This window comes from Pseudomonas sp. FG86, assembly GCF_057808775.1.
In genome coordinates this window covers 1-57,671 of sequence record NZ_JBMDIS010000041.1, presented here as the reverse complement: position 1 = coordinate 57,671, position 57,671 = coordinate 1, and the positions used below count along the sequence as shown (strand labels likewise).

Sequence of the window (57,671 nt, the reverse complement as noted above, 5' to 3'; positions counted from 1 at the left end):
CTTCCAACTGTGTCTGCACCAGTGCCGCTAAACCATCGAAGCCACGGCGCATATCCGTGACGCCGGCGGCGATCCAGATACGGGTTCCAGCGGGCGGGGCAATCATCGCAGCAACTGCTGCAAGACGAATTGCAGCGTCTGCGGATCGGGTGCGCCCATGATACGCAGCTTGGCTTTTCCGACCTCAACTGCGATCTCGGAATGACACTCCGCCTGTGGCTGGACGACGCGCGGCAGATCGATTGGCGCCTCCATCACCTGGACGGGCAAAAGCGTTGCGCTCTGGCTGACGGTACCGAATACCCCTTCCTGATATTGATGCCGCCAGCGAAACACCAGGTTGGCATTGACGTCATGCTCACGAGCGATCAACGACACGGAGGCGCCAGGCTGGAGGGTCGCCTCGACGACTTGGCGTTTGAACGCCAGCGAGAAGTTGGGGCGGCGGCCAGTTCGACGGGCTGGGGCAACAGTATCCAAGATAGTGTCCACAAAAAAATGGTGTCCACTATCTTGGCTAATTTGGAGGGCTGTCAGGAGAGGGTGCTGGCCGGACGGTTAGAGCGCCAGTTAAAGCTGGCAGAGGATAGTCGATGAAAGTTCGATACTGGTAAGAAATGGCGAATCAACCAGACCCCGAGTCATGCATGTTGCACCGTGAGGTGCAGGGTGAAGCGTTGACAGGGGAAACCGATGGGCCAGCCATTGAGCCGCGTAATCAGGAATTCGGGATGCCGATGCTGTTAACCGAAGCAGAAGGCAATACGGAGCATGGCGTTATACGCCAGTCATGCTCTGATCCCGCGCGGTCGGAGACCCTGTGCACGTCGGGAAGTCCTTTGCACAGAAACTGGGAGATCTCAGCGGTGCCCGGTGCGCAAGCACCGGGCGGAGGAGGAAAGGCCAAAAGCCGTAACCCTGCTGCCTACGTCGCTGAGAAGTCGGATACGTCCGTAGTACCTGAGAAGCCATCGAACAAGGGGCCAAGCCCTGCGGAGATAGTGGAGGAAAGGGACGTAGCCAAGGGAAACACCGACACGTCCCCCGCGCCCCGGACACAGAGTCGGATCAGTTGCGCGTCGATGGGACTTGAAGGTGTACGTGAAGCAGCCCGAAGGAACAAGGGCATGCAGTTCACGGCATTGCTGCACCACATCACACCGCAGTTATTGGCGCAGAGCTTCTATGCCTTGCGCCGCGATGCAGCGGTGGGCGTGGACGGCATGTCGTGGCGAGAATATGAGGAAGGTCTTCTCCAGCGGGTGACCGATTTGCACGCAAGGCTCCACAGTGGAGCCTATCGGGCAACGCCATCGCGGCGGGTGTACATTCCCAAAGCCGATGGCAGGCAGCGCCCGTTGGGCATTGACTCTTTGGAGGACAAGATTGTACAGCAGGCGGTTGTTACCGTTCTGAATGCGATCTATGAAGAGGACTTTCTTGGATTCTCGTATGGGTTTCGACCGGGCCGCAGTCAGCACGATGCGCTGGCTGCGTTAACGGTCGCGCTGAAAAGCCAAAAGGTGAACTGGATACTTGATGCGGATATCACGTCGTTCTTTGATGAGATCGACCATGAATGGATGCTGATGTTTCTGGGACACCGAATTGCAGACCGGCGCTTGCTCGGGCTTATCTGCAAATGGCTTCAAGCGGGCGTTGTGGAGGATGGCCGTAGGGTGGCTGCGACCAAGGGGACGCCCCAAGGCGCAGTGATATCGCCGCTGCTGGCGAATATCTATCTTCACTACGTGCTGGATCTATGGGCAAGGCAGTGGCGCGAGCGCCACGCCCGTGGCGATGTGATTGTCGTGCGCTACGCGGATGACAGTGTGGTGGGGTTCAGGACGAAAGTGCAGGCCCAGCAGTTTCTGGTGCAGTTGCAGGAACGGTTGGCCAGGTTCGGCCTATCGCTCAACGCCTTGAAAACACGACTGATCGAGTTTGGTCGTTTTGCTGTGACGAATCGCAGGAAACGAGGTTTGAGAAAACCGGAGACTTTTGATTTTCTGGGTTTCACCCACTGTTGTAGTGTCAGCCGACGCGGTGACTTCCAAGTACTGCGACTGACTGTCAAAAAGCGTATGCGTGCGACGCTTCTTGCTATCCGTGAGGAGTTGAGTCGCCGGCGTCATGACCTTGTCCGGGTTCAAGGGCAATGGCTCAAACGTGTGGTGAGCGGTTACTTCAATTACCACGCGGTACCGGGGAACCTGATACGTCTTAGCGGTTTTCGTTTGGCGGTATGCCGTCTCTGGCGGCAAGCCCTTAAGCGACGCAGCCAGCGTAATCGGCTTCAATGGTCACGGTACGGACGCCTTGCCGATCTCTACATCCCGAGACCTAGAAATGCACATCCTTACCCTGAGGATCGCTTTGCGTCACATACCCGAGGCAGGAGCCGTATGCGGTAGTTCCGCACGTACGGATCTGTGCGGGGGGCGGCAGGTAACTGCCGTTCCTACCGCGACCGGTAGTCCAGCACATTGGCCAGGATGTCGCGGTTGTCTTCGATGACCAGAATACGCATCGGCTGATTACTCTTTGATTTTGACGCTTTTTTCACGTCGCTTTGACAGGCTACTAACAGAGGCAAATGCAGACTGCGGCCCGTTCATCCAAAAAGGATCATACGATGCCCCAGCTTCATTATGCGCAAATTCGCTACTTATCCATCGTCGTGCTGGCGTGGCTAACGGTATTCACTCTGACTCGGAGCCTGTTGCTGGTTAGCCACCTGGCAGATGCGAATATCAGCATTTCGAACCTTATGGGCTTGTATGCCATAGGGATGATCTACGACTTGAGCTTCCTGCTTTACGCGACCTTGCCAATGGCGCTTTACCTGCTGCTTTGCCCGCGCGCGATTTGGCAGCAGCGCTGGCACAAAAAGTTTATGGCCAGCGCCATGGCCCTCAGTCTATTCGTCATGCTGTTCACTGCTGTTGCGGAATGGCTGTTTTGGGACGAATTCGGCGTACGCTTCAATTTCATCGCCGTCGACTACCTGGTGTACTCCGAGGAGGTGATCAACAACATTCTTGAGTCCTACCCGATTTACCCCTTACTGGCATTGCTCGCCATCTTGGCCATTGGTCTGACATTCATCCTTCGCCGCCCCCTAGCAGCTGCCTTGGATGCCCCACGCATGGCACCTAAGCAAGCTTTATATAGTCTGGGTGTTTTGCTCTTGCTGGCCGGGCTTAGTAGCGCTTTTGTTGGGCAGAACTCCCCCCGTGGAATAGGTGGTAATGCCTATCAGCGCGAGCTGGCGAGCAATGGGCCTTTCCAGTTCTTTGCTGCGTTTCGGAATAACGAACTGGACTACCAGCAGTTTTACTCGACCCTGCCGGAGTCCGAAGTCGCCGGGTTGTTGCGAAGCGAGGTGAGCGAGCCCAATGCCCGTTTCATAGGCAGTGATCCGCTAGACATTCGCCGTGAAATCGATAATCCAGGGCAACCAAAACGCCTGAACGTAGTACTGGTGACCATCGAGAGTTTGAGTGCCAAATACTTGGGCAGTTTCGGTGACAACCGCGGATTGACCCCGAATCTGGACGCGCTACGCAAGCAGAGTCTGGCATTCAGTAACTTTTACGCCACGGGTACCCGAACTGACCGTGGCCTAGAAGCCATCACCCTGTCTATTCCACCAACGCCGGGGCGTTCGATCGTCAAGCGTATTGGTCGTGAAGCTGGTTATGCAAGTCTAGGTCAGCAGTTCGCCGCCCAAGGGTATGACAGTGCATTTCTCTACGGCGGGCGTGGTTACTTCGACAACATGAATGCTTTTTTTGGCGGCAACGGCTATCGCATCGTTGACCAAAGCAGCGTGGCCGAGGCGGATATTGCTTTCAAAAACGCCTGGGGCATGTCGGATGAAGACCTCTATAAACAAGCCCTCAAAATTGCAGATGCCGACCATGCAGCCGGCAAACCTTTCTTCCTGCAATTGATGACCACCTCAAATCATCGACCCTATACCTACCCTGAAGGTCGCATCGACATACCTTCCGGTGACGGTCGCGAAGGAGCGGTGAAGTATACCGACTACGCCATTGGCCAACTCCTTGCCCAAGTGCGGGAAAGACCCTGGTTCAAGGACACGCTGTTCGTCTTCGTCGCCGATCACACTGCAGGCAGCGCCGGTAAGGAAGATCTGCCGGTGGCCAACTACCACATCCCGCTGTTTATTTACGCTCCGGAACATATCGAACCTAGAGAGTTCACCGATGTTGTCAGTCAGATCGACCTGGCTCCAACTTTGTTGGGCATGCTCAATATCGACTATGTCTCAACGTTTTTCGGGCGCAACGTGCTGCGAGAGGATCGCACTGCTGGGCGCGCTCTGGTTGGTAACTACCAGCACCTAGGACTGTTCGATGGCAATAATCTGGCCATTCTCAGTCCAAGGCGTGGCATGCGCAAACATGAAGACGCATTGGGGTTGAGCCATGAGTCGATCATTGGCACCGATGACGGGCTGCTGCGTCGCGATATCGCCTACTACCAGGGTGCTAGCTATGCCTTTCAGAAGGGACTTATAGCTTGGCGGTCAGGGTTACTGCCAGATGAAAAGTTGGGCCTGCGTTAACCCACTCATGCATTACAGGCACCGCCTGGCGGTGCTTTGATTTGGAGCTACTGAAATGACGGCCGACCGCTCAGAAAGCGCTTCTCGGTACTTTGATTTCCGTCTTGCGATAGGTATTCCATTAGGGCTTATGGCCTTACTGTTGTTGCTTGACCCTAGTGGAGTTGATTTCGCTTTGGCAGAACTGTTTTACGAGCCGGGCCAGGGCTTTATCGGTCGTCACAGCTTCTGGCTGGAAGACATACTCCATGACCGGGCGAAGCAAGCTGTTATTTTCGTGGGCGTAATGGCCATTTTCGGTTTCGTACTAAGTCTTATGCCAACCAGGTTAAGTCCCCTTCGTCGTCAACTAGGTTACCTGGTACTGGCATTGGCTTTATCAACCAGTATTGTCACTCCGCTGAAAACAATGACTGGCGTGCACTGTCCATGGAGTTTGAGCGAGTTCGGGGGAGCAGAAACTTTTACACCTTTGCTTAGTGAGCGCGCGCCAACCGAAAAGCCAGGGCGCTGTTGGCCAGGGGGGCATGCCTCGGCAGGGTTCTCTCTGTTGGCTCTGTTTTTCGCACTGCGCGACAGGCGTCCTCGCACCGCTCGCATTGCTTTAGTTGTTGCGTTGGGACTGGGAGCCGTGTTTTCGCTAGGACGTATGATGCAGGGCGCGCATTTCCTCTCGCATAACCTGTGGACCTTGTTGTTCGACTGGCTGATCGGAGTGCTGTGCTACCGGTGGATTCTCTATAAAGCGCCACAACCAATGCAACTGTCTCAGCTTGCGCCTGATTTAGCGGGAAGACAGAACTGATGCAAGGTCTTCTATGGTTTCTTCGCCTGTGCCTGGCAGCGCTGGTATTGGTCGCTGCATTGGTAGCACTGCCTGTTAGCATGGCCTGGAGTGCCGCGCCTACAATTCAGAGCCTGGCTGGCGAGACTCGGCCACAGAGTTGGGCGGAGCCGCTAGATGAGCGGTTGAACCTGTATCGGATACAGCCAAATCTCTATCGCAGTGCCTTGCCTGATAATGAGGCTGAACCGATGCTCAAAGAACTGGGCGTCACGACAGTGATCAATTTCTATCAACGTAGCGACTCAGCTTGGCTGCATGATCCAAAAATGCGCCAGATTCACCTGCCATTCCATACTGACAGAGTTGATGATACGGATGTGATCGCAGCATTACGGAGCATTCGACAGTCACAAGAGCTCGGTTCTGTGCTGATTCACTGTAAGCATGGACAAAATAGAACTGGCCTGATTGCGGCTCTATATCGCATCGTTTATCAGGGCTGGAGCAAGGAGCAAGCTCTGGCTGAAATGCGCGGTGGCGGCTTTGGCGGTGAGCAGCGATTAGACGATGCCGAACGATACTTGCAACAAGTCGATATAGAGCAACTTAAGATTGCACTTGAGGGTGGAGCTTGTAGTACAAGTCCATTGGCCTTGTGTGCGATGAAGGCTTGGATAGTCGATATGCTTAAAGTGTAATGCCAGTAACGGCATACCGAACGGTAGCGTGACGATGCAGAGATCCCAAGCTATATTGCAGTTTCATCCGTGTGCCCCTCTTACTATGCCGCCTACGGGCGGCTTTTCTTTTTCAGGACTCAAACCTGCACCGAGTTTGGCTTGAACCCAACGCCAGCTATCGTTCATGGCCTGGAACAAGATCACCCAACGGTGCAATCGTCATCTGAGCAATGCGTATCCAAGAACTCAGCGTTTCGAGATCTAGCCGTACCGATTCGGCCGCTTCCCAAATGCTGACATTCTCAGTTGGGACTGTCGGTACGACGCCCTCGATTACCGTCAGCGCCATTGCATGCAACCGCAGTAGCTCGTCGCGCATGTCATTAATTCCACCCAACTCTGCCAGACATGCATCCAGTCGGCCAACCAACTGCAGAAGCCGGGTGGTGTCGAAGTTCGCTCGCAGCCTTTCCAGTGCTACAGAATCCACTTCGCCGTAAGGAGTAGTCTGAAAAGACGCCGGCGGAACCTCAATCATGTTGCCTCCTCGGCATCGGCCTTGCTGGCCGTATTGACTCGTAGCAAGCCGGCAGCCTGCTGGAATACCGAATCCTTGATCCAAGGCTCCGGTGGCCGATTGAGCTTGAGGTTGAACTCGCCAAAGCGTTTGACGTTGCTGGTCAGGTAGGGACTTAGGAACGACACGTCCTCATCAGTAAACTGCCAGCCCTCGCGGGCCAGTTTCTGCAGGATACGCATCATGTCCACAGTGTTCTGCAGGATCACCGACGAGGCCACCATGTCGTTGTAGCGCAGTCGCTTCTGTTGCTCGTCCGGATCGTTCTCAGCAATCACATCGCCGCCGAAGGACAGCCACTTGGAGAATCCGTTGTAGGACTCGATCTTGTTGGTGTTTGCCGTGACTTCCTGGCGCAGCTCGCGGCTACCGATCCAGTTGAGCAGGAATATCGTGCGGATCACGCTGCCCAGCGCCTGTGCCGCGTGGTAGAGCTTGTTGCGCCTGCTGTAGGAACCGAGTTTTCGCAGCAGCATAGGCGAGGAGATTTTGCCGGCCTGGATTGATAGCGCGACCTGCATCAGATCCTGCCAGTGGGTTTCGATCAGGTGCCAGTCGGCAGTGTCGGTGAACAGGCGGTTGATGTGCTTGTATGATACGCCGCGATCCGGCCGGCACATCACCAGGTCGCGCCAGTTGCGGATACGCGGCATCAGGTTGATGCCCAGCAGATGGGTGAAGGCAAACACCGTGGCCGACTGCCCTTGGGTGTCCGAGTACACCGTATCGGGTTCGACGCTGAGGTCTACTTTGAGTAGCCCCTCGATCACATAGATCGCCTCCCAGATACCCGGCGGGATGAAGTGCTGGAACACGGCGATGTAGTTGTTGGCCACATGCCGGTAGGCCACAGCCCCCATTTTGCGGTAGCGGAAGTGGTAGCCGGCCAGCAGATTGTCGTCATAGAAGTCGAACTGCGTACCGTCCGCGGCCACCGCCTTGCCATCGCCCCAGAGCTTGGGCAGATCAAGTTGTAGGTAGAGTTCCACCAACTCGCGGTTGGCCTTGTCCAGCTTCTCCAGCGAGAGGTGACGACGATTCGTGTAGGACAGCATGTGTGGCGTTACATTACCGGCCAGATGCCGCGCGGCCTGGTTAGGGCCTAGGTTGCAGCCCATGGCGAAGATCGTCATCAGGTAGCGCTCGGCAGGCTCTTTTAGCTTCGGCTCGTTACCGGACATCGGCCCGAAATGCCGAGTGAACTGAATCCAATGCTCGATGTTGGCCATGATGTCGAGCACATGCCTGGCCGGCATGCGCTGCATGAGCGCAGTCTGTAGCGAGATAGCCGAAGGCGGGATATCTCGAGCGGTCACTCGGCGGAGAACCGGCTCGCCGGTTTCGTTGATCGATACGTCCCCTCGGCATGATGGGAATTTCTCGTCTAGTTGCTGCGCTGTTTCCTCAAGCTGGGCCTTGAGAGAGGCTACAAACTCCTTCGCTGTACCAGGCAGCCCCATTTTTTCGCAGTAGGCCGGTAGTCGCTGGAGACATTCTTCCCAGGGCAGCAATTGCTTGCGATAGTCGGCGAAGGATTCCGACCCTTGCACGCACATGTCGCCGGATCGCAGCTCGCTGGCCAGGTAAGAGAAAACGCAAACCTCCAGATAGCGCCGGTTGGTCGGTGGCCCCTCACTGGCAGGACGGCGAACGACCTTGACCCAGCGCTCCGACGCGAACGACAAGTCCACGTACTCGTCGATCCATTCGCGGTGTAGATTCTCGCTGTCCTGGATCAGTTGAAGTGCCTGAGTCAGCGACCGATCCTGAGTCGTGGGCTCCAGTTGGAGAAGATGGCTGAGACGGAACAATAGCGAGCGATGGGATCTGAAGTGCTTCCAGATAAGTGGCAGGTAGTTATTACCGCCGGTAGCTTGGACTTCGGCGCAAGTCTCACGCAACCGATCCAGATTGCCATCGGGGGAGAGGTATTCCCGAATCAGGCTGCCTGCTTCCTGATCATCCGGTTCTTGAACCAGAATTTGCACCACGCCGTCTAGGGTCGCCGCCAACTGCTCCAACTTCTGTCGTTGTCGTGCCTGGATTTGCTCCAACTCCTCCTTGGCGCGTTTATGAATCGTCGAAATCCGTCGGATGAACATCTCGGCCAGGTGATCTCGTGTCCGCACACGCATGCGGTAGATCAAAGCCAGCATCAGCGTATAGCGCTTCGGTAGCGAGCAGTCCTTCAGCTCGGAGACGTCCGATGCTGCTGCCTGGGCAGCGAAGTGGCGGATCTTGGTATCGACGATGCCCTCAAATATAGCGTCGAGATTCCCGAAGCTTTCCAGCCAGGCCAAGTGATCAATCAGTACTTCCAAGTGCTTGCGGGAGGGCTTCTTAGGCGCCTGTTTCAGCGTATTGAAATCGCTTTGGCGCCGACCGAAGTCGGTTTCGAGCAGCTCCTTCAGCTTGTAGATCACCTCGATTGGGGCGCGAGTTACGACTAGGTTGAAGGTAACTTCCTGGGCACTCGCCAAGGCGGTTTCTGCGAGGTTGTTGAGCGTCGAATAAGCCGGAAGCTCATAGCCACGCTGAATCAGCTCATCAAGCATGGCATTGATGAGATCGACTCGCTGCTCAAGAACTACAGCGCAGTCACGTGCGATCTGCTCAGTAACCGCTAGCCCGTCGCTGCTGTAGAAGGGGGTAACCTGCAGGTACTGCCGTACCGCTGCTTGGTGCCGGTAAAGGGTGCGGGGGTTGCTATAGCGCGGAGCTATTCGTGCGCCGTAGCGGAGGCATTGCCGGACATGGCTAATGAGTTCCTGAGGTAGTTCCTCGAACGGAACGAAATAGTGTAGCTGCTGGAACACCTTTAGCTGGATTGCCAGCCCAATCGATAGCGCTGGACTCTTAGCGGTGTTGTTGACCCATTCGATCTCTGAATCAGACAGGGAATAGCTTCGATGAAGCTCCTTGGCCGGTAGCTGGCTGGGCAAGCTAGGGTAGGCTGTTCTTTCCACCGATGCCATTGAACACATCCCCCAAGCGAGGCAAAAGCATCAGCATAGACGTCTAGCCAGACGGTGGTTGATCAGTAAGTCATGAGGCCTAGAATGACATTTCAAATCATCGACTTACAGAACGAATGTCCTAATTTTTGCCTTATCTCGGCATAACCCCGATGACGTCCAGTACCTGGCCGATCTGGGCGCTGCTATGGGCCAGCGCGTTGACTTTTTGGAGGGTGGTTTCCAGGCGCTGATCAAGGGCCTCAATGCCGCGCTCGGCGGTTGAGAACACCGCCTGGCCTGATCGGCTCGCGCTTTCTGCGGTGGTAGCTGCGTTGGCGGCGCTGTGGGAGTGACGTGCCACTTCCTGGGCGCTGGCGCTCATTTCGTGCAAAGCGGTCGCCGCCAGCTCGACTTCGCGGTACTGACGCTGCATGCCAACACTGACTTCGCGGGCAATGCCTGACGATGTATCGGCGCTGTTTCGGGTGTCCATCGACGCGGTCTGGATATCGCGAATAATGGGCTGCAACGTGTCCAGGAAGCGATTGACCCCAGTGGCCAAATGCCCCAACTCGTCGCGCCTGCCGGCGGGCAGGCGCTGGGTGAGGTCGCCGTCACCTTCGACAATGGCATCGAGCAGCTCGGCCATTTTGATCAATGGACGTGTCACGCCGTAAGCGGCGAGCCAGATCAGCAGCATACCCAGGATGCTGGCAAAAATGCCCAAGCCCAGGTTGAGCCAGTTGGCCTCGCGGCTTTTAGCGTCCAGTTCGCTTTGCATCAGTCGGGCAGACGCCTGCACCCGTGCTTGCGCAACCTTGATCTCCAGTTGCCAGGCCGGGTTGCCCGCCACGGGCTGAAGGGGCTGGCGTATATCGAGCGTGTCCCCCGAGACGTTGCCGCTGCGTCCTGCCACTTGGCCCGCGGCCGACATAATGGTGACTTCGTTGTTGCCCTGGTACAGGTCCTGACCGAGGTCGGCGGCCAGCTTCTGTAGGGTGTCGAGGCTAATATCCATGCCCACCACGCCGAGCACTTTGCCGTTGACGATCAAGGGGATGGAAATGCTGCTCATCAGGGATTTCTGGCCTTCCACTTCGATGGTGTACGGCTCGACCACACACACCCGTCTTTGTGCTTGAGGGCAAGCGTACCAGGCGTTTCCCGGTTCGCTGCCGGGGGGCGCGGTGTTCGCGGCGATTTGTGCCTCGCTCAGTACCTCTTGCACCAGTTGCCCCGGTTGACTCTGTGACCAATACAGCGCGAAGCGCCCGGTTTCATTGCCTGCCATGGCGCGTTGGTCGCGCCAGGCGGCGTCAGTGCCGGCCAACGCATCCGGCAGCATGATGACGTACAGGCCGAGCACTTTTTCGCGCTGTTTCAGGGCTTCACGGGCGCTGCTGATCAGGGCTTCGCGCAATTGCGCGACCGTCAGGCGACCGTTGAGCGTTTGCTCGCGCAGTTGCAGAACCTGTTGCGCAAACCCTTCGCCATACAGCGCGGTTTCACTGAAAAAACGCTCCACCTGTTGGCCATGCGCCATGGCCTGGGCCTGCAAGCGCTCCAGCGCAGCGTGGGCGAGCAACTCGCTGCTCTGCTCTTTAAGCAGCTTTGCACTGGCTTGATTCTGATACGCGCTGGCGCCAATCAGGGCCGCCACTACTGTCAGCAGGCAGAGTCCGCTGAGCAGGGTGATACGCCATTGAATGGTGAGGTGAGCTAGATGCATGGTCGGGGCGTCCTACAAGTGGGCTTCGCGATGATGGGCTGGGGGGCGAGCCCTCATTCTTATTCTGGTTGCCGGCATCCGGGCATAGCACGGCTGAGGCTAGGTTGCAGGCATGACAGGCCAGGCGGCTATCCCAAATCGGCAACTGCGCCGGGATTGAGCGTGCCGCCTCGACCTGTTTTGGGGCGGGGCTTCGGATGCTACCGATTTGGGATAGCGAGCGGCTCAAGGGCGGGCATAGGATCAAATTCAGCGCGCAACTAAAACAAAACGCTAACCGGTGCCGATGCGGTGTGGTCGGGCCAACCCTAAAGCGACTGCCTCATAGAATAAGGTCAACAACATGAGTGTATCTATCCCGGTCAACAGCTCCACGGAGCTCAAGCGTGGTGCCCTGGGTGTGGGCTTCATTATCTTTTTCGTGATTTCGGCGGCGAGCCCGCTGAGTGTGATCGCCGGCGGTTTCCCCATCGGCATCATGCTGGGCAACGGTGCCGGTACCCCGGCCTTGCTGATCCTCGCCTTGCTGGTGCTGCTGGCGTTCTCGGTGGGCTACACCACCATGTCGCGCCACGTGACCAATGCCGGTGGTTTTTATGCGTTCACCTCCCGTGGCCTGGGTGGCCTGGCGGGCGGTGCCGCCGGGGTGCTGGCGATGTTTGCCTATAACATCCTGCAGGTCGGGTTGTATGGGATGTTCGGCGGGGTAGTCAGCGGCACCATGGAAGCCGCCTTCGGCCTGGTGTTGCCCTGGTGGGCTTACTCGCTGATGGCGATGGCGAGCATCGCGATCCTGGGCTATCGCAAGATTGACCTGTCGGCGCGGGTGCTGTCGGTGGTGGTGATCGCCGAGTACCTGGCGATCCTGGTCCTGGACTTCGCCATTCTCAAGTCCGGCGGCGACAGCGGCATCAACTTGGACTCGTTCAGCAGCAGCCATGTGTTCAGTGGCACGCCGTCAATCGGCCTGCTGTTCTGTTTCGCTGCCTTTATCGGCTTCGAGGCCACGACCATCTACGGCGAAGAGGCCAAGGACCCCAAGCGCAGTATTCCGATTGCCACCTACTGTTCGGTGTTGCTGATCGGTGGTTTCTACGCGTTGTCGGTGTGGTCGATGGTGGTGGGCGTGGGTTCGGACAAGATCGTGCCGCTGCTGCAATCCTTGCAGGACCCGACCACGTTTATCTATGGCATGTCCGACCACTTTGTCGGGCCGCAACTGACCCAGATCATTCGCGTGCTGTTCATGGTCAGTATCTATGCCGGCCTGTTGGCCTTTCACAACGCAGCAGCGCGTTACTTCTATGCCATCGGCCGTGACGGTTTGTTGCACAGTTTGCTGGGCACGACCCATCGCGTGCACCAGAGCCCGCATATGGGCTCGGCGTTGCAGAGCCTGATCGCTGCGGTGGTCGTACTGATTTTCGCCGCGATGGATGCTGATCCGATCCTGCAACTGTTTGCCTGGCTGTCCAACCTGGCCACGCTGTGCGTGATTTTGTTGATGGCACTGACCTCTGTGGCGGTGTGCGTCTACTTCCATCGCCATCCCGAGCTTAACGTCGGGCTCTTGCGCGGACGTATCCTGCCCGGTTTCTCGTGCCTGGCGCTGTTCCTGGTGCTGGTGCTGGCGGTGGTGCATTTCGACGTGCTGACCGGTGCCAGCCAACTGCTGTCATACAGCCTCTGCGCGATTATTCCCGCAGCCCTGATCATCGGCATCGTGCTCGCCGCGCGGCTGCGAAGGATCTCCCCGCAACGGTTTCTCGCCTTGGGCAGCCACAAGCTCTAAGAACGCTCCAGTTAATCAGACAATTACCGCCTGTCGTTGCTCGACAGGGTGGGTCTGCACGTGAAAGGAAGGTTTCAAATGCACAACTACAAGATGCTCATCGATGGCGCTCAAGTGGCCGGCGAACAAGGTCAGTTTGACGTGATCAACCCGGCCACGGGTGTCGCATTTGCCCAATGCCCGGCAGGATCCCTGGGGCAACTCGACCAGGCAGTCAACGCCGCGCAGCAGGCATTCAAAAGCTGGCGCCACAGCAGCCACCCTGACCGCTGTGAGCGTTTGTTGGCGATTGCGGCGGATATCGAGCAGGAGGCCGATTCACTGGCCCGGCTGATTGTGCTGGAGCAAGGCAAACCGCTGGAGCTGGCGTTTTCCGAGGTCATGGGGGCCGCTGCCTGGACCCGCTACGCGGCCGCTCAGGAGATCGCGGTGGAACTGGTGGAGGAAACCCCCACGCAACGCGTCGAACTGCACCGTAAACCCTTGGGTGTCGTGGCGTCGATCACACCCTGGAACTGGCCGTTCATGATCGCCGTCTGGCACATCATGCCGGCGCTGCGTGCCGGTAACTGCGTGATCAGCAAACCGTCGAGCCTGACGCCGCTGAGCACCTTGCGTCTGGCGCAAATCATTGCCCGTCACGTGCCTCAGGGCGTGATCAACTGCGTGACCGGTGAGCAGGGCTTCGGCAGTGCGATCACCTCGCACCCCGGTATCCAGAAGATTGTCTTTACCGGTTCTACCGCTACCGGGCAGAGCGTGATGCGTGGCGCCGCCAGCAACCTCAAGCGCCTGACCCTGGAGCTGGGCGGGAACGATGCGGCAATCGTATTGCCAGGAACGTCGGTGGAGGCGGTGGCCGAGGAAATCTTCCAGGCGGCCTTTCTCAACATGGGCCAGACCTGCGCGGCCCTCAAGCGCCTGTATATCCACGAGTCGCAGTACCAGGCCTTTGCCGAGGCGCTGACGCACATTGCCGCGCGCCAGGTGGTGGGGGATGGTCTGGAGGCCGGTGTGACCTTCGGGCCCGTGCAGAACCTTGAGCAACTGGAACTGGTGGAGGCATTGGTCGCCGACGCGCGGGCAAACGGTGCACGGGTGTTGTGCGGCGGTGCGCGCCTGGATAAGCCTGGGTTTTTCTATCCGCCCACGCTGGTTGCGGACGTTACCGACGGGCATCGCCTGGTGGACGAGGAACAGTTTGGCCCCGTGCTGCCCTTGATTGCTTACCGGGACGTGGGGGATGTGCTGCGCCGCGCCAATGCCGGTGACATGGGGCTCGGCGGATCGGTCTGGGGACCGGATACCGAGCAGGCCCAGGCCTTGGCCAGTCGCCTGGAAAGCGGGGTTGCGTGGGTCAATTGCCACGCACAGATCCAGCCGAACACGCCGTTTGGCGGCAGCAAGATGTCGGGGTTTGGCGTCGAGTTCGGCCTTGAGGGGCTGCTGGAGTTCACCGGCCAGCAACTATTGTTTGTGCGCAAGTGCGCCACTGAACAAGGCGTTTGAACCATGCACACTCCAACACGTTATCCCGTATTCGGTTGCACACTGGTGTGCACCTTGGCACTTGGCGTCATCCATCCAGTGCACGCCTATGAGTTGTACAGCGATGAGGGCCGGCATCTCAATGCCGACATGACCGCCGTGTTCGGCATGTTCAACAGCCGCAAGAACTATGACGGCACATCGGGCGGTTCCACCTGGCGCGAAGGTTTCATCAAATATGGATTGAGCGGCGACCAGTCCCTGGCCGGCAATGGCACTGCCTATGGGGCTTTCGCCCTGGTCAGCTCCGCCACGTGGGGTGATGGTGATTCGGGGGGCAATAGCGTCGGTACCGAGCGTACAACAAAGATTGAAGACGCCTACCTGGGCTGGCGCTCCGGTGATCTGTTTCCGCTGTTGGGCAAAGACGGCGTGGATATTTCCGGCGGACGCCAAGTGGTCAAGGTCGGTCGAGGGTTCCTGATCAACGATGACGGCCTGAATCCGGGCAAGGGCCCGGCCGATGGCAGCTTGAACCGTGGTGGCGCTTACTACCTGGCGGCCCGGCACTCGTTCGATCAGACCGCCGTGTTGCGCCTGGGTGGCCAGGATGGCCTGCATGGCAGCGTGTTGTGGCTCAAGTCGGACAACCGCATCCAGGCCGAGACCGAATTGGCCGCCGGCACCCTGGATTACACCGCCCAACCGGGGACGCTCGGCTTGACCTGGGTGCATGGCCTCGACGTGAACGATCAATGGGCCAGCGACTTTCAGCGCCAGCGCAAGGGCATGAACATCTACAGCGTGCGCGGTGAAGGCGATGCGGGTATCAAGAACGTCAGCCTGGCGTTCGAGTACGCCTGGCAGGACAAGGATACGGGGCCTGAGAAGGCCTGGTACGGCGAAGCCGGCTACACCTTCGCGGATACCGCCTGGGCCCCCAAGGTGACTTATCGCTACACCCGCTATTCGCAGAACTGGGACGCGCTGTTCACCGGTTTGAGCACGGGCTACGGCACCTGGTTCCAGGGCGAAGTGGCCGGCAATTACGCCGGGCCGTTCAACACCAATACGCGCATCCACCATGTCGGGTTGAAGGCAACCCCACTGGAAAACCTGAGCCTGGGCGCACTGTATTTCGATTACGCCACCGTGCGTAAAAGCAATGCGCTGAACCTGGATGGCCGCGAGTTGGACGTGTATGCCGAGTGGGCCGTCAACCCGCACTTGATCATCACCCCGCTGGTGGGGCTCTACAAACCCAACCAGGACTCGACCACCGGTGGCAATCAAGTCGGCGGCAATGGCACCAACCTGTATAGCCAGTTGTCGGTGGCCGTACCGTTCTGAGCGTGACGGGCTAGGCCGTGGTGCTGCTCGGCGGGTTGCGCATGTTTTCGGCAATGCGCCGGGTGGTATCCATGACCATTTCGATCACGGTTTCCTGGCGCAGCAGCTTGAAGCTCTGGCTGCTGCCGACGGCGGACAGGCTGCCGACCACCTCGTCCAGGTCCGCCTGGATGATCGGCGCGGCGATACCGGTCAGGCCCAGGTTGAGTTCGTCATGGGTCAGGCAGTAACCGTCCTTGCGGATTTTTTTCGCGGCCTTGGAGAAGCTTGCCCAGTCATACGGGCTGTCCGGGTCGTTGGCCATGTGCTCGTCGAACAAGCGTTGCAGGCGGCGGCCTTTCTGGAAGGCGATCAGAACCTTCGATTGCGCCCCGCGGAAAAACGGCAACGGTTGCCCGCGCCCGAACGCAAAGTGATAGGTGTCGGTGGGTTCGGCGATATAGGTGTTGATGATGCGCCCGTCGTAAAACACGCTGGCAAACACCGCCAGGCCCGTTTGTGCGGACAGCTCGTGCATCAACTCGCGTCCGGCGATAAGGATCGGGTCGTACTGACGCATCATCCAATCCAGCTCAATCACACGCGGCCCCAGGCCGTAGCTGCCGGCGTCCACGCGGGTGAGCATACCGGCGTCACATAAGTCCTTGACGTAGCGGTACACGGTTGCTCGTGACAGGCCCATGCGCTCGGCGATGGTGTCGGGTTCGATCTTCAGCGTCTGTGGACCAAACAGGTCCAGGATACTCAGCAATTTGCTCAGGCTGCTCATTGTGTTCCTAAAAGAAAGGGAAGGGCGGTTGTTGCGTACCGGCAGGGATCCGGCCACCCACGCGAGCCCCAAGCGCTGGAGCAACACTACCTCAGTGAGAGAAAAACGCAATCTTGGGCAGGTGTTTTCCCCGATTAAAATTACATTTATCTCAATTATTGAGAAATACACTAATAAAATGCTTGTTGCTCGTAGGCTTTTGTGTGATAAATCTCATCACTGCAAATGCTCAAGCAAGAGGGCTGAAAATGAATGGTGCGCAACTGATAGTGAATGCGGCAGCGGCAAGCGGTATCGAGTACTGCTTCGCCAACCCCGGGACCACCGAGATCCCCCTGGTGGCCGCCATGGCCAGCGCACCTGCTCTCAAGCCGGTGCTGTCGCTTTTCGAAGGGGTCTGCACGGGCGCCGCGGACGGCTATGGCCGTATCGCCGGCAAGCCGGCGATGACCCTGACGCACTTGGGCCCCGGCTTTGCCAATGGCATCGCCAACCTGCACAACGCGCGTCGGGCCAATACGCCCATCGTTAACGTCATCGGCGATCACGCCTCATGGCATGTGAACTACGACCCACCGTTGGCGAGTGACATCCAGGCCTTGGCCGGCACTGTCTCGGGCTGGGTGCGCACCTCGCGCACGGCGGCAGGTATCGGTGAGGATTTGCAGGAAGCGGTACGCGCGGCGTGGCAGGCCAAAGGTCAGATCGCCAGTTTGATTTTGCCCATGGACCTGCAAGCTCACGCGGTGACGCACAACGGTGTGTTCGCACCGTTGCGCGCGCCGGTTCGCCGATTTGCCGGTGACCGGGTCGAGTCCGTGGCGCAGGCATTGCGTGACGGCAAGCGGCTGGTGTTTATCGTCGGCGATGAGGGTTTGTCGGTTGCGGGCCTGGAAGCGGCGGGGCGCCTGGCGCAACTGCCGGGTGTACGCCTGTTTGCCGAGACCTTTCCGCGCCTGAGCTACCGTGGCGGTGGTTTGCCGGATCTGGATCGCCTGCCGTATTTCCCGGAAGTGGCGATTGAAATTCTTGAGCAGTACGACCTGGTCGTGTGTGCTGGCGTGCCCGAGCCCATCAGTTACTTTGGCTACGAAGGCATCCCGTCGCGCCTCGCCGAACGTGAGCGCCTGCTGACGTTGGCCGAAGTCGGTGACGATGTCGCCGGCGCGCTGACGGCGTTGGCCGATGCCCTCGATGCACCCGCCTACGTACCGACCCCGGAGGTTATCGAACTGCCGCCCGGCCACGCCGAGTTGACGCCGCAGTCCATCGGCCAAGTGCTGGCCGCGTCACTGCCCCACGACAGCATTGTCTCGGTTGAAGGCGGCACCTGCGGTTATCCCTTCTTCACCGCCTCCGCCCGTGCCGCGCGGCATCGGGTATTGACCAATACCGGTGGCGCGATTGGCCAGGGTATTCCGGTGGGGTTCGGCGCCGCCTTGGCGGAACGCGGCAATAGCGTGTTCTGCCTGCAATCGGACGGCAGTGCGCAGTACACCATCCAAACCCTGTGGAGCATCGCCCGCGAGCAGTTGCCGGTGGTGATCCTGATTGCCGCTAACCATCGCTACGCGATTTTGCAGAACGAGTTGCGTCGTTTCGGCATGACCGAAATGGACCCGCAAGCCCTGCGCCTGACCGTGCTCGACAGCCCGCGCATTGACTGGAAAGCCCTGGCAAAAGGCTACGGCGTACCGGCCTGCACGGTGCAAACCAATGCCGAACTGCAACGGGCACTGGCCAATGCCAAGGCCGACGGTGGTCCTTGCCTGATCGAAATGGCGCTGTGAAGGAGTCGATGATGAAACAGTTCGAAGTGCTACCCGCTGTCCAGGCCTTTCTGTCCCAACCGGGCCGCTTGTTTATCGGCGGCAGTTGGCAGGACGCGGCCGCTGGCCGACGGTTTGCCGTGGAAAACCCGGCGACTGAAGAAACCCTGACCGAAGTCGCCCAAGGCGATGCGCGTGATGTGGATGCAGCGGTCGCCGCGGCTCGCGCCGCATTCACCGGCGCCTGGGCGCTGCAGTCTCCCGCCCAGCGCGGCCTGTTGCTGTTCCGCCTGGCGGACCTGCTGGACCAGCACCGCGAGGAGCTGGCGCAGTTGATCACCCTGGAGAACGGCAAGCCTATCGCTGCCGCTCGCGGTGAAGCCGCCAGTGCGGCAACCATCCTGCGTTACTTCGCCGGTTGGCCGACCAAGATCGAAGGCAGCACGCTGCCGGTATCGCCGGCCAGCGGCGCGCCGATGCTCAACTACACCTTGCGTGAGCCGGTAGGGGTCTGTGCGCTGATCGTGCCGTGGAACTTCCCGCTGAACATGTGTGTATGGAAGCTCGGCCCAGCGTTGGCGACCGGTTGCGTGGCGGTGCTCAAGCCTGCCGAACAGACCCCGCTGGTGGCGATTCGCTTGGTGCAGTTGATCGAGACCGCCGGGTTCCCGGCCGGGGTGGTCAACCTGATCACCGGCCTTGGCGCCGAAACAGGCGCGCCGCTGGCCCAGCATCCCGATATCGACAAGATTGCCTTTACCGGCTCGACCCAGGTCGGCCGGCTGATCGCGCAAGCGGCCACCAGCAACATGAAAAAAGTCTCGCTGGAACTGGGCGGCAAGTCGCCGAACATCATCTTGCCGGATGCCGATATCGTGCGCGCCGCCAAAGGTGCCGCCGATGGGATTTTCTACAACCAGGGCCAGGTCTGCACCGCGGCCTCGCGGTTGTACGTGCACGCCAGCGTGCTCGACCAGGTGTTGGAAGAGCTTGAGCGACATGCCGCCGCCCATGTGCTCGGCAACGGCCTGGACCCGGCCAGCAGCATGGGGCCGCTGGTGTCGGGGCGCCAACTGAGTACGGTCAAGGGCTACCTGCAACGCGGCCAGGAGGAGGGCGCCGAACTGATCTGCGGTGGCGATCGCCCAGCCCACCTGGAGCGCGGCCACTTCATTGCGCCCAGCGTTTTTCTTGACCGCGCCGAGCGTGCCTGTGTCGCCCGCGAAGAGATCTTCGGGCCGGTGCTGACCGTCATGAGCTGGACCGAAATCGACGACCTGGTGCTGCGCGCCAATGATTCGCCATATGGCCTGGCGGCCGGCCTGTGGACCCGCGACCTGCGCTCGGCACACCGCGTGGCGGCGCAGCTCAAGGCTGGCTCAGTGTGGATCAACTGCTGGAACGTGGTCGACGCGGCATCGCCGTTCGGCGGCTACAAGCAATCCGGCTGGGGCCGGGAGATGGGTAAAAACGTGATCGATGCCTACACCGAGACCAAGAGTGTGTTTGTCGATCTGGCCTGAACTGAATAATCACAAGAGGTAATTGCTATGGATCTGGAATTGAAAGGCCGCGTGGCCATTGTCACCGGTGGTGGTATGGGCATCGGCAAGGAAGTCGCACGTTTTCTCTCCGAGGAAGGCTGCAAGGTGGTGATCTGCGCGCGGCGCATGGCGTTCCTGCAACTGGCGGCCGAAGAAATCAGCGCACAGACCGGCAACGAAGTACTGCCGCTGTTCTGCGACACCAATGACATGAAGGCTGTGTCGGAGATGGTCGAGGCGGCGTACGCGCATTTCGGCCGTATCGACATCCTGGTCAACGGTGCCGCGGCGCCATCCGGTGTCGTGCGCAATGACATCGAGCACGCCGGCGACGATGAGCTGCTGTCGGATCTCAACACCAAGGTGATCGGTTACTTCCGTTGCGCCAAGGCCGTGACCCCACACATGAAAGCGGGCGGCTTCGGTCGCATCATCAACATCGGCGGGCTCACCGGGCGCAGCAGCAAGGTGTTGTCGGGCATGCGCAACCTGGCGATCGCCCATATGACTAAAACCTTGTCCGACCAGCTCGGCCCTTCGGGCATCACGGTCAATCTGATTCACCCTGGCGTGGTGGACACCCCGCATATCCAAGAGCTGTACGAGCGCGAAGCGGTCAAGCAAGGCAAGACTGCGGAGCAGGTCGAACAGGCCTACATCGACGCAACGCCGATTCGCCGCACCCTGGCACCGATTGAAATGGGCTGGTTGATTGGTTTCCTCGCGTCGCCCAAGGCCGCCGCTGTGACGGGCGAGTCCATCGGTATCGACGGTGGTTTGACCCGTGGCATCTATATCTGAGGAGCATCTGTGATGAGTAACGGAACCCTTTTAGTCGCCACCGTCGGCCAAGCGGTGATCCGCAGTGCCGACGACGGCAAGAGCTGGCATCGCCTGGGCCTGGGGCAGGACCTGGAGTTCGACGCGATCACCCGTTCGTTGAGCATGCACCCCGACGCGCCGGAAGTGATCTATGCCGGCACCGATATCGGTTTGTGCGTCAGCCATGACACCGGCGGGCACTGGCAGCAGGTCGACTCACCGTTCAACGGCGAGACCGTCTGGAAGGTGGCGGTGGATCCCCAGGATGCACAGCGGATTTTCGTCGGCACGGGTGCGCCTTCGCGCGCTGTGCTCTGGCGCACCCTGGACGGCGGCACCAGCTGGGATCGCGCCCCGGTGGAGATTCCCGAGTTCTGCGACGGCGTCAGCCGTCCACGCCTGCTGGCCTTCGCCTATGACCCCACCGACCGCAACCAGGTGTGGTTCGGCCTGGAGGAGGGCGGGTTGTTTCATTCCCGCGACGGCGGTGACAGTTGGGCACGCATCGATGACCGGCTGCTGTGGGACTACAACTCGGACATCCACAACATTCTGGTACTGCCCAACCACGGCGAGAAAGTCATCGTGGTGGTCTGTGTCAATGCGGTTTATCGCAGCCTGGATGAAGGACTGACCTGGACCGGCATTATCGGCCGGGAAGCCTTCGGCCTGTACTACATACGCGCCATGAACGCGCCGTTGGGCACACAGAACGAGCTGTACCTGAGTATTTCCGACGGTACGCCGGGCACCACCAGCAAGATTCTGGTCTCCCGTGATGCCGCGCTCAGTTGGACCGTGCTGCCGCTGCCACAGCAGCCCAACTCCTGCGTCTGGGCGATTGCCTTCAACCCGGCCAACCCGCGCCAGATCGTGGCGGGCACCAAGTACGGGCATTTGTTCACCTCCGACAACGGCGGTGACGGCTGGCAGAAGCATTGGCGGGAATTCAGCGAGATCGCTGATGTGCTCTGGACGCCTGCGGTTGCGCAGATCAAGTCCGGGCACCAATCCATCGTCAAAAAACACTGAGGAATACCGCCATGAAGGTCGAGATCCTGCGTACTCACTTATCGCTCTGGGTCAGTGACCCTGACGTATCGGCACGCTGGTACGCCGACATCCTGGGCATGCACGAAAGTGCCCGAGGCGAGAGCTGGGTCATGATGGCATTTGGGGGCAAGCACCACGATATCGCCTTGATTCGTGCCGAACCGGGTGCCCATCAAGGTGGGCTCGGGTTGCAACACTATGGCCTGGAAATCGCCGGGGACATGACAACCTTGCGTCAGCTGTACGGGATGTTGCTGAGCAAGGGCGTCGAGGTGGTGAAGATCACCGATCACGAAATCGGCAACGGCCTGTATTTCAACGACCCCGATTGCAATCGCATGGAATTCTTTCTTGAAACCGAGCATGACGATGCGTGTGGCAAGGCCCGCTTCAAGGCCGCCGGTGCGCCGAGTCGCAACATCACGCTTGATCCACTCGAACCCCTTTGAATAGAGGCACACTGATGAAAACCGCAAATTTCGCCAGCTATCACATCCGCAAATGGTACAGCTTCGTTGAAGAGACCCTGGCCAATGAAACCGGGCAGTTGGCCGATGGCGAGCCGGTGTTCAAATACGCCGTCGCTGCTGTGATCGCCAACCCATATGCCGGCCGCTACAGTGAAGACCTGTCGCAATTGATCGAGCCGTCGCCGCTGTTGGGTCAAGAGTTTGGCCGGCGCATCCAGGCACTGGCCGGTTCGCGCCAGATTCAAAGCTATGGCAAGGCTATCCTGGTGGGCAGCGCAGGCGAGTACGAGCACGGTAATGCGTTCCTGACCAACCCGGCCGCCGATCCGATTCGCGTCGCGCTGGGCGGCGGCAAATCGTGGGTGCCGTCCACCGGCAAGCGTGGTGGCCCAGGTTCGACCATCGACGTGCCGTTGGCGCACAAGGACGCGTTGTACGTGCGCTCGCACTACGACAGTTTCTCGCTGACCTTCGGCGACGGTCCTTCGCCGGATGAGATCGTCGTGATCTGGGCCTTCGCCACGCGCGGACGCCTGCATGCACGCTTGGGCGGGCTGAAAGCCGAAGACGTAAAAGGCCTTGACGGTCTGCACTGATAAGCGCGCAGGATCAAGCGGTGCTGGACTCAAACCACAACAAAAAAAGCGGTGAATAGCGATGAAGCAGGAGAAGACCCAAGTTGTCATCGTGGGCGGTGGCCCCAACGGCATTACGGCCGCGCACTATATGGGAATGTACGGTGTCGACTGCGTCGTCCTTGAGCTTGCCGACCGCATATTGCCTTACCCCCGCGCGGTGGGCATGGATGATGAAGCGCTGCGCGTTCTCCAGGCAATCGGCATCGCTGAACTGGCGGTGCGCGACATGATCTGCGATGTGCCGCTGCGCTATTACAACGCACGCGGCGTGTGTTTTGCCGAGGTCAAGCCGAGTACCGCCCATTACGGCTGGCCGATGCGCAACATCTTCATGCAGCAGTTGCTCGAAGGCACGCTGCGCGAAACGCTCGGGCAGCGCAGCAGTGTGGTATTGCGCCAAGGCCATGAAATGCTCGAGCTGGAGCAGGATGGGGAGGGCGTGACCTTGCAGGTGCGCGATGCCCAGGGCGAGGTCTACCAACTGCGCGCCGATTACGTGATCGGCGCCGATGGCGGGCGCTCCACCGTACGCAAAAAGCTCGGTGTTGAACTGATCGGTCTGACCCATGCGCGAAAATGGGTAGTGGTCGACACCGCCAATGACACCTTGGATGCGCCTTATACCGCGCTGCACGCTGACCCGCAGCGGCCATTCGTATGCATCTACCTGCCGTACCAGCAGCGGCGCTGGGAGTTCATGCTGATGGAGGGCGAAGACGAGGCGAAGATGTGCGAAGAGAGCACCATCCGCGATCTGATTCGTGGGCATATCGGCGACGCGGTGGACACGTTGAACATCATCCGTATCCGCGCCTACACCCACCATTCCCGCGTGGCGGCGCGGTTCGTCCAAGGGCGCGTGGCGCTGGTGGGCGATGCCGCACATATTTCGCCACCGTGGGCCGGGCAGGGCCTCAATTCCGGGCTGCGTGACGTGGCCAACGTGGCCTGGAAACTGGCGGCGATCATCCACGGGCGCGCTGCCCATGGGATCCTCGCCACCTATGACCAGGAACGTCGTGGGCACGCCACCGAACTGGTCGCCCTGGCCGACAATATGGGCACGGTACTGGGGCTGACCAACCCGTTGATGGCCGGCGTGCGTGACTGGTTGTTCCAGGCGGTGAACAGCGTAGATAACCTGCGCTCGCACCTGTTGGAGTTCAAGTTCAAACCCAAGGCCACCATCACCAAAGGGTTGGTCTATCACGAGCGTGCCGAACTGCGCGAAGACGACCTGGTCGGCCAGCTGTTTGTGCAGCCGTATATCGAAGATGCCCAGGGGCAGCGTCGGCGTCTTGATGATGTGCTTGGCAATTCCTATGCGGTGCTGGGTTATCGGGTCAATCCGCGCGCGCAACTGAGCGAAGAAATGGCCACGTTCTGGGCACGCTGGGACACGCGCTTTATCCAGGTCAACCGTTCGCGCAGTGGTATGGGGCGCAACCAGCCATTGACGGCCACGGATGCCATCAGCGTGGAGGACGTGGATAACCGCCTCGGCGAATGGTTCTCGAGGGTGCGCGATTGCGTCGTTGTGGTGCGTCCGGATCGGTTTGTCGCCGCCATTACCACGCCTGAGCGGCTTGAATCGGTGTTGCGCAAGTTAGCGGAGCAGCTGTCATGACTGCCGATCATCGCGTATTGAGCCAGTTGGACCAGGCCACGCGCAGGGTGCAAGCCATTGCGCCGCTCCCCCCCGAGGCGCTGGACCTGAACGCCGGGTACGCGCTGCAACGCCAGGGGCTGGCTTTGCGCCAGGCCGCGGGCGAACAACTGAGCGGTTGGAAGATCGCCTTCGCCGGCAGCGCCGCGCAACGGCGCTTCGGCATTGACGAACCGGTGTATGGCGGCCTGACCGACCAGATGTGCGTACAGCCGAACACAGCGGTGGCGCTGTCGCGGTTGATCCAGCCCAAGCTGGAGATCGAGGTGGCGATTGTGTTGGGGCGCAGCCTGGCGCCGGGCGAGTACAGCGATGAGGAGATCCTGGACGCGATTGCCGAGGTGGCACCGGCGTTCGAGATTGCCGACTGCCGTTGGCAGGGTTGGACGTTCGGGGTGGGGGCCTTTCTCGCCGATAACGCGGCGGCGGGCCTTTATTGCCTGGGCCCCAGAATCGCGTTCGACCCTGTCAAGCACGCCAATGTGGCGTACCGCCTCGAATGTACCGGCGCGCTCTGTGGCGAAGGCGATACCGAGGGCTGCGAGGACCCGCCGCTGACCAACCTTTGCTGGCTGATTCGCCGCCTGCTGGCCGACCGTCAGCCGGTGGAGGCCGGGCAGGTGGTGCTGTCCGGTGCGTTGCTGGCGCCGATGGATATCCAGCCTGCCACGTACCGCCTGCATATGTTTGGCACGGAACTGGCTTTGCTTTTCACCACGGACAAAACCGCGGTGTGAACCATCGCTGCCGTCAAGGATGACTTCAGTCCCCTTCAGGCCAATGACGACAACGGGGCCCCCGAGGAACGACGACCATGCTTGCTGAAGTTCGAACCTTCAATGACCCTCAACTGCATGCCGGCTCCATCCAGGGCTGGCGGCAAGTGTATGACCAACTGGGGCGTGGTTGCCTGACGAGCGGGCTGCGCCAGTTGTCTGCCGAGCGCTTTCAGATCTTCCAGGAAGTGCTGGACAAACGCGTGGTGCAGCGCGGTTTTGCCCCCACAGGGCGACTGTGCGTGGCCATGTCGTTGGGCAGTGCGCCGGTCGTACAGGGGCAGCAGGTGGGGGCGCACAACGTGGTGCTGTTGCGCGACGGCGAGGAGTTTGTGTTGCATGCGCCCGAAGGCACAGATTTCTTCGCGCTTAACGTCGACACCGTACGCTTTGCCAAACTGGCGGCCTTCGAGTTGTCCAGTGACCAGCTCAAACGCATAACCACCCGCTCCCAGATTTGCGTGGACGATGCGTTACTGCTGCGGATACGGCGGCGTATCTACCCACTGTTTCGTCACCTATTGCAACAGACGGAGGCTATCAGCACGAGCGCCGAAAAGATGCTCGAAGACGAACTGCTTAGCGCCTTCCTGGACCTGTTCAGCAACGCCACCGACGAGGTGCGTTGCCGGCGCGGCAATTTCGCCGTGAGTGCCTACCTGGTCAAGCGTAGCCAGGAGTTGATCGATGCCAGCGGCGATACGCCATTGAGCATTCTCGACCTGTGCGAACAGCTGCGGGTGAGCCGGCGGACCCTGCAGAACAGTTTCCAGGCGGTGACCGGCATGCGCCCGGTTGAGTACCTGCGAAACCTGCGCCTGAATGCGGTGCGTCGACGCCTGATCGCTACGCCAGCCTGCAGCCAAAACGTCGGCGACGTAGCGGTGACGATGGGCTTTTTCCACCTGAGCCACTTTGCCGCGCATTACCGCGCACTGTTTGGCCAGTCACCGTCGGAAACCCAGCGGGCGATCGTCTGAACAGACGAAGGATCAGGTAGACGCCTCATCCAACCCCGGATCCACGCGTTTGCCGATGTCCTTGAGCCGAGCCAATTGGTCGACCACGCTGGGGGCTTCATCCAGGCAACTGACGAACGTCCACAGGTAAGTCATCACCGAATAGATATGCCCGGCCTTCACCGCAGGCGCCAGTGCCAGTTGGCTGATGGCGACCACAAACAGCAAGGCCGCGAGGATACCGATGGTGAGGAAGGCGATGGCCTCACGGTCCGACAGCCAGATACGCAGCCGTGACAGCACCTGATAGTGACGGCGCAAGGTGTGGGCACCGACCTTTTCCACCAGGCTGATTTCCTTTTCCAGGCGGTTGTTCAAGCGCTCATGCAAGCGCTGGTTGCGCCGCGCAAAGCCTGGCACCACCGCGAGACACAGCCCCAGCGCCACCAGGCACGCCAGGCCGACCCAAGGCTCAATCACCAGCAACATCGCGGCCGCACCGATGATCGAGACCAGCGCCGTGGCAATCGTGGGCACGTGTTTTTCGAAAAAATCGACGAATTCCCGTGCCAATACCACCCGTGCGGCGGCCTTCGAGGTGCTATGACGTTGCAGGCGCTGGTTAAGAATCACCGGTACCGCAAGGTCAGCGTAGATACGCGTAAAGGTGCGGGTGTCGAGGGCGCGTCGGGCCGCGCCCACTACCCAGAAGCCCAACACCACGGCGGCATAGAACAAGGCGTTGCCGGCGTCGCCACGGAGCATGGCGTCTACGGCAAACCCAGCAAACAACGGGTAGGCCAGCAGCAGCGCGTTTTCCAACGCCACCAGCGACAGGGTACAAAACAACTTGCCGGGATAGGCCTTGGCGATCGCCTTGAGCGTCTGGCTGGCGGACTGTTGACCGAGCTTGCGGCTGTGCTCAATCAGTAGTGGAGGTGTGACGGAGGGCATGGGCCACCTGGTTTGTGCATACGGGGGTGGGAACTCAGGGTTCCGGCATACAGACCGTGGGTGACGTCGAGCAGATAACGCGTCTCCTCGGTCATCAGTAACAAGTCGATCTGCACTTCTTCGATAACGATTTCCAGGATGATCAGCAGGCAAATGGCAGGCGCGGTAAACAGCCAGTGGTAATAGGACTGGCTGACCAGCGAGGCGATAACACCGAGGATCCACAGTGACAACACCAACCGGGGCGCCTGTTTCTGCAGGGGAATCCAGAAACGTTGCAGCCTCCTGAGCTTCGCGCTATAGAGCCGTACGGAGTCTTCAAGCAGGGTCACGTCAATCAAGTTTCGATCGCGATAGTTAGTAGACATACATGCAATCCCAGGCTGAACTACAAGGGGCGGGTGTTTGACCTGATCAACGCGCGCGCAGGCAGCGTCTTGTACAGCCAGGCCAGGTTGACTTCGTTGACTTGCACCCATTCGCCGTTCTGTGGAGTCCCTTCGCAGCTCTTGAAAGCGATACAGCGTCCCTGTGTGTCGAGTAAGGCAAAGTGGCGGTACTGCTGAACGCTATTGACTCTAAAAATAGACAAGCGCATGTCGTCACCCGGGACGGTTGGGTTTAGATGGCGACCAGTTGGTCGGGCCAGCTCAGTTCGAATAAGGTGCCGCCGTTGTCCAGGTTCCGGCAGGTCACGCTGCCCCCATGGGACAGGGCAATTGCGCGCACGACGGCGAGCCCCAGGCCGCTGCCACCCTGGGCGCGGGATCGCGAGCTTTCCCCGCGCTGGAACGGCTCAAAGATGTGCGCTGCAAACGCTTCTTCAATCCCTGGGCCTTCGTCCTCGACACTCAGGGCATTCAGGCCATCCTGGCTGCTCAGGCGCACCGTGACATTGCCTGGGGTTGCATGCCGTTTCAGGTTGTCCAGCATGGCCAGCAACGCTTGGCGGATCCTGGCCGGATCACACTGGATGGGCCGTTCGAGCAGGTCCAGATGCAGCACGAACCCGGCGGCAAGAAGGCCTGGTTCAAACAGGCGGGCGTCTGCCTCGATTTCCTCGGCCAGGTTGGCACTTTGGATCTGGATTTCGAGGTAGCCGTTGTCCGCCAGGCCCACGACCCGCAGGTCTTCGATCAGGCGCGTCAGGCCTTCCACCTGGTTCAGCAGGCTGTAGAACTGCGCCTGGTCCGGCGTGAACACGCCCTCTGCCAACCCTTGCAAGCGGCCACGCAGGATGGTCAGCGGGGTGCGCAGTTCATGCGCAATCGCGGCGTTCCAGAAAGATTGTTCTTCAGCCATGCGTTTCAAGCGTTTAGCCATACTGTTGAAGTCATCCACTAACAGGGAGGCCTCAGCCAATGAGCGGTCGGAGGCCGTCGCCCGGGCATCGAGGTCACCGTCGGCAAGGCGGCGCAGGCTGGCCGCGACCGAGTTCAAGGGCATCAGAATGCGTCGGGACAGTTTGATCGCCACCACGGCCCCCACCGCCAGGCTGATGCAGGTGATCAGTGCCATCCATGCCCACTCCATGCCGGAGGGCAGCCATTCGTCCATGTCCAGATCCGACGGCGGCCAGAACATCCAGAGCAGCGCGTAAAACACGTAGGAACCGACCACCGACAGTGCGATCACGCAGAGCACCACGGTAGACATCGACAAGATGATCTGTCGGCTCAAGCTGTTGGCGATCTTCATGGGTTGTTCCCGAACCGGTAGCCGACCCCACGGATACTGGTCGGTACGCCCTGTAGACCCAGGTCCTCGATTTTGCGCCGCAACTTGCTGATATGGCTGTCCACCGTACGCTCCAGGCTGTCACTCTCGGGCGAACACAGGGCCAGCAATTCAGCGCGACTGAAGACGCGCTTGGGCGCCTTGGCCAGTTGTGCCAATAGCCTGAACTCCGTCACGGTCAGGTTGAGCGAATGCTTGTGTGCCCCGATCTGCACATTGACTTCATGGCTGTCGATATCGATTTCAAAGGCATTTACCCGCAGCACACTCTGGCGCGCACCGTAGCCGTGATCGAGCGAACGACGCAGCACCGCCTGGGTCCTGGCGACGACTTCGGCGGGGTTGAACGGCTTGACAATGTAGTCGTCGGCACCGATACGCAGCCCCATCAACTTGTCCACGTCCTGGTCCTGGGCGGTCAGCATGATCACCGGCGTGGTACCCCGGTGGCGGATCTCGGCCAGTACCATCCAACCGTCCAGTTTCGGCATCAGCACGTCCAGCAACACCAGGTCGGGCTTGAGCGATTGATGCAGTTCAAGGGCACGGCGCCCATCCAGGGCATGGGCGATCTGGAAGCCACTGCGCTTGAGATAGGCCGTCAGGATGTCGGCGATTTCGGGCTCGTCTTCAGCGATCAATATCAACGCCTGGCGTTTATCCGCGAAGTCCGTTGGCGTCGATTCAAGGTGCGATTCAGTCATGGTTGGCTCGGTCGTGCTGTTCGGTCATTACAGTATGGCGAATTACCCTGTAACGACGAAGGCTACTGTGCACCACGAGCATGCGCTTTCATGGGAGGTTTTATGGAGAAACGATGGAGACGCGGGTTTATTTGCCAACAGCCTGGTCAGGCGTAGCTGATCCTGTCGCTGTAGGCGTTTTGCGTCATCTTGCGCTGGTAGTCGCAGGGGGTGGTGCTGACCAGTTTCTTGAAGTCGCGCAGGAAGTGAGATTGATCGGAAAAGCCCAGGTCGAGGGCCAACTGCGAAAACGACACATCGTGCTGGGTATTGAGGGTGTCCAGGGCCGCCTGGCAGCGGATGATCCGGCAAAACGTCTTGGGTGACATACCGGTGTCCTGGTTGAACTGGCGGTGCAAGGTGCGGCTGGTGTAGCCGCTGAGGTCTTCGAGTTGCTGGACGCGAATATCGCCGCGATGGCGCATCGCCTGCTGGATGATCATGGCGGTGAGTTTCGAGGTCTTGCCCATCAGGCGTGGGGTCAGGTAGTCGTTGAACAGTCGCATCTGATCGCCCAGCAGCGGTGTCTGGACGATGCTTTCGAAGATGCGTTGGGCAAACTCGGAGACCTCCAGCAGGTCCAGTTCGCGTTCGGTCAACTCTTCTGCGAGCACATTGACGAAGCCCGGAATAACGCCCGGTGAGAAGCGTACGCCGAAGTAATGGTGGTGCTGGTGCAACTCGACCGCCTGGGCAACCAGCGGCGTGCCACAGATCCGCGCGGTAGGGCGCGTCGCATCACAGTCGAACAAGATATCTACGCAGCCGTCCGGGACGGCCAGCAGGTTGGCCGATTGCGCCACATCGAAGGCATAGAAGTGCGAGATCGCCGGATGTGCGCAAGGCATCACCGAATAGCGTGAAGAGTTGAGCACGAACCAGGGCTGTTCGTTCGCGGTGTGGTGTCGGGGAGTCGGCACGTTCTGTTTGATCATGGTTGCACCTTGGGAAGGCAGCGCTACGGGAAGTTTAACGCATTTATCGCGCCAACTATCGTCCTACCAGACTGAGCGGCATGTCCGAAATTTACAATACCGCCAACATCTCCCACCTGATACTCGATCTCGACAGCGTGGAGCTGCGCCTACCGCAGTGATATCACCTTCAGTCCGAGAATAACTATGTCTACAACTACAAAAATCGACTTTATCTACCTCTCCGAGCAGGACATGATCCGCGCGGGAGTGACCGACATGCTGGCCTGCGTGAATACCATGGAGGAGATGTTCGGCTTGCTGTATGCCGGTGACTACCGCATGGCCGGCCCGAACAATGATTCCCATGGTGCGATGGTGATTTTCCCGCAGGATTCGCCGTTCCCGAACATGCCCAAGCCCACGGCTGACCGGCGCATGATGGCGATGCCGGCCTACCTGGGCGGCAGCTTCTGCACTGCCGGCGTGAAATGGTACGGCTCCAATATCGCCAACCGCGAAAAAGGCCTGCCGCGTTCCATCCTGATGTTCACGCTCAATGATCCCGACACTGGCGCGCCGTTGGCGCACATGTCGGCCAACCTGTTGTCCGCATACCGCACCGGTGCGATTCCTGGCGTGGGCGCACGCCACCTGGCACGCAAGGACTCGAAAGTCGTCGGGCTGCTTGGCCCGGGAGTCATGGGCAAGACCACGCTGGCGGCATTCATCGCGGTATGCCCGCATATCGACACCCTGAAGATCAAGGGGCGTGGCCAGAAGAGCCTCGACAACTTTATCGCGTGGGTCAAAGAAACTTATCCGCAGATCACCACGATTACCGTGGTCGACACCCTTGAAGCGGTGGTCCGCGACTCGGACCTTGTTACTTATTGTAGCTCCGGGGAAACGGGTGACCCGTCGACCTACCCAATTGTGCGGCGCGAATGGGTCAAGCCAGGTGCGTTCCTCGCGATGCCGGCGGCCTGCTCGCTGGACGCAGGCATGGAAGAACCCGACGTGCGCAAGGTGCTGGACAACACCGGTCTGTACCAGGCCTGGTTCGAAGAGTTACCCAAGCCTGCGCATCACAACGTGCCGGTGATTGGCGTGCGCTTCATGGACATGATTGCCGAGGGCAAGATGCAACTCGATGAAGTCGAGGACATCGGCAAGATCATCGCCGGGGCCGCACCAGGCCGCAAAAACGATGAAGAAATCATCATCATGTCGGTGGGCGGCATGCCCGTCGAAGACGTGGCCTGGGGCACGGTCGTGTATCGCAACGCCATCGAAAAAGGCATCGGCGTGACGTTGAACCTGTGGGAAACCCCGGTACTGCGCTAAGCCTCATCTTCATCCCATTTGACGAGATATTCGACATGACAAAAATCACCAAGCTCAAGACCGGTTCCCCATTCGAAGACCAGGCCAGCTATTCGCGCCTGGTCGCCATAGACAACTGGATCTACGTTTCCAACACCGCGGGCCGTAACCCGCAGACCAAGCTGATTCCCGAGGATGTCCTGGAGCAGACTCTCCAGGTGTTTGCCAACATCGAGTCAGCCCTGAAGGCAGTCGATGCGAGCCTGGCCGATGTGGTGTGTTCGCGGGTGTTTATCCAGGACCCCAAGGACGTGCCGGCCGTGATGGGGTTGATCGGCGAAAAGTTTCGCGGTGTCGATCCGGCCAGCACCGTTACCTGCCCGCCACTGGGCTCGACGGTCTACAAGGTTGAGCTGGAAGTGACTGCGTATCGCAACGCCTCGAAGGCGCAGGTCGACGTCATTCGCCTGTGGCAATAATCGTCACGTGGCGATGTGCATGCGTGGCTTCCCTAATTCGCTAACCGAGTCTTGACCATGGCACCGATAATAGCGCCCGTCACAACCTCCACCGTGTTTCCCAGCGCGACGTCCGTCGTCATCATTGGCGGCGGGATCATCGGCCTGACGGCTGCGCTCGCCTTGGCTGAGCGCAATATCGCGGTGGTGGTCCTGGAAAAAGGCCGGATCGCCGCCGAGCAGTCATCTCGTAACTTGGGATGGGTGCGCAAAACCAGCCGTCACGCGGCCGACATACCGCTGGCCCTGGCCGCTGACCGCTTGTGGGCGCAGATGCCTGAGCGGGTAGGGGCGGATGTGGGGTATCGCCAGGAAGGCATCATGTTTTTAGGCCGTACCCCGGCGCAAATGGCAATGCATGAGGGCTGGCTCAAGTCGGTAGAGCATTTGTCGCTGGATTCGCGGTTGCTCAGCAAGCGTGAGATTGATGCGCTGGTGCCGGGCGGCGTGGGTGACTGGGCCGGCGGTATTTTTACACCCTCCGATGCACGTGCGGAACCGACGCTGGCCAGCAGCGCCATCGCCAACGCCGCCATGGCCATGGGCGTAGTGATCATCGAGCAGTGCGCGGTGCGTACGCTGCAGATGTCCGCAGGTGCGGTCAGTGGCGTGGTCACGGAAAAAGGTGAAATTCGCTGTGATCACGTATTGCTCGCAGGCGGTATGTGGTCCCGTCGCTTTCTGGGCAATCTGGGGGTGTCGTTGCCGACCTTGCCCTTGACCTGCTCTGTGCTGCGTACCCAACCGATGGAAGGGCCGACGCAGATTGCCGTCGGCGCCCCGGATTTTTCGTTTCGCAAGCACAAGGACGGCGGTTTCATCATTACCCAACGCGGCAAGTTGGATGCTTTCCTGACCCTCGACCACCTGTTGCTTGCCAAGCAATATATGCCGCAGTTTCGTGCGCAACGCAGCGTGTTGAATGTGTCGCTGGGCAAGCCGTTTATTAATGACCTGATGCTGGCACGTCGTTGGCACGCCGACAGTGTCAGCCCGTTCGAGCGCATCAGGGTGCAGGATCCAGCCGCCAATCCGCAGCTCAACAACGACGCGCTGAACAATCTGATTGCCGCCTGGCCGGTGTTCGAACAGGCAAGGATCGCGCATGCCTGGGCGGGCACTATCGACGTGACACCCGATTCCAACCCGGTGATCGGACCGGTAGCGCAGATCCCGGGCTTGACCGTGGCCACCGGCTTCTCGGGGCACGGGTTCGGTACGTCGCCTGCGGCGGGCCATCTCGCGGCGGACCTGGTCAGTGGGCATACGCCGATCATTGACCCGAGCCCTTATCGCTTCGACCGTTTCTAAAGGAGCAAGGCCATGCCTGCTGAGAGCTGTTTCTTCACCAATCGTTCGGGCTTGCGCCTGCATTATTTGCGCTGGGGCGCCTCGACAGGCGTGCCCCTGGTGCTATTGCACGGATTGCGAGCCTATGCACAGACCTGGGAGTCGCTGGTACAGGCCCTGGGGGAGGGCTACTGCGTCTATGCCCTGGACCAGCGCGGCCGGGGGCTGAGCGACTGGGCCGAACCCGCCAGTTACCACACCCAATCGTATGTCGAGGATCTGGAGGATTTGATCGAGCATGTTGGCCTACAGCGTTTTGTATTGCTGGGCCACTCATTGGGCGGCGCCAACGCCCTCGAGTATGCGCGGCAACACCCGGGACGCTTGATGGGCTTGCTGATCGAGGATATCGGCCCCGGATCTTCAACCCAAGGCGATGGCGCCGCGCGTATTCGTCGCGAGATGGCCCAGACGCCATTGCAGTTCGAAAGCTGGGACGCGGCCCGTGCATTCTGGAAGGCCTCACGTCCAGGTTTGTCGGAGGAGGGCGTGGAATCAAGGCTGGCGCATTCGATGCAGGAGCGCGACGGAGTGATTGGCTGGCGCCATGATCAGCAAGGGATTGCCGAGGCACGACTGAGTATCGAACCCACTGATTTGTGGCCGGCGGTGCGCTCATTGGATTGCCCAAGCCTGTTCATTCGCGGTGGCCGCTCGGACTTTCTACCCCCTGTGATGCTGCAGGCCATGTGCGCCAGCAACCCGCACGTCCAAGCCGTGGAAGTGGCGGATGCCAGTCACTATGTTCATGATGATCAAGGCGAAGTGTTCAATCGTTTGGTCGCCGGCTTTTTGAGCGGCCTGGTGCATGCAGGTCAGTGAGCGGTTTTACTGACACACTGAACGTACCTGTGTGGATCGGTTTGGTTTGCGTGGTAGATGAAACTTCCCCCGGGAGGCGTGCTGCGCTGCCGGGGATTTGGTAGCCTCGATTTCTATTTGGAGATATCGAATGACAGCCAACGCCCAATCGAAACTGGCTGCCCGCTATGGCGCGGCGGACATCTCGCCCCTCATGCCCTGGAACGAGACGATCGACCTGCTGCTCGACCATCGCAGCGTTCGTGCCTTTACTGATCAGCCACTGCCTGACGGCACCCTCGAGACCCTGGTCGCCGCGGCGCAATCAGCCTCAACCTCGTCAAACCTGCAGGTCTGGAGCGTCGTCGCTGTTCAGGACAGCGACCGCAAGGCGCGTCTCTCGTCCCTGGCGGGAAACCAGGCCTATATCCGCCAGGCGCCTCTGTTTCTGGTCTGGCTTGCTGACCTTTCCCGGATCGCTCGAGTGGCTGAGCAGCAAGAGGTGGAGCTGGAAGCCGTCCCTTACCTCGAGAGCCTGTTGCTCGGCACGATCGACGCCGCCTTGGCGGCTCAGAACGCCGTGGTTGCCCTGGAATCGCTGGGGCTGGGCAGTGTGTACATTGGCGCCATCCGAAATGACATTGAAGGCGTGGCCAAGGAGCTTGGTCTCCCTGCGCAGGTCTATCCCGTTTTCGGCCTTTGTGTTGGCCACCCCTCTACCGAACGGCCAGCGGAAGTGAAGCCAAGGCTCCCGCAACGCGCCGTGCTGCACCATGAGACCTATTCGGCAGCGACAGATGTGGCTGCGGTCGCTCAATACGATGAGCGCTTGGGCGCCTTCTACCAACGTGAGGGCATGAAGGCTTCCGGGTGGTCGGAGCAGGTGGTCAATAGGCTTCGCAGTGTCGCAAACCTCCATGGGCGAGAAGAGCTGGTGGAAGAGCTGAAACGAATGGGATTTGGGCTTCGCTGAGCCATTAAAACAAAACCAGGGATGTCCTTGTTCAGACTGATCTCACTGGATTAGGGGGTTTACTTTTCAAAGGCGATTCAATATAAAATTCAGCCCGGCGCGCACTCACTGTCGTGCCCTTTGATATTAATAGGAGGATGCTATGTCACCGTTAAACGTGATGAAGTTCTAAACGATCAAACTGTCACCCCCTCGCTCGAAAACCTTGAAACACGCTGGTCTCAACGTTGGCAGCTCGAAGGCACGTATGCCTTTGACCACACAGCCCAACGCGACGCTGTGTTCTCCATTGATACACCCCCGCCGACGGCCTCAGGCTCGCTGCATGTCGGTCATGTCTTCAGCTATACCCATACAGATATCATCGCTCGATACCAGCGCATGCGAGGTAAGGCTGTGTTCTACCCCATGGGGTGGGACGACAACGGCTTGCCGACCGAACGCAGGGTCGAGAATTTCTATGGCGTACGTTGCGACTCGCTGGCAGCTTATCAGCCTGGTTTCAGGCCACCTGAGCCCATTCCATTAAAGCGAGGTGACTTTACTGTCATCAGCAGGCGCAACTTCATCGAGTTGTGCCACGAACTGACGGCCATTGATGAGCAAGCGTTCCGTGCGCTCTTCGTGCAACTGGGCTTGTCCGTTGATTGGAGCCTTTCATATGCCACCATTGATGAGCGCTCCCAACGAGCGAGTCAGCGCGCTTTGCTTCGTAACTATCAGCGTGGCGAACTTTATAGCCAGGAAGCCCCGTGCCTGTGGGACGTAACGTTCCAGACAGCAGTGGCTCAAGCAGAGCTTGAAGAGCGCGAAGTCGCGGGTGCGTATCACGAACTCCGTTTCGAGACGGCTGATGGCGCCCCATTGAGGGTGGCTACCACTCGGCCTGAGCTACTGATGGCATGCGTGGCGCTGGTGGCTCACCCGGACGACGTTCGTTATAAGGCGCGGTTCGGACAATCCGTGCGCTCGCCGATTTTTGACGTGGACGTACCGCTGCTGGCACACCCTTTGGGCGATCCTGACAAGGGCACCGGCTTGGTGATGGTCTGCACCTTTGGCGATCTTACCGATGTGATCTGGTGGCGGGAGTTGCAGTTGCCAACGCGGTCAATACTGGGAAAAGATGGGCGCCTGTTGCTTGAGACGCCCCCCTGGTTGACGACACCCCGCAGCCAACAGGCCTATGCAGGCCTGGCTGGCCGTAATTTGTCCCAGGTTCGCACACAGCTCGTGTCGATGTTGCGCGACTGCGGCGCCATGCAGGATGAACCCCGACCGATTCAACACGCGGTAAAGTTTTTCGAGAAAGGCGACCGGCCTTTGGAAATTCTTGCCACTCGGCAATGGTACTTGCGTAATGGCGGACGCGACGCAAGCCTGCGGGACTTGTTGCGTGCCTCAGGCCAGACGCTGGACTGGCATCCGCCGCACATGCTCAGGCGTTACGAGCATTGGGTAGGCGGTTTGAACGGAGATTGGCTCATCAGTCGCCAGCGTACGTTCGGCGTACCAATTCCGTTCTGGTATAGGCTGGATGCACAAGGCGAAGCAGACTACAGCGCGCCGATTATTGCCGGTGAGGAAAGCCTGCCCGTTGATCCGAGCCTGGATACTCCGCCTGGGTATCGCCCCGAGCAACGTGGTCAACCGAATGGTTTTGTCGGCGAACAGGACATCATGGATACGTGGGCCACCAGTTCGCTGACGCCTCAGATCGCCGGAGGCTGGGGAGAGGACGACGCGTTGTTCGCCAAAATATACCCCATGGATCTCAGGCCTCAAGGTCACGACATCATCCGCACCTGGCTATTTTCGACACTGGTACGCAGCCATTTTGAACACGGTTGCGTGCCATGGCGTAATGTCGCGCTCTCTGGGTGGATCCTTGATCCCGACCGTAAGAAAATGTCTAAATCCAAGGGTAACGTGGTAACCCCACAAGCCTTGCTCGACCAGTATGGAAGTGACGGTGTGCGCTACTGGGCAGCCTCAGCGCGGCTCGGCAGTGATACAGCCTTTGAAGAACAGCAGATGAAGATCGGCCGCCGTTTGGCCGTCAAGCTGTTCAATCTATCGAGGTTGGTTCAAGGCTTTGCAAAGGATGACAACGGGGATATCGACCAGCCGCTGGATCAGGCCATGCTCAAACGCCTGGGCGGCGTAGTCCATGATGCTACGTGCGCGCTGGAGGCGTACGACTATAGCGTGGCGTTGTCGCGTATCGAAGGGTTCTTCTGGTGGTTTTGCGATGACTACGTCGAATTGGTCAAGCGTCGCGCCTATCGACCAGAAGGCCATTCGGCCCGTAATGCTTTTGCACATGCACTGAGCGTGCAGCAGCGACTGTTTGCGCCATTTCTGCCATTTGTATGTGAGGAAGTCTGGCAATCCTGGAATTGCGGCTCAGTGCACAATGCGCCTTGGCCGCAAGGGGATGCTTGTCCTGACGCGTCTATTGAAAGCTTATTGATGAGTGTCAGTGCCGTGCTATCTGCGATTCGCAAAGCAAAATCTGACGCCCGCCAATCCATGAAGGCTTCGGTAGCACGTGTTGAACTGGTTGACGGGGCTGCGCAGCTTGAAAGGATAAAAGGCGTTCGCCAGGACTTGATCGAAGCAGGTCAGGTTGAGGCTTTGGTGTTTATAGAGGGAACTGAGCAGCGGGTCGATGTATGGCTGAAGTGACGTAGACCTGAGGGCAAGTCAATTCGCGGAGCGATCAAGGAGATCGCTTCGCGAGCACGTCTATAGTCGTCCATCAAACACTTGGGCTTTGAAGGACTTGGAACAGGGACGGCGTGTTGGCTGCATGAAGTACCCAGGGTTAAAAGTGGATTTCAGCAGCCTTGAGGCCCAAGTCGCGAAGTTCTGCGACCAAGTCATCCAGATGCCCGAAAGACTCGACCTCCTCGTTGTCATCAACCAAAAAATAACTTCTCCCGGCGTCCTTCTTGAAGAACACAATCCACTCCTTGGGGTTGGTCGGGTTTGCGATCACATGCGTGTCGAAGGTCACGCCTTCGGCATGTTTGGTTTTCACAGCTTGACGATTCATGTCTGTCACCACGCTACGCGCGTTTTCAAAAGTTCTCTATTGGCAGTGCATGCTCGCTCAGCTCCCTCTGAGCTTCCACCCTAGACATCTCAAGCCGCACGAAGCAGTGGCGACAGGGGATTTCAATTATCACTGGATGTTAATATTATGCACATGCATCCACTGAGGAGCTAGCCATGATTGCGATAGGTGAGGCATGGAAGGCGGGGTTGTTGGGACGAGGACACTGGCTTCGCAATGTGATGTCTGGCGTGATCGTCGGGATCGTGGCACTCCCGCTGGCCATGGCGTTTGCCATTGCATCTGGCGTCAAACCTGAGCAAGGCATCTACACCGCCATCATCGGTGGCCTGCTGGTTTCGCTCTTTGGCGGAAGCCGCTTGCAGATTGCCGGGCCGACAGGTGCGTTCATCGTGATTCTTGCGGGCGTCACGGCCGAGCATGGTGTTGACGGCCTGCAGATCGCCACGATGATGGCGGGGGCCATGTTGTTACTGCTGGGGATGGCCCGGCTCGGTGCAATCATCAAGTTTATCCCCGACCCGGTGATCGTCGGATTCACTGCGGGCATCGGCGTGATCATCTGGGTCGGGCAGTGGAGAGATTTTTTCGGATTACCGAAGGTCGGAGGAGAGCACTTCCATGAAAAGCTCTGGCATCTGCTCCAGGCCCTGCCGGATCTTCATATGGCCACGACCCTGCTGGCGGTACTTAGCCTTTTCCTGGTCATCACCGCGCCCAGAATTCCCGGTCTCAAACAAGTACCTGGCCCACTAATCGCCATGGCGGTCGCGACAGCGATCCAGTCCACCTTTCACTTCGAGGGGGTCGCCACGATTGGCAGTGCATTTGGTGGCATACCTCAAGGTTTGCCCGCGTTGAGCCTGCCTGAAATCACGCTGTCGCGGGTCATCGATCTGATTGGTCCGGCGTTCACTATCGCCATGCTTGGGGCAATCGAATCACTGTTGTCCGCGACGGTGGCCGATGGCATGGCAGGTACCAAGCACGACTCCAATCAGGAGCTGATCGGTCAGGGGGTGGCCAATCTGGTCACGCCTTTGTTCGGCGGCTTCGCCGCTACCGGGGCCATTGCCCGCACGGCCACCAATATCCGTAACGGCGGCACAAGCCCGCTGGCCGGCATTACGCACGCAGTCACCTTGGTGCTGATTATTCTGTTTCTGGCACCTCTGGCCTCAAACATCCCGCTGTGCGCCCTGGCCGCGATACTTTTTGTGGTCGCGTACAACATGAGCGAGCTAAAGCATTTCAAGCGCATGGTCCAGCGAGCCCCGCGCGCGGACGTATCGATCCTGCTCATCACCTTCGGCCTCACCGTGTTCAGTGATTTGGTGATCGCCGTGAATATCGGCGTCATTCTGGCGATGCTGCACTTCATACGCCGCATGGCCTCATCCGTGGAGGTGCAACAGGTCGTCGAGTACGAGCTTGAAGAAGAGCTGAAAGCTAATGGCCATGCTCAACTGCCGCCGGGAGTATTGATCTATACGATTGAGGGGCCGCTGTTCTTTGGGGCGGCCGAGACGTTCGAGCGTGTCCTTGCACAGACTCATACCGACCCGCGCCTGCTGATTATCCGTTTGAAGCGCGTACCGTTTATGGATATCACGGGCTTACAGGTGTTGGAAGAAGTCATCCAGCAACTGCACAAGCGGCATATCGTGGTGAAACTCTGCGAGGCGAATACGAAGGTACTCAACAAGCTCAATAGGGTGGGCATCTTGCAAGAAATCGGCGCGGAGCATTACCACACCGACTTCAACACCGCGCTGGCGAAAGCTGTCAGTCTCGTGGAGGACACATCGACCCTCTAAAGGCTAACTGCCCGTGTTCGGTTATGACTTGTTGCTGGTGGCGTACTTGCTTTTGGTCGAATAGCTGGCACCGTGGGTGTCCAGGTAGTCACGAACCAACTGACGGACCACCTGCGAAGGCGTCAAATCCTGTGCTGCACAGAGTTCCTCGAACGCCTTTTTCTTGATGGGATCGATGAGCACAGTGAGGCGCGCAGTCTTGCTTTCCATGGGGTATTCAATCACTCAATCGCTGGATGTTAATCAAATTGTAATTGCCTTGTCCGGTGCTGTCACTGTTACGACTGAGGGGCGTTCGGCAGGTCGATTGTGATCGGTCATGTGCCACCGGAAAGACTCCAGAGCTATCTCTGTCGAGCGCCTGGCGCAGCGGATCGGTTGCAGGCCGGACGACCGGTTGTGGCAGGATCGATACCCTCAAAACCCAGTACGCCCAGGTCGAGTTCATCGACCGCGCGCACTGGATTTTCTTCGGCTAACGTTTAGTGACTCTTAGCGCTTTACGAATGTTGAGCGGGGTATCTGCCCGTTCCTTGGGTAGTCATGCCGCCTGGCAATCGACGCGGTCTCGATGCCCTTTGCCGGGCTTGATGGGCTGAAAAGCCCTTATGTTTTCCACATCCCAGAAAAGCCAATGCCCCGACAAGTCGGGGCATTGGCTTTTCTGATGAGCGAGTGGTCGGTTTGTACCGTTTTGTATCCGCGCTTTGGATAGATACACAGCGATTCTTTTAAGTCGGTTGATGACACATACGGGATACCTGCGGGGATTTAAATGAACCCATCGAGAAGGCGCAAACCTTCTCCAATGGATGACTCATTTAACTCGCGGCTGTCTCTGCGCGTTTCGCGACGTTGTCGACCAATGACTTATAGGAAATTCAAAATGCCTGCAGCTACGTTCGGTTTCACCTGGCGCCATTGTCTGGCTTCTTCCGTGAGAATGGGCGTTTTGGGGTTGGCCCTGATAGCCGGCAGCGGTGGTGCCTGGGCTGCTGGCCCGGCCGCCGATGCGTCAGTTGCCAACTCGGCCTCGACCAATCCCGAATCAATTCGACTTTATCGAATTCACGTCGATGAAGCTCAATTGACCGATCTGAAAAAGCGCATTGCGGCGACCCGCTGGCCGGACAAAGAGACCGTCAATGACGTTTCCCAAGGCGTGCAGTTGGCCCAGGTCCAGGCGCTGGTGAAGTATTGGGGCAGCGGCTATGACTGGCGCAAGGCCGAAGCAAAGCTCAATGCGCTGCCTGAATTCATCACGACTATCGACGGCGTCGATATTCAATTCATCCATGTTCGCTCGCGAAACCCCAACGCGATGCCGCTGCTTCTGACACACGGATGGCCAGGCTCACAGTTTGAGTTCCTGAAGACTATCGGCCCGCTGACGGATCCCGTTGCTTACGGCGGTAAGGTTGAAGATTCGTTCGACGTGATCATTCCATCGATTCCGGGACACGGTTTTTCCGGTAAGCCAACTGAATTGGGCTGGGGGCCGGATCGAGTCGCGAAGGCTTGGGATGTGCTCATCAAGCGTCTGGGTTATACCCACTATGTTTCCCAGGGCGGAGATCACGGTTCGGTGATATCGGATGCATTAGGCCGCCTGAATCCGCCGGGTCTGTTGGGCATTCACTTGAACATGCCGGCCACCATCCCGCCCGAATTGGTCAAGCCGATCAATAGTGGTGACCCGGCCCCTGTCGGGCTCACTGAGCCTGAACGCAAGGCGTTTGATTCCTTGAGCACCTTCTTCGGCCGCAATGCAGCATACGGCGCGATGATGGTTACGCGCCCGCAGACTATCGGTTACCTGCTGGCCGATTCGCCTACCGGTACTGCGGCGTGGATGTACGAAAAAATCGCCGCGTGGACGGACAGTGATGGTCAGCCTGAACGGGTATTGACCCGTGACGAGATGCTGGACGATATCAGCCTGTACTGGCTGACGAACGCAGGCGCATCGTCATCGCGTTTCTACTGGGAAAACAACAACAACAATTTCAGCGCTGCCGCGCAGAACACCGCAAGCATCAAGGTGCCGGTGGCGATCACGGTCTTCCCGCACGAGATCTATCAGGCGCCAAAAAGCTGGGCGCAACGCGCTTACCCATCACTTTCCTACTACAGCCAGGTTAACAAGGGCGGCCACTTCGCTTCCTGGGAGCAACCTCAATTGTTCAGCGAAGAGTTGCGGGAGGCCTTCCGGCCGCTGCGCGCCAAGCTGAGCGCAACGAAGACAGCCCAGTAGCTCACACGCAATCCAGTCAACACAACCGGGCCGCTATTCGGCGGCTCGCTACGGAGAAGCACCATGGAGATGACCTTGCTGAACAACCAAAATAAATCCAGCCGCCTGCGGGGTCTTGCCCCATCGCTGTTGGCAGCAGCGGCGCTGCAATTCGCAGCGGTGGCTGTCGGTTTTTCCCAAGCCAGCGCGGCTGATGTACCCGCGTCCACCATTGGGGCTATCACGCCGGGAGCCCACACCTCTCTCGGTGCTCTTAAGCATGTGAAAGCGGGGCTGCTGGACATTTCTTACGCGGAACTCGGCCCAGCCGATGGCCCTGTGGTCATTTTGTTGCACGGCTGGCCCTACGATATCAACGCATACGCTGATGTCGCTCCTGCTTTGGCGGACAAGGGATATCGAGTGTTGATCCCTTCTGCGCGGGGTTATGGCGATACGCATTTTCTCTCGGCCAAGACAGTTCGCAATGGTCAACCTGCTGCGCTGGCGACTGACCTGATCGACTTTATGGACGCGCTGAAGATCAAGACGGCGGTGCTGGGTGGGTTTGACTGGGGCGCCCGCACTGCAGATATCGTTGCCGCACTGTGGCCGGAAAGAGTGAAAGCCCTGGTCGCTGTGAGCGGTTACCTGATAGGCAGCCAAGAGGCGGGCAAGGCGCCATTGCCGCCAGCCGCCGAACTGCAGTGGTGGTACCAGTTCTACTTTGCGACCGAGCGCGGGCGCCTGGGCTACGAGAAAAACACCCATGACTTCGCCAAGCTCATCTGGAAGCTGGCGTCGCCACAGTGGAATTTCGACGACGCCACTTATGAGCGCAGCGCGGCGTCCTTGCAAAACCCTGATCACGTGGCCGTGTCGATTTTCAACTATCGCTGGCGCCTGGGGTTGGTCAAGGGCGAGGCCAGATACGACGCGCTGGAGAAGAAACTCGCGGTATTTCCATCCATCAGCGTGCCCACCATCACCCTGGAAGGTGATGCGAACGGCGCACCGCACCCACCTGCCGAAGCGTACGCCAAGCGCTTCACTGGCAAGTATGAGTACCGATTGCTCACCGGCGGTGTTGGTCACAACTTGCCGCAGGAAGCGCCGAAAGCCTTCGCCCAGGCGGTGATCGATGCCGATCATCTTTGAACACCGGCTGAGAGGATGGCGATGATGAAGCTGAAATTTCTTGCCGCGATGTCGGCTGCCATTGCAATCGCAGCGTTGACCGCTACCGGTGTTGCCTCGGGCGACGCCAGTACTGGCGACGCCTCACCGATCTATGGCGTGAAATTGCCTGAAAACTACCGTCTATGGCCGCTGATTGCGCCGGCGCAGGAAGCAGCCCCCCTGAATGAACTGCGAGCCGTGCTGGGCAATGACTCGGCCATCAAGGCTTATCAGGACTCAACGCTGCCATTCCCCGATGGCACGGTGCTGGTAAAGCTGGCCTGGAAACATGTGCAGTCCCCGGAATTCGAGCCGGCGTCCATCCCGGGGCCGGCCACGACCGTGCAGGTGATGGTCAAGGACTCGAAAAAATATGCAGCAACCGGTGGTTGGGGATTCGGGCGGTTTATCAACGGTAAACCGGCCGATGAAGCCCAACACGAAACCTGCTTCGCCTGTCACCAGGCGCGAGTGCGGAATCACGACTTTGTCTTCACTCGCTTCGCCCCCTGATTCCCGTCAAACCCGGAGTTAGCAATGAAAAAAGTATTAACCGCACTGGCCGTCGCCGTCAGCCTGAGCATGGCGACACACGCCTGGTCGCAAACTGAAAAAACCACGATTGTGCTCGTACATGGCGCCTTTGCCGATGCGTCGAGTTGGAATGGCGTCGTGAAGATTCTCGAGAAGGACGGTTACCCGGTGGTTGCCGCTGCCAACCCATTGCGCGGTGTAAAGAGCGATGGTTCGGCAATCTCGGCATTGCTGACGAGCATTCATTCGCCGGTGGTGTTGGTCGGCCACTCCTATGGCGGCAACGTTATCAGTGATGCGGCCAACGATCATGTCAACGTCAAAGCCCTGGTTTACGTCAGTGCGTTTGCACCTGAGGCCGGGGAAACCGTCGCCGGGCTGGCCGGCAAATTCCCAGGCAGTACGCTGGGCCCAACGCTGGCTGCGCCTGTACCACTGGCCGATGGGGGCAAGGACTTGTACATCCAGCAGGACAAATTTCACAACCAGTTCGCCGCGGACGTCCCCGCGAAAGAGGCGGCATTGATGGCCGCCACCCAACGTCCGGTAACGGAAGCGGCGCTCAATGAAGCGTCCGGCAGCCCTGCCTGGAAGCATATTCCGTCCTGGTACATCTACGGCGACAAGGACAAGAACATTCCACCACAAGCCATGGCGTTCATGGCCAAGCGCGCCGCTGCCAAAGCCGTGGAAGTGGTCAAGGGCGCTTCACATGTCGTGATGGTATCGAACCCGGAACCGGTTGCCCGCCTAATCGAAAAAGCCGCCACGGCGAAGTAACACGCCAAGGGCGAAGCGGCAGTGGGAGACATCGCTCTGATCATCACCCTCCGTGTTTCGTAAGTAACCTTTCCAAAGAGGGCCCATTCGGGAGGCTGCAGATTTCCGCGCCCGTCATCCGGAGGGGCGCACGTGAGCCGATGCCCGGCTGAAAAGCGGGAGAGGGTGGGGCGACGACGAGGCCAACGCCTGAGCATACCGGGCGTTGTGCTTATCGCGGGCAACCGCAATCAATCAGGTACGCCACGATGTGGAAGATCAATCACAGTTACATTGATGGAGCATTCGTTCCCGTTCAGGGCAATGAAACGGTGCAATGCATCAATCCGGCTACCGAGGAGGTCATCGGTACGCTCACCCTGGCTGATCGTGAAGATGCCAAGCGCGCTATCGCGGCGGCTTCGCGTGCTCAAGTCGCGATGGGCCGCACCTCCAAGGCCGGGCGTATCGACATGCTCGAGCAGTTGCAGGCTGCCGTGCTGGCGAGCACGAATGAAATTCGCGATACCGCCATCGAAGAGTACGGTGCGCCGTTTGCCCGTGCGCAATGGGTCAGTCGCTACGCCTCGCAGTCATTTACCAATGCGGCGCAGGTGTTGAAACACTTCGACCTGAGTCGTTCGGTCGGTGACGCTACCGTGGTGATGGAGCCGGTCGGAGTCGCGGCGCTGTTTGCCCCCTGGAACAGCACCGCCGGGACGATATGCAGCAAACTGGCATCGGCCATTGCGGCTGGCTGTGCCTCGGTCATCAAACCGAGCGAGTTGAGCCCCTTGCAGACCATCGTGCTCGCCCAAGCGTTGCATCGCGCAGAGTTGCCCAAAGGGGTTTTCAACATTCTGTTGGGACGCGGCAGTGATGTGGGTGACGAAATCAGCGCCAGCCCACTCATCGCGAAAGTTTCATTCACCGGGTCCACCGCCACCGGAAAGCTCATTGCACGCGCCGGAATCGAGACCATGAAGCGAGTGAGTCTGTCGCTCACGGGGAAGTCGGCCTCTATCATCCTGGATGACGCCGATCTCGACATCGCCATTCCCCTGGCTCTGAATGCTGCGTTCATGAACAACGGTCAGGCATGTGTCGCCGGCACACGTCTGCTGGTGCCACGCACGCACGCCGAGGACATTATCAACCGCGTCAAAAGCCTGGTTGGAGCGATGGTCGTCGGCAATCCGCAGGATCCGGCCACTGCGCTCGGACCGCTGGTCAATCGCGCCCAATTCGACCGCGTACAAGCTTTCATCCGCCGCGGGCAGGCGCAAGGCGCGACGTTGATTATCGGCGGGGAGGGCCGACCAACCGGCTTGGATAAGGGCTATTTCGTCAGGCCTACGGTCTTTGCCGACGTCAGCAGTGACATGGACATCGCGCAAGAGGAGATTTTCGGCCCGGTGCTATCGATCATTGCGTATGACTCGCAAGAACAAGCGATCGCTATTGCCAATGCCAGTATCTACGGTTTGCAAGCTTATGTGTTTTCCCGGCAACTGGAACGTGCCCAACGCCTGGCAACCCAACTGCAGGCCGGCTCGGTGTTGATCAACAGAATTTCGCCAGAGCTGCTGGCGCCGTTCGGCGGGGTAAAGCAGTCCGGTGTCGGTCGGGAGTTTGGAGTCTTTGGGCTGGAAGCATTTCTTGAGGCCAAAAGCATCGTGTCCGATTAGCCTGGGGTTGGCGGGAGATTGGCCAGTAACGTGGCATGACACATAATTTAACAAGTGGGTGATGTCAGATGTTCATAAGCAGCTGATGGGCTTAGAGTTTTAGTTGTCGATAAATCGGGTTATAGTATTTGTGAGATTTGCAAAGAGTGCTGGAGTGCTGCGTCAAGTTCGGCGCTGGAATTTGAGTCAATAAATATATTGATCCATTCCTGCACAAAAGTGCATAACCAAAGTGGAGCTTGCAATTATTTATGCGTGAAAAAGACATGGAAAGCTTGCCGGATGATCTTAGGGCACTCTACGGCTCTCGCGGGATGCGATTTAAGAATGATCAGAAACGAAGGACGTTCTCGTTAAATATTTTATACATTAACGGTGAAGAACTGCTGGCTGCAACTGAGCGATTGCATGATCCCGATGTAGGGGCTGCTTTGTTGGATGGAGCGAGTCGTGAGGCAGGTGATCAAGCGCATAGGGAGTTTAAGCGACACCTTCATAATTTTGTCGCGTCAGCAATGACTCTGGTTGATCATACTCGGGTTATGATGAAGGAGCGCTATGGTGATGAAAGCGTTCATGCCGAGATTATTAGTCAGATTTCTAATACCGTAGCCAAATCACCGACATGCAAGTTCGTTCAGGATATGAGAAACTATATCGTACACAGAGGGCTGCCAAATTCTCAGATATACAAAAGTTTTGTAAATACTGGGAATGATGTGTTTGAGTTGAAGGTTGGCGTGCAAATTCCAACCTCAGACTTGCTGGATTACAAGTCCTGGACGGCGCCAGCTAAAGCTTATATTGAACAGGCTGGTGATTACATTGATATTCGTGATCTGGTCGCAGACTATTTAGCTCAAATCAGAAAGCTAAACGAGTGGCTGAAATTGCGATTAGAGGACTACCACGCGGCAGACTTGCTTGAGCTTGAAGGCCTAGAGTCACAACAGCGCTTGAGATATTCAGAGGTTGATTCCCGTAAGTCGGAGTCAGAGGGGAAAACGCCTGAAGGGTCTATCAGGGATCGGGTGGATGCCATAGTCATGGATATTTACTCTTCAATTAAAAAGCATTTGCTCCCCCAAAGTAGCGATAAAGAATTTAACAGTCAACGGCCTGCACTGCATATTTTTGATGATGGCTCAGGCGCAGATCTCTTCATATATTCATCAGACGAAGATGGAAATCAGATCATATTGTTCATCAGGGACTCTGAAGGTCATTATGGTCTGATCGAACAGAGGTTGGGTCAGTTGCGAGAGGTTTTAGCTATTCTCGGTACCGAAAACTGGGCACGGCAAAAAATTGGGATTGAGTTTTTAAGTGCATTATTTTTCTCATGGGCTAGGAAATCATGGAGAGTAGAGGAGAAATGCTCTTACTACGATTTCGTTCGAGGCGAGGCTGAAAACGAGATAGGCTCATTGGATGTTTACTACCCAATAGCACATTTTGAAATCGAGACTGCATTTCAGTTCGGCCCAGTCATTATAACTCCTATAACAGGAGATATTTTTGATTCGATCGAAGGGGGCATAGCGCTACCGCTAGGACAAGAGCTTGACAGCTTTAAAGCTCATATTCAAACGCTTAGGAAAAGCGTCCAAGGCCTTGCCGCGGTTGAAATTAATATTGAGGCTCATCATTCGGTTATCACTGAAAGTGGTTACGCGATGGCATATGATGCTGTCGATATACTCAGATTTTTTTCTCCGACGGCTCCCATTTCTGATTCAAGGTGCCCAATGGCGTTAAAGGGCTCAGAGTTTCTGCCGGTAAAGAATGTATTTGCCTTTGTCAAAAATGGCTTTATGAGGCATGAGGGCCTCAGCGAGATGTTCCGAGGGTCATGGAAGCTTTCGGAGTCTGGTTTGAAAAATATGGCATTAAATGAACTATCTGCGGCTAGCGGCTTGATCGATTTGTCCGGGCTTAATAGTTTCTCTAGGTCGGTTAGGTCTGGCGTAATACTGTTTAGCAAAGGAAGTACGCTGGCAGGCACGGCGGATAGACTTCGCTATACATTGGTTGCTGCTGAGTCCGTATATCTACGACATAGTTTTGAGTATGCAGGCTCACTGATCTCGCAGCGAATTTCTGACTTGGTAAGTGCTGATCCTTCTGAGCGGAAAATTATCAAGGATAGCATCGCGAAATCTTATTTTTTGAGGAATGAGTACAAGGAAAATTATTCCTCTGCTGAATTAACGGCGATACGCATGTGCACAATCGCAGTGCACACAGCATTAAGGATCTCACTGCTGAATACCCATAATTTTTCAAATCGGGATGACTTCATTGATGCTTTGAGCAATCCGACTTCTCATTAAAGCAGTCTGGCAATGTGAAGTTAAATTACTAAGGGTTAGGATGAGGCTAGCGCATCGGAATATTAATGCGTTCAGCTACCTAACTCGTTTCGCCTAGCTAGCCTGGGCCCACTCGGCCTAACGAACCACCCGATCGGGGCACCTCAAAATCCGCAATCTCCAGCGAATGAAATTGAATCGAACGCGGCCCCAATTCAAAACTCAGGTGAAGCATCATATTGAACTGAGCATCCACCCAATTATCTGAAGGAACCTTCCGCTCTATACGCTTGAGCAGGCGAATTTCCTCATCGAGCTCCAAGCCGGACTGAGAGAGAAAAATTCGAGAGTAGGGGGCTGAGCGTTCGGTTTTGAAATCCTTGATCCTTAGATAAATATCGTTGCTGAATCCTGTGATTCCTCTATCCCTTGCCCAGCGATAAAGCGTACGAAAGACGACTACATACTCTCTAGAGCAGTTCCAACTGTTGAATGCGCTGATAATTTCATTGGCTGCCCAAGGGAATTTCAAGGAAATATCACTTTCCGAAACCCGATGGAGCATTCTCGCGGCCCTATATGCAGTTGAAGGGGAGTATTTCTCTAACGTATGGACCATAAATGATTTGGCTATTTCGATAAATTCTGAATTCAGCTTTAGGCCAGACCAATCAATATTCATTGCCATACCACCGTCGTACCACGTCCAGACGCTCAACCGAGTATCGACGTACCTTGGCTGGTCATTAGTCCTAGCTCGAATCGCGACCTGTGCTGGGCCCTCGAACACATAGGCCGGAAAAGAGGAGGAGGGTGAAGCGTGTTCTTGATCGGCTGATTTAGTCACGGCGAACCTCCTTAACTGTCAAGTCGACTCCAGGCTGCCGAGGCACGCTGGGCGTTGTGGATGTTGGCCGACTCGGCTAGATAACGACTTGCATAACGGCGTGGCATAGTCGAGGTGTCAGACCAACCGCAGACTCGTCATAGCGGTACGGCAATTTCATCGGGTTGCCGTCACGCAGGGGACGTCGCTCGCCCTGGATATAACGCTCGTAGACCTCATACAACTGCGCGGAAATACCTACTGTCCGTCCGTGTGTTTTCAGCGCGGGCTCTTCAGCACGTGGGTCCCCGGGATCATGTTCGCGATCATTGATGCTGACATAGGCGTGCTGAGAGCCCTGATTGATATCCGTGGTGTAGAGCTTCAGAAGCTCTCCGCGACGGATACCAGTCTCCAGCAGCAATTCAATCATTAGCCAATTGCGCAACTGCAGTCGCTCCGGAAACGGATTCTCTGCATCGCCCGGGCGAATCAGTGTGCGAATGATCTGGAGTTGTGTATCTGTCAGGCTTCGGTAACGAGTGCGGTCTGGCCGAGCATTGATGATATGGCTCTCAAACCGCCGCTCAATGACGTCGGCGACATCTGCAAATACAACTTCAATGTTAGCCAGGGTGGTTGAGTTCTGACGGGCGCGCGGAATGTAACGGGTGACGCACCAGGACAGGTACTGCTTCAGCAACCGCAGGTACTGGTCACGGGTACGCGGATCGATCTGCGGAAAAGGTGCCGTTTCAGCTTGGCCCATTCGGGCGACCAGGTTGTCGGCTTGACGGCCGCTTTGGAGCCAGATGGCGTAACCGTCCAGCAAAGCCAGAATCGCCTCGAAGTGGCAGGCCAAGATGGCCTCATCGATATCCAGATCTCGGCTTTTGGCATAGCTATAGAAAGCCTGGATCGCTCGCAGATGCGCCGCAGCAGTATTGTAAGCGCGGTGCCTGAGTTTGAGTTGGACGTAGATGAACGGAACGAGTATGGGCAACGGCGCCGCATTACCAGCTTGCACGAGCAGCGGCACACGCTGACCTGAAGAGAAACGGCACTGAATCAGCTTCATCGGCAGCCACCTCATTCAAGGACTCGCCATGAACACGAAGGACATGGCCCGTTGAGAGGTTGGACGTCAGAAGCGGGTTTGTCGAATCAGTTGTGATGCCCGATCAAAAAAAAGAATATCATTTATCTCTAATAATCAATCACATACCTTGATTAACTTTTAAAAAATAGACTGACGCGGCAGAAAAGCTAGCAATAGTCTATTTTTTGAACGTGACGTCGTATCGTGTTCGGCAGCCAATTTCGATCGTTGATAGAGACTGATGTAAGTCGCCGCTCGGCAGACTTCGCCTAGATTAGCGTTGTGGAGAGTACATCCATGGCAAATCAGCTAACCCCTGGGGAACTCATTGTCGCCAAGGGAAAAGTTGCGAAAGTCAAACAGGTATTTAGTGACAAAACGATAAGGGTAACAATTGTCGACTCTGGTGAAGTAATACTGGTGTCGGCGCGCGACATTCAGCGAATCCCTAGTGTTACGGCAATTAATGGTAGTGATCATGGGGAGGGTTTGAATGTCAATGATTACACCGTTGATCAACTTTCATTGGCAGCTGAGCGTTTTGAAATTATCAGAAAGTGGAAGGTTGAGGGAGGGGTAGTCACTAAGTACTGTTCTTTACTGGGTGTATCAAAGAGTTACTTCTATCGTTTGGCTAAAATTTTTGACGCTGACGTAGGCCCACTATCTTTAATTGCGCAGACACGGGGTGTCAAGAAAGGCGTTACGAGACTGGATGAGTCGGTTGAGGTCATAATTTTCAAGGCTGCTAAAAAATTCAAGTCGAAAGGAGCCAGCTACAGCAAAGTGTGGAGCGAGGTGGATGTTGCATGTAAGGAGCAAGGTTTTTCATGCCCTTCCAAAGATACGGTATTGAGGCGTGTACGCTTAATCCTCTCAGAAAAAACAAGAATGAGAATTAAAGAAGGTCCTGATGCCGCGACGCAAGAATTTTCAGCTCGCCCGGGTAAAAAAAATCTTGAAAGGCCGCTGCAATGGGTACAGATGGATCACACCCTCGTCGATATAATTCTGTTGGCTGATGATCGCATAAATATTATTGGACGCCCGTGGCTGACAATTGTAATTGATGTCTATACCAGGGTTATTCTTGGTTACTATCTTAGCCTTTACGTCCCGTCTACTGTTTCAGTGGCTTGCGCTCTTAGTCATTCTGTCCTTCCTAAAGTAAACTTTTCGGCAAGTGTTGGCTTGGATCCAGAAGACTACCCCTACTATGGAAAGCCTGAAGTCCTTCATATGGACAATGCCGCAGAGTTCACCAGCCCAAAATTTAAAGTAGGGTGTGAATCTTTTGGGATTTCCCCCGAATACCGACCTGTAGGAAGAAAACATTTTGGCGGTCATGTTGAACGGCTGATAGGCACGTTCATGACTACTAAGGTGCATTTCTTGCCGGGGACTACAATGTCAAATTCTGTTGCGCGCAGAGGACTTAACAGCGAAAGAAATGCAACCATGACCTTCTCTGATTTTTTTCGCTGGTTCTCTCGCGAAGTAGTTGTCTATCACTCAACAGTTCATAGCGCATTAAAGTGTAGCCCGCGACAAGCGTGGACAAACTATTTCGCGCCCAACGGAGGGCTTCCTTACCCCCCGGCAGGCTTGAATTCCGAGCAATTAAAGATTTGGTTCATGCCTCAAGAAGACCGAAAAATTAATCCTGGTGGCATTAATTTGCATGGCCAAGTTTATTGGGATCCTATATTGGGGTCTCATGTGGGGACTAGAAATGTCATAGTCAAATATGACCCGTACGATATGAATGTTGTATGGGTGAAATTGGATGGCCAATTTTGCCCAATACACCTGTCTGACGTAACCGTTGAGGCTCCTACCTATGAGGAATATCGTGCCGGCAAGCTCTATCGTCACCCAGTCCGCATCGGAGCCATAGATAGTGATGGCGGGTTAAAAGCCTACAGAGGGAAGCAAAAAATTGAAGAGGAAAGTAAAAAGTTAACGCAGAAGGAAAGACGCCGAGAGGCCGCTGAAAAAGTCTATACTGAGGCAAATCCAAATCCTAGAAGTAGTAGCTTTAACGCTGACAGGGAACATATCAAGCCAAATTATTCAGCCTCTCCAAAAAAATTTCGACCTGGGGATGAGTCATGAGTGATGAGCACGTCCGGTCGGACATCAGAAAATATTTGTCTTCTAATATTGATACGCGAATAGCCTTAATTCATCAAGAAATATGGGTGAACAATAACTCTAGTGCAGCTGTTTTTCGCATGATGAATAATATCGCGGATGTACCAGATCGTATGAGTGCGCCTGCTTTGCTTGTGGTTGGCCCAGGTGGCTCTGGAAAGACGGCTATAATATCTAAGATTCCAAACCATGTAAAAAGGAGTGCAGGGTTGATTTTTGTCTCCTTGGCTGCATCCCCAGAAATAGATACCAAAAAAAGCCTTAAAGATGAGATAGCTTTAGCGCTCGGAATACCAGTTGGCTCTGGCTCAAGTCGCCGAAGTAGCTCTGACCTGCCAAGCGAGATTAGAGAGGTTATTAGGCTGAGGCAAATTTGGGGGCTGGTGATCGACGAGTTTCATGATGCACTGCTACGCTCGAAGCAAGAGCAGCGTTTTAACATGTCTATTCTTAAAAAGCTGCTCGGCCCTGAATATGGATTGAAACTATTTTGCTTTGGCACTGCTAGTGCGCGCAACGCACTTAAATCCAATTATGAATTTAAGAGACGTTTTCACGAAGTTGCTCTTGATGACTGGATAGAGAGTGAGGAGTTCAGGTCATTCCTCTTGGAGGTAGAGGAGTCCCTACCGCTAAAACAGCCATCACATTTGTACTCTGAGGAGATGGTAGGCACTATTTTATCTATGTCGAATGGGCGCATGGACAAAACACTCGAATTGATAAGGGCGGCTGCCTGTTATGCCATAAAAATGGGGGGGGAGAAGGTGGATGTTGATATGCTGCGGCGAGCAAACAAGAATCCTTGGGGCTATTAGTAGTGAGTTTCTCTGGCTTGCCAACACCAAGTTCTGAAGAAACACTTTCATCTTGGTTGTTTCGATGCAGCATTAATCCAAACGCCGCTGGCTTCCCTCGATTATCATCAACAGAACGCCCAGCGTATTGGTGGGAGGGTGTGGAGATCAAATATTCGGACCCAGACTCAGAATTCTTATCCGCCAGCCAGCGATTAAGTTGTGTAGCCGGGGACATTACCCCTGAACTATTACGAAATTTTTTTTGCCTTCGAGGCGATAAATTAGTCGAATGGAGGTATCGCCGTTTTTTTTGCCCTGATTGCTTACGCGATGATGTGGCGAATGGTCGTTTGCCTATATGGCGGAAGGACTGGTGTTACATTTATTCTTGTGTCTGCGCTGCCCATGATCGAGAGTTGGTGAGACTAGTTGATACACCGCGTTACTCAAGGGCATGGGATGCGTTTGTCCAAAGCTGCAATTCGATATCAAACAATGCCTCCATAGAGGAAACTCTATTCTTTCGTTTTTGCTCAAGTACCTTCACAAAGATTGAGCATGCTCTGATCAGTAGAGACAATCAACAACCTACATTGCACGATTTATTTTATAGGCTATTCAATATTTTCCTTCAATGTCCCTTTCGTGGTAGTAGAGGCGGAATCGCTAGAATCCACTTGCAAACGAGGAAAGATGCACGAGCACCCGACGCAAGCTCTTTTGAGCAGAGTATATTATTGGGGGCGTCCACGGCCGATCCATCAAGTAGATTTGGTAGTTTGGTCTTAACCGCATCACTACTGGAGATTATCCCCTACTCAAGGTTTTTGATATTTACTAAACTGTGTGAGAAAAGAAGGGGCGGGATGCTGATCCCAAGAGACCTGCATAAGGCAGCGATTTTTCCATATATCAACAGGGCAGGCTATGAAACCTTGTACCGTTTTTTAGGGGGTTTCCCTAGGAAAGATTTTCCGTTGCTAGATCGCCATCTTCAACTTCAAGAACATTCGTATGTTCAAGATGGTGTCCTTGGCAAGCGTCTATTCGGATACTCACAATGAGCTATTAAATGCGCATGCCTATCGTTGCCGGCTGGCTGCAAGGAGAAAAACTCCACATGCTAGATGCACGCAGGGCTTTTAACATTTAATTTCCTGCTAGTTAATGTAAGGATTATGCCGAGATTAAGGAAAATCAGGACATAAGACCTGTATATTATTGATATAAAGCAGTTTATATATTTGCGCCTTGCCCCTCCTGCGTCATACCTGCGAGCGTCTATGCTGATCTTTTTGCATGCTTGGGTGCTAAGCGATGGCTGCTTTGGAGAGAACGGCATACCCACGACTCCGCAGCTATTCGTTTCCTCAGAAGAGCTTGGCTGGATTTCCAGAACAGCGCAATCCTGCTCTTTCGCTTGGGCTGACGGTTCAGTTCAAGGTATTTCAATGACACCGGCGAGAGCGAGGCGACGACCTTGTTTGATGCAGCCTTCAATTACCAGATTGCCAAGGACACGGATCTGGCGGTCAATGTCAGTAATCTTTTGGATGAGCAGCATGTCGTGGGCTCCGGAACTGCGGATTACTACAATCCGGGCCGAGAACTCACCGCCAAGCTGAGCTACAGCTGGTGAGCCTGTCAGTAATGGCTCCTGTTGTGGTGGTATCTCGTGTTCTGGCCGCGATCTTCGGCTGCTATGCATTCGTCTAGGGCGTGGCGGCGCTGAATGGGGTTGGGGTCGATTACCATGCCGCCGAGCAGGCGATGATGATGCTGGCCTTCGTCCTGTATCTCGCGCTGTTTCCGCAGCCAGTCTGTGGCGGGTCTCGATGGTACTGGCGCTCGGCAGCGTCTTGATGCTGGCTGTTGCCTGGCAGCTGCAGCGCATGATCATCGGATAGGAGCAGAGCCATGCTGAACAACTTTCGCCAATCCATGGCCTGGGTACACACCTGGTTCGGTTTGGTGCTGGGCTTCGTGCTGATGGTCGTCTTCTTTTTCGGTGCACTGTCGGTGTTCGACCGCGAGATCGATCGTTGGGCGATCCCCGATACGCGCTTCGAGCCGCAGCCTATGCCGTCCTACAACAACCTGCTGAAACAGGTATTTGCCGATCTCAAACCGCATCCGGTGGATATGGCGGCAACCAAAGGGCGGGTAATCGGCGACCTGCCGGCGCCGGAAACCATGCCCATGGTCTCGCTCTATGCCTACACCACCCACCGAGATCCCGTGCTGAGCATTGGTGGCGAGTTTGGTATCCCCAACCAGCCAAAGGACCCAGCGGATGATCAATCGTAAGATCTTCAAGGAGTTTTTCACCTTCCGTCCGCGCAAGCGGACCCAGCGCAGCGCGCTGGACCTGCATAACATGACTGGCGTGGTGGCGTTGCCGTTCCACTTCTTTTTTGCCTTCACCGGTTGGTGATCTTCGCGTCGATGTACTACTTCCCGGTCTCCGGGACCTTGCTCAAACCGCTGCATAATCGGCATGAGGTGATCGAGGCGGCGCATACCGGCTTGCCCCATGATGAGGCCGGTGTGCCCGCGAAGATGGCCTCCGCCAATGCCATGGTGGCCGAGGCCAAGCGCATCTGGGCTACGCGCGATATGCCGGGAGAGGTCGGGCTGCTGACTATCGAGCATCTAAATGACGCCAACGGCTACGTCAGCATCTACCGCGCCGGCAGTGATCGTGTGGCGCTGGTCGGGGAGGGCATTCACTTCAAGGCCAGTACCGGCGAGCTACTGCGCAACGACCCGCCGAGTGACCCGGTTGGTTCCGTCAATCAATTTCTCACCGGCTTGCACCTGCAGCACTTCGAACACTGGGCGCTGCGCTGGCTGTACGTGGCGGGCGGTCTGCTCGGCTGTGTGTGCATCGCCAGCGGTTTTGTGTTCTTCGTCGAGATACGCAAGCAGGAGCACGCCCGACTCGGGCTGCAGGGCTGTCGGTTGGTTGACGCCATGGCAGTCACCACGGTTACCGGCATGCTGCTGGCAGCGGTCGCCATGCTGGCGGCCAACCGGCTGCTGCCTGAGCCCATGCCTGGCCGTGGCGAATGGGAAAAGTGGGTGTTCTGGGGTGCCTGGCTGCTGAGTTTGCTGCATGCGCTGTTGCGTAGTGCACCAGTGGCCCAGGCGCGGCACAATCCGGCCTGGCGCTGCTCTGCGTCGCTGCGGTGCTGCTCAACTGGATCACCACGGGGGACCACCTGGTCAAAAGGATGCTGCTTGAACCCTACTGGGCCGTGGCCGGCGTCGATCTGAGCCTGTTGGCCTGCGCGCTGATAGCGCTACTCACCGCGCGTCGTCTGGCAAGGCCGGTTGAGGGTAAGCGTCCGGCGAACTCACCTTCCGAACTCCAGCATTAAGGGCGATGGTGTCCGCGTATTTTTGATCTGACCCCGAAATGTTGGACGCCTTCTATGCCCGCCGTGCTTGAGTCC

The 57,671-nt window shown here is 57.4% G+C and carries 49 protein-coding genes and 1 pseudogene (1 of these 50 running past the window's edge); 35 read left to right on the top strand and 15 right to left on the bottom strand.

Translation table 11 applies throughout. The features are described 5' to 3' along the window. Positions 1 to 106: the beginning of an IS66 family insertion sequence element accessory protein TnpB gene (gene tnpB, locus ACODSV_RS22905; protein WP_034138746.1), read on the bottom strand. Its footprint begins 239 nt before the window's first position; only the first 106 of its 345 coding nucleotides appear in the window; its start codon is at positions 104 to 106; its stop codon lies off the left edge, out of view. Further along, positions 103 to 480 carry an IS66-like element accessory protein TnpA gene (gene tnpA, locus ACODSV_RS22900; protein WP_158276045.1) on the bottom strand — a complete coding sequence of 126 codons (378 nt, stop codon included), beginning with the start codon at positions 478 to 480 and terminating at the stop codon, positions 103 to 105. The genes tnpB and tnpA overlap by 4 nt, the downstream gene beginning before the upstream one ends. 647 nt (positions 481 to 1,127) lie before the next feature. Between tnpA and ltrA the strand changes: the two genes are divergently transcribed. From ltrA to ACODSV_RS22880, 4 genes are all read left to right on the top strand, one after another. Beyond that, positions 1,128 to 2,414 carry a group II intron reverse transcriptase/maturase gene (ltrA, locus tag ACODSV_RS22895; protein WP_173668939.1) on the top strand — a complete coding sequence of 429 codons (1,287 nt, stop codon included), beginning with the start codon at positions 1,128 to 1,130 and terminating at the stop codon, positions 2,412 to 2,414. A 221-nt stretch (positions 2,415 to 2,635) separates the two neighbouring features. Continuing rightward, positions 2,636 to 4,594 (top strand): LTA synthase family protein, encoded by a 1,959-nt coding sequence (locus ACODSV_RS22890; RefSeq protein WP_023082848.1) that lies wholly within the window; start codon positions 2,636 to 2,638, stop codon positions 4,592 to 4,594. Positions 4,595 to 4,649: 55 nt separating this feature from the next. Next, positions 4,650 to 5,399, top strand: a complete 750-nt coding sequence (locus ACODSV_RS22885) for a phosphatase PAP2 family protein (protein ID WP_034138744.1) — start codon at positions 4,650 to 4,652, stop codon at positions 5,397 to 5,399. After that, positions 5,399 to 6,079 carry a dual specificity protein phosphatase family protein gene (locus ACODSV_RS22880; protein WP_023082845.1) on the top strand — a complete coding sequence of 227 codons (681 nt, stop codon included), beginning with the start codon at positions 5,399 to 5,401 and terminating at the stop codon, positions 6,077 to 6,079. Before ACODSV_RS22885 ends, ACODSV_RS22880 begins: the two co-directional genes overlap by 1 nt. Before the next feature lie 157 nt (positions 6,080 to 6,236). Here the strand turns inward: ACODSV_RS22880 and tnpC are convergent, their stop codons facing one another. The 3 genes and pseudogenes from tnpC to ACODSV_RS22865 form a co-directional block, all read right to left on the bottom strand. Beyond that, entirely contained in the window at positions 6,237 to 6,599 is a 363-nt protein-coding gene (gene tnpC / locus ACODSV_RS22875; RefSeq protein WP_034138743.1) for a Tn3 family transposase post-transcriptional regulator TnpC, read from the bottom strand. Further along, a complete protein-coding gene (locus tag ACODSV_RS22870; protein ID WP_034138742.1) occupies positions 6,596 to 9,613 on the bottom strand; it encodes a Tn3 family transposase in 3,018 nt (1,005 codons plus the stop codon). Before ACODSV_RS22870 ends, tnpC begins: the two co-directional genes overlap by 4 nt. 151 nt (positions 9,614 to 9,764) lie before the next feature. Then, positions 9,765 to 11,324 (bottom strand): annotated as a pseudogene (locus ACODSV_RS22865) (methyl-accepting chemotaxis protein); the annotation flags it as partial. Positions 11,325 to 11,667: 343 nt separating this feature from the next. Between ACODSV_RS22865 and ACODSV_RS22860 the strand changes: the two are divergent. From ACODSV_RS22860 to ACODSV_RS22850, 3 genes are all read left to right on the top strand, one after another. Further along, the gene (locus ACODSV_RS22860; RefSeq protein ID WP_454843657.1) at positions 11,668 to 13,116 is read left to right on the top strand and encodes an APC family permease; all 1,449 of its coding nucleotides are present in this window, start codon (positions 11,668 to 11,670) and stop codon (positions 13,114 to 13,116) included. Between the two features lie 78 nt (positions 13,117 to 13,194). Continuing rightward, the gene (locus ACODSV_RS22855; protein WP_454843658.1) at positions 13,195 to 14,625 is read left to right on the top strand and encodes an aldehyde dehydrogenase family protein; all 1,431 of its coding nucleotides are present in this window, start codon (positions 13,195 to 13,197) and stop codon (positions 14,623 to 14,625) included. 3 nt (positions 14,626 to 14,628) lie between these two features. Then, positions 14,629 to 15,954 (top strand): alginate export family protein, encoded by a 1,326-nt coding sequence (locus ACODSV_RS22850; protein ID WP_024075462.1) that lies wholly within the window; start codon positions 14,629 to 14,631, stop codon positions 15,952 to 15,954. 10 nt (positions 15,955 to 15,964) lie between these two features. Here the strand turns inward: ACODSV_RS22850 and ACODSV_RS22845 are convergent, their stop codons facing one another. Beyond that, entirely contained in the window at positions 15,965 to 16,723 is a 759-nt protein-coding gene (locus tag ACODSV_RS22845; RefSeq protein WP_024075461.1) for an IclR family transcriptional regulator, read from the bottom strand. 248 nt (positions 16,724 to 16,971) lie between these two features. Between ACODSV_RS22845 and ACODSV_RS22840 the strand changes: the two genes are divergently transcribed. From ACODSV_RS22840 to ACODSV_RS22800, 9 genes are all read left to right on the top strand, one after another. Then, the gene (locus ACODSV_RS22840) at positions 16,972 to 18,513 is read left to right on the top strand and encodes an acetolactate synthase large subunit (RefSeq protein WP_454843659.1); all 1,542 of its coding nucleotides are present in this window, start codon (positions 16,972 to 16,974) and stop codon (positions 18,511 to 18,513) included. Positions 18,514 to 18,524: 11 nt separating this feature from the next. Then, complete coding sequence (locus ACODSV_RS22835) at positions 18,525 to 20,015, top strand: aldehyde dehydrogenase family protein (RefSeq protein WP_024075459.1); 1,491 nt, start codon at positions 18,525 to 18,527, stop codon at positions 20,013 to 20,015. Between the two features lie 27 nt (positions 20,016 to 20,042). Then, complete coding sequence (locus ACODSV_RS22830; protein ID WP_024075458.1) at positions 20,043 to 20,837, top strand: SDR family NAD(P)-dependent oxidoreductase; 795 nt, start codon at positions 20,043 to 20,045, stop codon at positions 20,835 to 20,837. A gap of 12 nt (positions 20,838 to 20,849) precedes the next feature. Continuing rightward, positions 20,850 to 21,890, top strand: coding sequence for a WD40/YVTN/BNR-like repeat-containing protein (locus ACODSV_RS22825; RefSeq protein WP_041160939.1), 1,041 nt, complete (start codon positions 20,850 to 20,852; stop codon positions 21,888 to 21,890). A gap of 11 nt (positions 21,891 to 21,901) precedes the next feature. Beyond that, on the top strand, positions 21,902 to 22,360 hold the full coding sequence (locus ACODSV_RS22820; RefSeq protein WP_024075456.1) for a VOC family protein: 459 nt from the start codon (positions 21,902 to 21,904) through the stop codon (positions 22,358 to 22,360). Positions 22,361 to 22,374: 14 nt separating this feature from the next. Further along, positions 22,375 to 22,977, top strand: coding sequence for an amino acid synthesis family protein (locus ACODSV_RS22815; RefSeq protein ID WP_024075455.1), 603 nt, complete (start codon positions 22,375 to 22,377; stop codon positions 22,975 to 22,977). A 61-nt stretch (positions 22,978 to 23,038) separates the two neighbouring features. Continuing rightward, positions 23,039 to 24,646, top strand: coding sequence for a bifunctional 3-(3-hydroxy-phenyl)propionate/3-hydroxycinnamic acid hydroxylase (locus tag ACODSV_RS22810; protein WP_454843660.1), 1,608 nt, complete (start codon positions 23,039 to 23,041; stop codon positions 24,644 to 24,646). Next, positions 24,643 to 25,422, top strand: coding sequence for a 2-keto-4-pentenoate hydratase (locus ACODSV_RS22805; RefSeq protein WP_454843662.1), 780 nt, complete (start codon positions 24,643 to 24,645; stop codon positions 25,420 to 25,422). The genes ACODSV_RS22810 and ACODSV_RS22805 overlap by 4 nt, the downstream gene beginning before the upstream one ends. Positions 25,423 to 25,499: 77 nt before the next feature. Then, a complete protein-coding gene (locus tag ACODSV_RS22800) occupies positions 25,500 to 26,441 on the top strand; it encodes a helix-turn-helix domain-containing protein (protein WP_454843664.1) in 942 nt (313 codons plus the stop codon). Between the two features lie 12 nt (positions 26,442 to 26,453). On the opposite strand, the gene ACODSV_RS22795 is transcribed toward ACODSV_RS22800, so the two are convergent. The 5 genes from ACODSV_RS22795 to ACODSV_RS22775 all read right to left on the bottom strand — a co-directional run bounded on the left by ACODSV_RS22795 (position 26,454) and on the right by ACODSV_RS22775 (position 30,789). Beyond that, a complete protein-coding gene (locus tag ACODSV_RS22795; RefSeq protein ID WP_024075451.1) occupies positions 26,454 to 27,374 on the bottom strand; it encodes an ABC transporter six-transmembrane domain-containing protein in 921 nt (306 codons plus the stop codon). After that, positions 27,347 to 27,742: a hypothetical protein gene (locus ACODSV_RS22790; protein ID WP_454843665.1), complete on the bottom strand. Its 396-nt coding sequence runs from the start codon at positions 27,740 to 27,742 to the stop codon at positions 27,347 to 27,349. Before ACODSV_RS22790 ends, ACODSV_RS22795 begins: the two co-directional genes overlap by 28 nt. Positions 27,743 to 27,995: 253 nt before the next feature. Beyond that, a complete protein-coding gene (locus ACODSV_RS22785) occupies positions 27,996 to 29,072 on the bottom strand; it encodes an ATP-binding protein (protein ID WP_024075448.1) in 1,077 nt (358 codons plus the stop codon). Beyond that, positions 29,069 to 29,815: a response regulator gene (locus tag ACODSV_RS22780; RefSeq protein ID WP_024075447.1), complete on the bottom strand. Its 747-nt coding sequence runs from the start codon at positions 29,813 to 29,815 to the stop codon at positions 29,069 to 29,071. Before ACODSV_RS22780 ends, ACODSV_RS22785 begins: the two co-directional genes overlap by 4 nt. Positions 29,816 to 29,961: 146 nt before the next feature. Next, positions 29,962 to 30,789: a helix-turn-helix domain-containing protein gene (locus ACODSV_RS22775; protein ID WP_024075446.1), complete on the bottom strand. Its 828-nt coding sequence runs from the start codon at positions 30,787 to 30,789 to the stop codon at positions 29,962 to 29,964. A 186-nt stretch (positions 30,790 to 30,975) separates the two neighbouring features. Between ACODSV_RS22775 and ACODSV_RS22770 the strand changes: the two genes are divergently transcribed. The 6 genes from ACODSV_RS22770 to valS all read left to right on the top strand — a co-directional run bounded on the left by ACODSV_RS22770 (position 30,976) and on the right by valS (position 38,424). Further along, entirely contained in the window at positions 30,976 to 32,115 is a 1,140-nt protein-coding gene (locus ACODSV_RS22770) for an ornithine cyclodeaminase family protein (RefSeq protein WP_024075445.1), read from the top strand. Between the two features lie 35 nt (positions 32,116 to 32,150). Beyond that, positions 32,151 to 32,573, top strand: a complete 423-nt coding sequence (locus tag ACODSV_RS22765; protein ID WP_489046414.1) for a RidA family protein — start codon at positions 32,151 to 32,153, stop codon at positions 32,571 to 32,573. Between the two features lie 57 nt (positions 32,574 to 32,630). Beyond that, complete coding sequence (locus ACODSV_RS22760; RefSeq protein WP_069075960.1) at positions 32,631 to 33,923, top strand: NAD(P)/FAD-dependent oxidoreductase; 1,293 nt, start codon at positions 32,631 to 32,633, stop codon at positions 33,921 to 33,923. A gap of 12 nt (positions 33,924 to 33,935) precedes the next feature. Continuing rightward, positions 33,936 to 34,784, top strand: coding sequence for an alpha/beta fold hydrolase (locus ACODSV_RS22755; RefSeq protein ID WP_069075961.1), 849 nt, complete (start codon positions 33,936 to 33,938; stop codon positions 34,782 to 34,784). A gap of 130 nt (positions 34,785 to 34,914) precedes the next feature. Then, positions 34,915 to 35,736 carry an oxygen-insensitive NADPH nitroreductase gene (nfsA, locus tag ACODSV_RS22750; protein WP_454843667.1) on the top strand — a complete coding sequence of 274 codons (822 nt, stop codon included), beginning with the start codon at positions 34,915 to 34,917 and terminating at the stop codon, positions 35,734 to 35,736. Between the two features lie 120 nt (positions 35,737 to 35,856). After that, positions 35,857 to 38,424: a valine--tRNA ligase gene (valS, locus tag ACODSV_RS22745; RefSeq protein ID WP_454843668.1), complete on the top strand. Its 2,568-nt coding sequence runs from the start codon at positions 35,857 to 35,859 to the stop codon at positions 38,422 to 38,424. A gap of 139 nt (positions 38,425 to 38,563) precedes the next feature. On the opposite strand, the gene ACODSV_RS22740 is transcribed toward valS, so the two are convergent. After that, the gene (locus ACODSV_RS22740) at positions 38,564 to 38,794 is read right to left on the bottom strand and encodes a hypothetical protein (RefSeq protein WP_041160937.1); all 231 of its coding nucleotides are present in this window, start codon (positions 38,792 to 38,794) and stop codon (positions 38,564 to 38,566) included. A 176-nt stretch (positions 38,795 to 38,970) separates the two neighbouring features. Between ACODSV_RS22740 and ACODSV_RS22735 the strand changes: the two genes are divergently transcribed. Continuing rightward, positions 38,971 to 40,632 (top strand): SulP family inorganic anion transporter, encoded by a 1,662-nt coding sequence (locus ACODSV_RS22735; protein WP_454843669.1) that lies wholly within the window; start codon positions 38,971 to 38,973, stop codon positions 40,630 to 40,632. A 21-nt stretch (positions 40,633 to 40,653) separates the two neighbouring features. Here ACODSV_RS22735 and ACODSV_RS22730 read toward each other — a convergent pair whose 3' ends face one another. Continuing rightward, positions 40,654 to 40,842, bottom strand: a complete 189-nt coding sequence (locus ACODSV_RS22730) for a ribbon-helix-helix domain-containing protein (RefSeq protein WP_024075438.1) — start codon at positions 40,840 to 40,842, stop codon at positions 40,654 to 40,656. A 676-nt stretch (positions 40,843 to 41,518) separates the two neighbouring features. On the opposite strand from ACODSV_RS22730, the gene ACODSV_RS22725 reads away from it, so the two are divergent. The 6 genes from ACODSV_RS22725 (at position 41,519) to ACODSV_RS22700 (ending at position 49,358) form a co-directional block, all read left to right on the top strand. Continuing rightward, entirely contained in the window at positions 41,519 to 42,886 is a 1,368-nt protein-coding gene (locus ACODSV_RS22725) for an epoxide hydrolase family protein (protein ID WP_489046419.1), read from the top strand. 63 nt (positions 42,887 to 42,949) lie between these two features. After that, the gene (locus ACODSV_RS22720) at positions 42,950 to 44,023 is read left to right on the top strand and encodes an alpha/beta fold hydrolase (RefSeq protein ID WP_304997351.1); all 1,074 of its coding nucleotides are present in this window, start codon (positions 42,950 to 42,952) and stop codon (positions 44,021 to 44,023) included. A 24-nt stretch (positions 44,024 to 44,047) separates the two neighbouring features. Beyond that, positions 44,048 to 44,557 (top strand): cytochrome P460 family protein, encoded by a 510-nt coding sequence (locus ACODSV_RS22715; RefSeq protein ID WP_024075435.1) that lies wholly within the window; start codon positions 44,048 to 44,050, stop codon positions 44,555 to 44,557. Positions 44,558 to 44,581: 24 nt separating this feature from the next. Continuing rightward, the gene (locus ACODSV_RS22710; protein WP_454843672.1) at positions 44,582 to 45,358 is read left to right on the top strand and encodes an alpha/beta fold hydrolase; all 777 of its coding nucleotides are present in this window, start codon (positions 44,582 to 44,584) and stop codon (positions 45,356 to 45,358) included. A gap of 248 nt (positions 45,359 to 45,606) precedes the next feature. Beyond that, positions 45,607 to 47,025 (top strand): aldehyde dehydrogenase family protein, encoded by a 1,419-nt coding sequence (locus ACODSV_RS22705; RefSeq protein WP_454843673.1) that lies wholly within the window; start codon positions 45,607 to 45,609, stop codon positions 47,023 to 47,025. A gap of 251 nt (positions 47,026 to 47,276) precedes the next feature. Further along, entirely contained in the window at positions 47,277 to 49,358 is a 2,082-nt protein-coding gene (locus tag ACODSV_RS22700) for a hypothetical protein (RefSeq protein WP_489046422.1), read from the top strand. Between the two features lie 97 nt (positions 49,359 to 49,455). Here the strand turns inward: ACODSV_RS22700 and ACODSV_RS22695 are convergent, their stop codons facing one another. Both ACODSV_RS22695 and ACODSV_RS22690 read right to left on the bottom strand, forming a co-directional pair. Further along, the gene (locus ACODSV_RS22695) at positions 49,456 to 50,184 is read right to left on the bottom strand and encodes a hypothetical protein (protein ID WP_277377967.1); all 729 of its coding nucleotides are present in this window, start codon (positions 50,182 to 50,184) and stop codon (positions 49,456 to 49,458) included. Positions 50,185 to 50,260: 76 nt separating this feature from the next. After that, a complete protein-coding gene (locus ACODSV_RS22690; protein WP_277377965.1) occupies positions 50,261 to 51,241 on the bottom strand; it encodes a site-specific integrase in 981 nt (326 codons plus the stop codon). Positions 51,242 to 51,559: 318 nt separating this feature from the next. On the opposite strand from ACODSV_RS22690, the gene ACODSV_RS22685 reads away from it, so the two are divergent. The 6 genes from ACODSV_RS22685 to ACODSV_RS22660 all read left to right on the top strand — a co-directional run bounded on the left by ACODSV_RS22685 (position 51,560) and on the right by ACODSV_RS22660 (position 57,492). After that, positions 51,560 to 53,377: a Mu transposase C-terminal domain-containing protein gene (locus tag ACODSV_RS22685; protein WP_024075432.1), complete on the top strand. Its 1,818-nt coding sequence runs from the start codon at positions 51,560 to 51,562 to the stop codon at positions 53,375 to 53,377. Then, on the top strand, positions 53,374 to 54,234 hold the full coding sequence (locus tag ACODSV_RS22680) for a TniB family NTP-binding protein (protein ID WP_024075431.1): 861 nt from the start codon (positions 53,374 to 53,376) through the stop codon (positions 54,232 to 54,234). Before ACODSV_RS22685 ends, ACODSV_RS22680 begins: the two co-directional genes overlap by 4 nt. Before the next feature lie 1,462 nt (positions 54,235 to 55,696). After that, positions 55,697 to 55,855: a TonB-dependent receptor gene (locus tag ACODSV_RS22675; RefSeq protein WP_023628987.1), complete on the top strand. Its 159-nt coding sequence runs from the start codon at positions 55,697 to 55,699 to the stop codon at positions 55,853 to 55,855. 278 nt (positions 55,856 to 56,133) lie between these two features. Then, positions 56,134 to 56,523, top strand: a complete 390-nt coding sequence (locus tag ACODSV_RS22670) for a PepSY-associated TM helix domain-containing protein (protein ID WP_090515957.1) — start codon at positions 56,134 to 56,136, stop codon at positions 56,521 to 56,523. Beyond that, positions 56,510 to 56,650, top strand: coding sequence for a PepSY domain-containing protein (locus ACODSV_RS22665; protein WP_196448528.1), 141 nt, complete (start codon positions 56,510 to 56,512; stop codon positions 56,648 to 56,650). The genes ACODSV_RS22670 and ACODSV_RS22665 overlap by 14 nt, the downstream gene beginning before the upstream one ends. 11 nt (positions 56,651 to 56,661) lie before the next feature. Further along, positions 56,662 to 57,492, top strand: coding sequence for a PepSY-associated TM helix domain-containing protein (locus ACODSV_RS22660; RefSeq protein WP_196448527.1), 831 nt, complete (start codon positions 56,662 to 56,664; stop codon positions 57,490 to 57,492). The last annotated feature ends 179 nt before the right edge of the window (positions 57,493 to 57,671 follow it).

What these genes read in the sequence shown, in the direction of transcription:
- ltrA (WP_173668939.1), top strand. Translation starts at nt 1,128, where the DNA reads ATGCAGTTCACGGCATTGCTGCACCACATCACACCGCAGTTATTGGCG.
- ACODSV_RS22890 (WP_023082848.1), top strand. Translation starts at nt 2,636, where the DNA reads ATGCCCCAGCTTCATTATGCGCAAATTCGCTACTTATCCATCGTCGTG.
- ACODSV_RS22885 (WP_034138744.1), top strand. Translation starts at nt 4,650, where the DNA reads ATGACGGCCGACCGCTCAGAAAGCGCTTCTCGGTACTTTGATTTCCGT.
- ACODSV_RS22880 (WP_023082845.1), top strand. Translation starts at nt 5,399, where the DNA reads ATGCAAGGTCTTCTATGGTTTCTTCGCCTGTGCCTGGCAGCGCTGGTA.
- tnpC (WP_034138743.1), bottom strand. Translation starts at nt 6,599, where the DNA reads ATGATTGAGGTTCCGCCGGCGTCTTTTCAGACTACTCCTTACGGCGAA.
- ACODSV_RS22870 (WP_034138742.1), bottom strand. Translation starts at nt 9,613, where the DNA reads ATGGCATCGGTGGAAAGAACAGCCTACCCTAGCTTGCCCAGCCAGCTA.
- ACODSV_RS22860 (WP_454843657.1), top strand. Translation starts at nt 11,668, where the DNA reads ATGAGTGTATCTATCCCGGTCAACAGCTCCACGGAGCTCAAGCGTGGT.
- ACODSV_RS22855 (WP_454843658.1), top strand. Translation starts at nt 13,195, where the DNA reads ATGCACAACTACAAGATGCTCATCGATGGCGCTCAAGTGGCCGGCGAA.
- ACODSV_RS22850 (WP_024075462.1), top strand. Translation starts at nt 14,629, where the DNA reads ATGCACACTCCAACACGTTATCCCGTATTCGGTTGCACACTGGTGTGC.
- ACODSV_RS22845 (WP_024075461.1), bottom strand. Translation starts at nt 16,723, where the DNA reads ATGAGCAGCCTGAGCAAATTGCTGAGTATCCTGGACCTGTTTGGTCCA.
- ACODSV_RS22840 (WP_454843659.1), top strand. Translation starts at nt 16,972, where the DNA reads ATGAATGGTGCGCAACTGATAGTGAATGCGGCAGCGGCAAGCGGTATC.
- ACODSV_RS22835 (WP_024075459.1), top strand. Translation starts at nt 18,525, where the DNA reads ATGAAACAGTTCGAAGTGCTACCCGCTGTCCAGGCCTTTCTGTCCCAA.
- ACODSV_RS22830 (WP_024075458.1), top strand. Translation starts at nt 20,043, where the DNA reads ATGGATCTGGAATTGAAAGGCCGCGTGGCCATTGTCACCGGTGGTGGT.
- ACODSV_RS22825 (WP_041160939.1), top strand. Translation starts at nt 20,850, where the DNA reads ATGAGTAACGGAACCCTTTTAGTCGCCACCGTCGGCCAAGCGGTGATC.
- ACODSV_RS22820 (WP_024075456.1), top strand. Translation starts at nt 21,902, where the DNA reads ATGAAGGTCGAGATCCTGCGTACTCACTTATCGCTCTGGGTCAGTGAC.
- ACODSV_RS22815 (WP_024075455.1), top strand. Translation starts at nt 22,375, where the DNA reads ATGAAAACCGCAAATTTCGCCAGCTATCACATCCGCAAATGGTACAGC.
- ACODSV_RS22810 (WP_454843660.1), top strand. Translation starts at nt 23,039, where the DNA reads ATGAAGCAGGAGAAGACCCAAGTTGTCATCGTGGGCGGTGGCCCCAAC.
- ACODSV_RS22805 (WP_454843662.1), top strand. Translation starts at nt 24,643, where the DNA reads ATGACTGCCGATCATCGCGTATTGAGCCAGTTGGACCAGGCCACGCGC.
- ACODSV_RS22800 (WP_454843664.1), top strand. Translation starts at nt 25,500, where the DNA reads ATGCTTGCTGAAGTTCGAACCTTCAATGACCCTCAACTGCATGCCGGC.
- ACODSV_RS22795 (WP_024075451.1), bottom strand. Translation starts at nt 27,374, where the DNA reads ATGCCCTCCGTCACACCTCCACTACTGATTGAGCACAGCCGCAAGCTC.
- ACODSV_RS22790 (WP_454843665.1), bottom strand. Translation starts at nt 27,742, where the DNA reads ATGTCTACTAACTATCGCGATCGAAACTTGATTGACGTGACCCTGCTT.
- ACODSV_RS22785 (WP_024075448.1), bottom strand. Translation starts at nt 29,072, where the DNA reads ATGAAGATCGCCAACAGCTTGAGCCGACAGATCATCTTGTCGATGTCT.
- ACODSV_RS22780 (WP_024075447.1), bottom strand. Translation starts at nt 29,815, where the DNA reads ATGACTGAATCGCACCTTGAATCGACGCCAACGGACTTCGCGGATAAA.
- ACODSV_RS22775 (WP_024075446.1), bottom strand. Translation starts at nt 30,789, where the DNA reads ATGATCAAACAGAACGTGCCGACTCCCCGACACCACACCGCGAACGAA.
- ACODSV_RS22770 (WP_024075445.1), top strand. Translation starts at nt 30,976, where the DNA reads ATGTCTACAACTACAAAAATCGACTTTATCTACCTCTCCGAGCAGGAC.
- ACODSV_RS22765 (WP_489046414.1), top strand. Translation starts at nt 32,151, where the DNA reads ATGACAAAAATCACCAAGCTCAAGACCGGTTCCCCATTCGAAGACCAG.
- ACODSV_RS22760 (WP_069075960.1), top strand. Translation starts at nt 32,631, where the DNA reads ATGGCACCGATAATAGCGCCCGTCACAACCTCCACCGTGTTTCCCAGC.
- ACODSV_RS22755 (WP_069075961.1), top strand. Translation starts at nt 33,936, where the DNA reads ATGCCTGCTGAGAGCTGTTTCTTCACCAATCGTTCGGGCTTGCGCCTG.
- nfsA (WP_454843667.1), top strand. Translation starts at nt 34,915, where the DNA reads ATGACAGCCAACGCCCAATCGAAACTGGCTGCCCGCTATGGCGCGGCG.
- ACODSV_RS22740 (WP_041160937.1), bottom strand. Translation starts at nt 38,794, where the DNA reads ATGAATCGTCAAGCTGTGAAAACCAAACATGCCGAAGGCGTGACCTTC.
- ACODSV_RS22735 (WP_454843669.1), top strand. Translation starts at nt 38,971, where the DNA reads ATGATTGCGATAGGTGAGGCATGGAAGGCGGGGTTGTTGGGACGAGGA.
- ACODSV_RS22730 (WP_024075438.1), bottom strand. Translation starts at nt 40,842, where the DNA reads ATGGAAAGCAAGACTGCGCGCCTCACTGTGCTCATCGATCCCATCAAG.
- ACODSV_RS22725 (WP_489046419.1), top strand. Translation starts at nt 41,519, where the DNA reads ATGCCTGCAGCTACGTTCGGTTTCACCTGGCGCCATTGTCTGGCTTCT.
- ACODSV_RS22720 (WP_304997351.1), top strand. Translation starts at nt 42,950, where the DNA reads ATGGAGATGACCTTGCTGAACAACCAAAATAAATCCAGCCGCCTGCGG.
- ACODSV_RS22715 (WP_024075435.1), top strand. Translation starts at nt 44,048, where the DNA reads ATGAAGCTGAAATTTCTTGCCGCGATGTCGGCTGCCATTGCAATCGCA.
- ACODSV_RS22710 (WP_454843672.1), top strand. Translation starts at nt 44,582, where the DNA reads ATGAAAAAAGTATTAACCGCACTGGCCGTCGCCGTCAGCCTGAGCATG.
- ACODSV_RS22705 (WP_454843673.1), top strand. Translation starts at nt 45,607, where the DNA reads ATGTGGAAGATCAATCACAGTTACATTGATGGAGCATTCGTTCCCGTT.
- ACODSV_RS22700 (WP_489046422.1), top strand. Translation starts at nt 47,277, where the DNA reads ATGCGTGAAAAAGACATGGAAAGCTTGCCGGATGATCTTAGGGCACTC.
- ACODSV_RS22690 (WP_277377965.1), bottom strand. Translation starts at nt 51,241, where the DNA reads ATGAAGCTGATTCAGTGCCGTTTCTCTTCAGGTCAGCGTGTGCCGCTG.
- ACODSV_RS22685 (WP_024075432.1), top strand. Translation starts at nt 51,560, where the DNA reads ATGGCAAATCAGCTAACCCCTGGGGAACTCATTGTCGCCAAGGGAAAA.
- ACODSV_RS22680 (WP_024075431.1), top strand. Translation starts at nt 53,374, where the DNA reads ATGAGTGATGAGCACGTCCGGTCGGACATCAGAAAATATTTGTCTTCT.
- ACODSV_RS22670 (WP_090515957.1), top strand. Translation starts at nt 56,134, where the DNA reads ATGCTGAACAACTTTCGCCAATCCATGGCCTGGGTACACACCTGGTTC.
- ACODSV_RS22665 (WP_196448528.1), top strand. Translation starts at nt 56,510, where the DNA reads ATGATCAATCGTAAGATCTTCAAGGAGTTTTTCACCTTCCGTCCGCGC.
- ACODSV_RS22660 (WP_196448527.1), top strand. Translation starts at nt 56,662, where the DNA reads ATGTACTACTTCCCGGTCTCCGGGACCTTGCTCAAACCGCTGCATAAT.